The sequence below is a fragment of the Sphingomonas sp. ABOLH genome, from assembly GCF_003951715.1.
Taxonomy (GTDB): domain Bacteria; phylum Pseudomonadota; class Alphaproteobacteria; order Sphingomonadales; family Sphingomonadaceae; genus Sphingomonas; species Sphingomonas hankookensis_A.
The window spans coordinates 1-44,160 of the sequence record NZ_QQWV01000032.1; the positions used below are offsets into that span (position 1 = coordinate 1).

General features: G+C 61.8%; 46 protein-coding genes. 21 read left to right on the forward strand and 25 right to left on the reverse strand.

Annotated elements, in window-relative coordinates:
• Positions 1–227 precede the first annotated feature (227 nt).
• Positions 228–2,015, forward strand: a complete 1,788-nt coding sequence (locus CA237_RS13875; protein ID WP_126014407.1) for a GGDEF domain-containing protein — start codon at positions 228–230, stop codon at positions 2,013–2,015.
• Positions 2,016–2,039: 24 nt separating this feature from the next.
• Here the strand turns inward: CA237_RS13875 and CA237_RS13880 are convergent, their stop codons facing one another.
• On the reverse strand, positions 2,040–2,747 hold the full coding sequence (locus CA237_RS13880; protein WP_209308654.1) for a recombinase family protein: 708 nt from the start codon (positions 2,745–2,747) through the stop codon (positions 2,040–2,042).
• Between the two features lie 256 nt (positions 2,748–3,003).
• Here CA237_RS13880 and CA237_RS13885 point away from each other — a divergent pair, with 256 nt between their 5' ends.
• The 6 genes from CA237_RS13885 (at position 3,004) to CA237_RS13910 (ending at position 6,809) form a co-directional block, all read left to right on the forward strand.
• Entirely contained in the window at positions 3,004–3,228 is a 225-nt protein-coding gene (locus tag CA237_RS13885; protein WP_206430571.1) for an AbrB/MazE/SpoVT family DNA-binding domain-containing protein, read from the forward strand.
• Positions 3,221–3,619 (forward strand): type II toxin-antitoxin system VapC family toxin, encoded by a 399-nt coding sequence (locus CA237_RS13890; protein ID WP_066781968.1) that lies wholly within the window; start codon positions 3,221–3,223, stop codon positions 3,617–3,619. The genes CA237_RS13885 and CA237_RS13890 overlap by 8 nt, the downstream gene beginning before the upstream one ends.
• Positions 3,620–3,809: 190 nt before the next feature.
• A complete protein-coding gene (locus CA237_RS13895; RefSeq protein ID WP_020819857.1) occupies positions 3,810–4,337 on the forward strand; it encodes a GNAT family N-acetyltransferase in 528 nt (175 codons plus the stop codon).
• Positions 4,337–5,461 carry a tyrosine-type recombinase/integrase gene (locus tag CA237_RS13900; protein WP_241211911.1) on the forward strand — a complete coding sequence of 375 codons (1,125 nt, stop codon included), beginning with the start codon at positions 4,337–4,339 and terminating at the stop codon, positions 5,459–5,461. Before CA237_RS13895 ends, CA237_RS13900 begins: the two co-directional genes overlap by 1 nt.
• The gene (locus tag CA237_RS13905; protein WP_080993660.1) at positions 5,458–6,048 is read left to right on the forward strand and encodes an ADP-ribosyltransferase; all 591 of its coding nucleotides are present in this window, start codon (positions 5,458–5,460) and stop codon (positions 6,046–6,048) included. The genes CA237_RS13900 and CA237_RS13905 overlap by 4 nt, the downstream gene beginning before the upstream one ends.
• Complete coding sequence (locus tag CA237_RS13910) at positions 6,045–6,809, forward strand: hypothetical protein (RefSeq protein WP_020819854.1); 765 nt, start codon at positions 6,045–6,047, stop codon at positions 6,807–6,809. The genes CA237_RS13905 and CA237_RS13910 overlap by 4 nt, the downstream gene beginning before the upstream one ends.
• 3 nt (positions 6,810–6,812) lie before the next feature.
• On the opposite strand, the gene CA237_RS13915 is transcribed toward CA237_RS13910, so the two are convergent.
• The 3 genes from CA237_RS13915 to CA237_RS13925 form a co-directional block, all read right to left on the reverse strand.
• Complete coding sequence (locus tag CA237_RS13915) at positions 6,813–7,985, reverse strand: MFS transporter (RefSeq protein ID WP_020819853.1); 1,173 nt, start codon at positions 7,983–7,985, stop codon at positions 6,813–6,815.
• Between the two features lie 117 nt (positions 7,986–8,102).
• Positions 8,103–8,555, reverse strand: a complete 453-nt coding sequence (gene cueR / locus CA237_RS13920; RefSeq protein WP_020819852.1) for a Cu(I)-responsive transcriptional regulator — start codon at positions 8,553–8,555, stop codon at positions 8,103–8,105.
• On the reverse strand, positions 8,552–11,062 hold the full coding sequence (locus CA237_RS13925; RefSeq protein ID WP_020819851.1) for a heavy metal translocating P-type ATPase: 2,511 nt from the start codon (positions 11,060–11,062) through the stop codon (positions 8,552–8,554). The genes cueR (CA237_RS13920) and CA237_RS13925 overlap by 4 nt, the downstream gene beginning before the upstream one ends.
• A 160-nt stretch (positions 11,063–11,222) precedes the next feature.
• Between CA237_RS13925 and CA237_RS13930 the strand changes: the two genes are divergently transcribed.
• From CA237_RS13930 to CA237_RS13940, 3 genes are all read left to right on the forward strand, one after another.
• Positions 11,223–11,441 carry a heavy-metal-associated domain-containing protein gene (locus CA237_RS13930; RefSeq protein WP_020819850.1) on the forward strand — a complete coding sequence of 73 codons (219 nt, stop codon included), beginning with the start codon at positions 11,223–11,225 and terminating at the stop codon, positions 11,439–11,441.
• Positions 11,442–11,536: 95 nt separating this feature from the next.
• Positions 11,537–11,740, forward strand: coding sequence for a DUF305 domain-containing protein (locus CA237_RS13935; RefSeq protein WP_241215494.1), 204 nt, complete (start codon positions 11,537–11,539; stop codon positions 11,738–11,740).
• 198 nt (positions 11,741–11,938) lie between these two features.
• Complete coding sequence (locus CA237_RS13940; protein WP_020819848.1) at positions 11,939–12,169, forward strand: hypothetical protein; 231 nt, start codon at positions 11,939–11,941, stop codon at positions 12,167–12,169.
• Between the two features lie 100 nt (positions 12,170–12,269).
• Here the strand turns inward: CA237_RS13940 and CA237_RS13945 are convergent, their stop codons facing one another.
• From CA237_RS13945 to CA237_RS13955, 3 genes are read right to left on the reverse strand one after another with little or no spacing between them, the layout of a single operon-like run.
• Positions 12,270–12,875, reverse strand: a complete 606-nt coding sequence (locus tag CA237_RS13945) for a short chain dehydrogenase (RefSeq protein ID WP_021224427.1) — start codon at positions 12,873–12,875, stop codon at positions 12,270–12,272.
• A gap of 33 nt (positions 12,876–12,908) precedes the next feature.
• Positions 12,909–13,598, reverse strand: a complete 690-nt coding sequence (locus tag CA237_RS13950; protein WP_126014411.1) for a DUF1349 domain-containing protein — start codon at positions 13,596–13,598, stop codon at positions 12,909–12,911.
• Positions 13,599–13,629: 31 nt separating this feature from the next.
• Positions 13,630–14,184 (reverse strand): TetR/AcrR family transcriptional regulator, encoded by a 555-nt coding sequence (locus CA237_RS13955; protein WP_164521308.1) that lies wholly within the window; start codon positions 14,182–14,184, stop codon positions 13,630–13,632.
• A gap of 233 nt (positions 14,185–14,417) precedes the next feature.
• Here CA237_RS13955 and CA237_RS13960 point away from each other — a divergent pair, with 233 nt between their 5' ends.
• Genes CA237_RS13960 through CA237_RS13970 form a run of 3 tightly spaced genes read left to right on the forward strand, consistent with a single transcriptional unit; the run spans position 14,418 to position 17,766 of the window.
• Positions 14,418–16,250 carry a copper resistance system multicopper oxidase gene (locus CA237_RS13960; RefSeq protein WP_037445095.1) on the forward strand — a complete coding sequence of 611 codons (1,833 nt, stop codon included), beginning with the start codon at positions 14,418–14,420 and terminating at the stop codon, positions 16,248–16,250.
• On the forward strand, positions 16,247–16,558 hold the full coding sequence (locus CA237_RS13965) for a hypothetical protein (protein WP_125445810.1): 312 nt from the start codon (positions 16,247–16,249) through the stop codon (positions 16,556–16,558). The genes CA237_RS13960 and CA237_RS13965 overlap by 4 nt, the downstream gene beginning before the upstream one ends.
• Entirely contained in the window at positions 16,555–17,766 is a 1,212-nt protein-coding gene (locus CA237_RS13970; RefSeq protein WP_037445092.1) for a copper resistance protein B, read from the forward strand. The genes CA237_RS13965 and CA237_RS13970 overlap by 4 nt, the downstream gene beginning before the upstream one ends.
• A 161-nt stretch (positions 17,767–17,927) precedes the next feature.
• On the opposite strand, the gene CA237_RS13975 is transcribed toward CA237_RS13970, so the two are convergent.
• Together CA237_RS13975 and CA237_RS13980 are read right to left on the reverse strand one after the other, a co-directional pair.
• Positions 17,928–18,278, reverse strand: coding sequence for a metalloregulator ArsR/SmtB family transcription factor (locus CA237_RS13975; protein ID WP_048938679.1), 351 nt, complete (start codon positions 18,276–18,278; stop codon positions 17,928–17,930).
• 87 nt (positions 18,279–18,365) lie between these two features.
• Positions 18,366–19,550: an MFS transporter gene (locus CA237_RS13980; protein WP_037445089.1), complete on the reverse strand. Its 1,185-nt coding sequence runs from the start codon at positions 19,548–19,550 to the stop codon at positions 18,366–18,368.
• A 100-nt stretch (positions 19,551–19,650) separates the two neighbouring features.
• On the opposite strand from CA237_RS13980, the gene CA237_RS13985 reads away from it, so the two are divergent.
• A complete protein-coding gene (locus tag CA237_RS13985) occupies positions 19,651–19,926 on the forward strand; it encodes a metal-sensitive transcriptional regulator (protein ID WP_017502085.1) in 276 nt (91 codons plus the stop codon).
• On the opposite strand, the gene CA237_RS13990 is transcribed toward CA237_RS13985, so the two are convergent.
• Genes CA237_RS13990 through CA237_RS14005 form a run of 4 tightly spaced genes read right to left on the reverse strand, consistent with a single transcriptional unit; the run spans position 19,886 to position 24,566 of the window.
• A complete protein-coding gene (locus tag CA237_RS13990) occupies positions 19,886–21,373 on the reverse strand; it encodes an efflux transporter outer membrane subunit (protein WP_125445809.1) in 1,488 nt (495 codons plus the stop codon). The genes CA237_RS13985 and CA237_RS13990 overlap by 41 nt on opposite strands.
• Before the next feature lie 8 nt (positions 21,374–21,381).
• The gene (locus CA237_RS13995) at positions 21,382–22,293 is read right to left on the reverse strand and encodes an efflux RND transporter periplasmic adaptor subunit (RefSeq protein ID WP_037445086.1); all 912 of its coding nucleotides are present in this window, start codon (positions 22,291–22,293) and stop codon (positions 21,382–21,384) included.
• A 9-nt stretch (positions 22,294–22,302) separates the two neighbouring features.
• Entirely contained in the window at positions 22,303–22,494 is a 192-nt protein-coding gene (locus CA237_RS14000; protein ID WP_037445084.1) for a DUF1656 domain-containing protein, read from the reverse strand.
• On the reverse strand, positions 22,491–24,566 hold the full coding sequence (locus CA237_RS14005; protein ID WP_048938671.1) for an FUSC family protein: 2,076 nt from the start codon (positions 24,564–24,566) through the stop codon (positions 22,491–22,493). Before CA237_RS14005 ends, CA237_RS14000 begins: the two co-directional genes overlap by 4 nt.
• 307 nt (positions 24,567–24,873) lie before the next feature.
• Between CA237_RS14005 and CA237_RS14010 the strand changes: the two genes are divergently transcribed.
• The 4 genes from CA237_RS14010 to CA237_RS14025 all read left to right on the forward strand — a co-directional run bounded on the left by CA237_RS14010 (position 24,874) and on the right by CA237_RS14025 (position 27,712).
• Complete coding sequence (locus tag CA237_RS14010) at positions 24,874–25,569, forward strand: FadR/GntR family transcriptional regulator (protein ID WP_048938670.1); 696 nt, start codon at positions 24,874–24,876, stop codon at positions 25,567–25,569.
• 44 nt (positions 25,570–25,613) lie between these two features.
• Entirely contained in the window at positions 25,614–26,084 is a 471-nt protein-coding gene (gene cueR / locus CA237_RS14015) for a Cu(I)-responsive transcriptional regulator (protein WP_037445076.1), read from the forward strand.
• A 199-nt stretch (positions 26,085–26,283) separates the two neighbouring features.
• Positions 26,284–27,174 carry a hypothetical protein gene (locus CA237_RS14020; protein ID WP_200875329.1) on the forward strand — a complete coding sequence of 297 codons (891 nt, stop codon included), beginning with the start codon at positions 26,284–26,286 and terminating at the stop codon, positions 27,172–27,174.
• Positions 27,152–27,712, forward strand: coding sequence for a hypothetical protein (locus CA237_RS14025; protein WP_037445072.1), 561 nt, complete (start codon positions 27,152–27,154; stop codon positions 27,710–27,712). Before CA237_RS14020 ends, CA237_RS14025 begins: the two co-directional genes overlap by 23 nt.
• A 26-nt stretch (positions 27,713–27,738) precedes the next feature.
• Here CA237_RS14025 and CA237_RS14030 read toward each other — a convergent pair whose 3' ends face one another.
• The 11 genes from CA237_RS14030 to CA237_RS14080 all read right to left on the reverse strand — a co-directional run bounded on the left by CA237_RS14030 (position 27,739) and on the right by CA237_RS14080 (position 41,455).
• The gene (locus CA237_RS14030) at positions 27,739–27,978 is read right to left on the reverse strand and encodes a hypothetical protein (protein WP_126014413.1); all 240 of its coding nucleotides are present in this window, start codon (positions 27,976–27,978) and stop codon (positions 27,739–27,741) included.
• A 435-nt stretch (positions 27,979–28,413) separates the two neighbouring features.
• Positions 28,414–31,641: a CusA/CzcA family heavy metal efflux RND transporter gene (locus tag CA237_RS14035; RefSeq protein WP_037445067.1), complete on the reverse strand. Its 3,228-nt coding sequence runs from the start codon at positions 31,639–31,641 to the stop codon at positions 28,414–28,416.
• Positions 31,642–31,644: 3 nt separating this feature from the next.
• Positions 31,645–32,814 (reverse strand): efflux RND transporter periplasmic adaptor subunit, encoded by a 1,170-nt coding sequence (locus CA237_RS14040; protein WP_052648640.1) that lies wholly within the window; start codon positions 32,812–32,814, stop codon positions 31,645–31,647.
• Positions 32,815–32,817: 3 nt separating this feature from the next.
• Entirely contained in the window at positions 32,818–34,080 is a 1,263-nt protein-coding gene (locus CA237_RS14045; protein ID WP_037445066.1) for a TolC family protein, read from the reverse strand.
• A 74-nt stretch (positions 34,081–34,154) separates the two neighbouring features.
• Positions 34,155–34,496 (reverse strand): hypothetical protein, encoded by a 342-nt coding sequence (locus CA237_RS14050; RefSeq protein ID WP_234415797.1) that lies wholly within the window; start codon positions 34,494–34,496, stop codon positions 34,155–34,157.
• Positions 34,497–34,862: 366 nt separating this feature from the next.
• On the reverse strand, positions 34,863–35,924 hold the full coding sequence (locus CA237_RS14055; protein ID WP_037445065.1) for a cation diffusion facilitator family transporter: 1,062 nt from the start codon (positions 35,922–35,924) through the stop codon (positions 34,863–34,865).
• Between the two features lie 132 nt (positions 35,925–36,056).
• Positions 36,057–36,209, reverse strand: coding sequence for a TonB-dependent receptor (locus tag CA237_RS14060; RefSeq protein ID WP_126014415.1), 153 nt, complete (start codon positions 36,207–36,209; stop codon positions 36,057–36,059).
• Between the two features lie 185 nt (positions 36,210–36,394).
• Positions 36,395–37,123, reverse strand: a complete 729-nt coding sequence (gene istB / locus CA237_RS14065) for an IS21-like element helper ATPase IstB (protein WP_070240731.1) — start codon at positions 37,121–37,123, stop codon at positions 36,395–36,397.
• Positions 37,110–38,621, reverse strand: a complete 1,512-nt coding sequence (istA, locus tag CA237_RS14070) for an IS21 family transposase (protein WP_126014417.1) — start codon at positions 38,619–38,621, stop codon at positions 37,110–37,112. Before istA ends, istB begins: the two co-directional genes overlap by 14 nt.
• A gap of 38 nt (positions 38,622–38,659) precedes the next feature.
• Positions 38,660–40,780, reverse strand: coding sequence for a TonB-dependent siderophore receptor (locus CA237_RS14075; RefSeq protein ID WP_241215495.1), 2,121 nt, complete (start codon positions 40,778–40,780; stop codon positions 38,660–38,662).
• A gap of 33 nt (positions 40,781–40,813) precedes the next feature.
• Positions 40,814–41,455 carry a nuclear transport factor 2 family protein gene (locus tag CA237_RS14080; protein WP_159078659.1) on the reverse strand — a complete coding sequence of 214 codons (642 nt, stop codon included), beginning with the start codon at positions 41,453–41,455 and terminating at the stop codon, positions 40,814–40,816.
• Between the two features lie 332 nt (positions 41,456–41,787).
• On the opposite strand from CA237_RS14080, the gene CA237_RS14085 reads away from it, so the two are divergent.
• The 3 genes from CA237_RS14085 (at position 41,788) to CA237_RS14095 (ending at position 43,649) form a co-directional block, all read left to right on the forward strand.
• Positions 41,788–42,147 (forward strand): carboxymuconolactone decarboxylase family protein, encoded by a 360-nt coding sequence (locus CA237_RS14085; RefSeq protein WP_235181762.1) that lies wholly within the window; start codon positions 41,788–41,790, stop codon positions 42,145–42,147.
• Between the two features lie 70 nt (positions 42,148–42,217).
• Complete coding sequence (locus tag CA237_RS14090) at positions 42,218–43,447, forward strand: bifunctional alpha/beta hydrolase/OsmC family protein (protein WP_037445064.1); 1,230 nt, start codon at positions 42,218–42,220, stop codon at positions 43,445–43,447.
• Complete coding sequence (locus CA237_RS14095; protein ID WP_037445063.1) at positions 43,440–43,649, forward strand: hypothetical protein; 210 nt, start codon at positions 43,440–43,442, stop codon at positions 43,647–43,649. The genes CA237_RS14090 and CA237_RS14095 overlap by 8 nt, the downstream gene beginning before the upstream one ends.
• Positions 43,650–43,664: 15 nt before the next feature.
• Here CA237_RS14095 and CA237_RS14100 read toward each other — a convergent pair.
• Positions 43,665–44,160, reverse strand: a 496-nt coding sequence (locus CA237_RS14100; RefSeq protein ID WP_206432982.1) for a hypothetical protein, incomplete at its 5' end; no start/stop codon positions are given.

Genomic DNA, 44,160 nt, shown 5'->3' on the forward strand with positions numbered 1-44,160 from the left:
GCATGATCTCGACCTCACGCAGCTTCCCGATGATCTCCTCAGGCTTGTGCTTCTTGGCAGGCATGCGTCGTCCCTTCCTTGATCCAGACTGTCATAGTCGATGGACCACTCAGAAGGGGGCAGCTCAACACTTCCTCGCGTCGACAATGAGGCACAAACTGGCGCGACGACGTCTTCGCCCGAGGCGCGATTAACATTCGTTAAGCACTTTATCCTAACACTCTCGCATGCCGAACGTGACCCTCTTGCAAATACTGAGGAAGGAGCTTGCGCAAGCGTCACTTCTCGCCATCGCCTATTTCATCGCAGCCTATGTAGCTGTCACCTACACGCGCGTGGGAGGCGGCGTTGCCCTTCTATGGTTCGCCACGCCGTTGCTGGCGGTCGATCTCCGTTATCGTCCGGAGCGCTCCTGGACGCTGAGGCTGGTGGGCTGTGCAATCGCAAGCGCCCTCGCGACCACCATCCACGGACTTGGCTTGCAGGTGGCCCTTCCATTCGCCCTGCTCGGCGTTGCGGAAGGGGCTGCGATCGCCTGGCTCATGCGGCGGGTCGAGCCGACGCCTCGTCACCTCACGTCCCTGCGCGAACTCGGCCTTTTGCTCCTGGTCGCTGGGCTCGCGGTCCCGGCCGCGACCGCGCTACCGGCAGGTCTTCTTGCGCATGGGGCCGCAGACCTTCCTGTTTGGCGCAACGCGTTCAACTGGTTCGTCGCCCATTCGCTGGGCACACTGACGGTCATGCCGATCGTCAAGCTGGTAATCGGCGGGGACGTCACGGCGTGGAGCAAGGCAGTGCGCCGGAGAGAGCTTTATGAGCTCGCGGCCCTAACCACGCTGCACGTCACGGTTGCGGTGCTCGTCTTCGCTCAGACGCAGCTGCCGCTCCTGTTCGTGCCGCTGCTTCCGTTGATGCTGATGGTCTTCCGGTTCGGCCGATTAGGCGCCGCCTTGGCGCTACTATTGCTGACGATCATCGGCTCGGTATGCACTGCTCGCGGGCTGGGACCTGTTGCGATGCCGGAGCTGAGTGCGGGCGGCAGAATCCAGCTTATCGAACTCTACCTTGCCGTCGCGACGCTGATGGCGCTTCCCGCGGCGACGGAGCTGAAGCGGCGGAAGATCCTTTTTTCGGAGGTGCAGGAGCAAGCCGCCCTTCACAAAATCATTACCGACCGCAGTGGCGACATCATCATGGCGGTCACTGCAGACGGCCGGATCAGCAGGCTATCTCCATCGCTGATGAAGATCGCCTGCTTTGCGCCCGAAGCAGTAGTCGGCAAACTTGCGCGTGAGATCGTCTCTCCTGAGGACGTGGAGCAGATCGTCGACGCGCACCGGCGCGCTATGCTTTCGCCGGACCAGACCATCATTTTCGAGTTCCGGGCGATGAAGGCGTCGGGAGAGATGGCGTGGTTCGAAAGCCATGCCTGCGCCATTTCGGACGAGCATGGCCAGGCGAGCGGAACCGTGAACGTGGTGCGGGAGGTCTCGCGCCGCAAGGCGGTCGAGCTCGACCTCGCCCGCGCCGCTGCGACAGACGCGCTAACCGGTCTTCCAAATCGCCGTGGCCTAGAGATCGCTAGGGAGCGGCTCGCGCAGGCAGGCAAACCTGGGCAGCAGTTCCTCGCCCTCTTCGACATAGATCGCTTCAAGGCGGTGAACGACACGTTCGGTCACGCCTCGGGCGATGATGTACTTCGAACCTTCGCCTCTGTGCTCACAGCGAATACCCGCGGCACGGATGCAGTCGCACGCCTTGGTGGGGAAGAGTTCGCTGTGCTCTACTTAGATGTGAGGCTGGCCGAGGCACGCGCCGCGTGCGAACGTATTAGACTGCAGTTCGCCGCCGAGCGGCTCGCCCTGCCGGATGGCAGGCAGGTGGCCGCGACTGTAAGTGTCGGTCTCGCTCCGATCCCGGACGACGGTGATTTGGAAGGCGCGCTCATTGCAGCGGATCAGGCACTGTACCGTTCCAAGAATGCCGGAAGGAACATGCTTTCGTTAGCGGCTTGAATCGCGTGGCATCCAACGCCGACCTCACCCAGATTCAAAGCGCACCGATAAATCACCTCCGCCAGTTTCCGCAGACCGAGGCTCGGCATGAGCTTTTCCTGAGCCCGTCCGTGCCCGATGCAGCGCCGTAACGCGCTTCACCTGCGCTATGCTGCATCCCGCCAGCTCGGCCGTGCGCGCGATGCTCATCCCTGTCTCCCGCAGCCCAACAATGCGCCTGTGCAAGGCGATATCCGGCTTACGGCCGTTGTACCGCCCTGCTCGCTTGGCGAGCTCGATGCCCTCTCGCTGGCGCTCGCGCCGGGTCTCATAGTCGTCTCGTGCGGTCTGAAGCGCGACGCGCAGCAGCATGTCCTGCACCGCTTCGAGCACGATGCGCGCGACACCGGCGCTGTCAGCGACAAGCTCGGACAGATCGACGATGCCTGGCACGGCTAGCCGCGCGCCCTTCGCCCGGATCGTCGCCACCAGCAGTTCGGCTTCGGGTAATGGCAGACGGCTGATCCGGTCGATCTTCTCCGCAACCACCACCTCGCCCGGCTGCAGGTCAGCAACCATGCGTAAGAGCTCTGGCCGATCAGGCCGCGCGCCCGACGCCTTCTCGCGGTAAACCGCCGCGACGTAATAGCCTGCTGCGCGCGCACCGGTGACAATTGCTTCCTGCCGGGTCAGGTCCTGCTCGTCGGTGCTTACGCGCAGGTACACGCGCGCAGCGCGGATCGGGTTCGTCATGCTGGCTCCGTTCGGTACACCCATGGGAGCCACCACTGCGGCAACCGGCTCGGGATGGCAAGCGCCGATCCTGTCGAGCCTAGCTCAGCAAGCCAGGTCTAAGTAGCTAATGGCGCTGATATGAACGACGACTGATCACCAAATGCGCTGAAGTGCGCTGCTTCGCGCTATCCATCAGCGCCGATATTCAGTATGATCCGAAAACTGGGTCAGCCATGCGAGTTCAGTGCAGGTGGAAGCACAGAGGGTCAAGATCGTGGACGGTGGTAAACTCGTGATCCCGGCGGCCATGCGCCGTGAGCTCGGGATCACCACGGGTGATACCGTTCTCGTCGATGTCGACGATGGCGAGCTACGGGTACGTTCCGTGCCTAAGGCGCTCGAAAGGGCTCGCGCGATCCTTCGCAAATATGTGCCCGAAGGCGTCGGTTTGGCTGACGAGCTGATCGCAGAGCGCCGGCGCGAGGCGGAGCGTGAGTAGCAAGGTCGTACTCGACGCCTCCGCCCTGCTCTGCCTTCTGAACGACGAACCTGGGGCGGATCGGGTAGTCGACGTCCTGACCCGCAGCATTATCGGAACGACCAACCTCGCCGAGGTCGTCTCCAAGCTTCGGGACCGAGGATTGCCGCTCGACGAGGTACGTGAGGCTCTTGGCGGGCTGCACCTCGATGTACGGCCGCTCTCTCCTGCCCAGGCGCTCATCATAGGCGACCTGCGACCGTCGACGAAGGCGCTTGGACTTTCGCTTGGTGACCGAGCGTGTCTTGCCTTGGCGATTGACCTACAAGCGGAGATGTTCACGACGGACGGGCCGCTGGCGAGCGCTGAGGTCGGCGTCACCATCACCAACGTACGGCCGCTGGCCGATTAGCCGCACATTCGTGCTTTTGGGTACGGTACGCTCAGGCAGGCGAGTTGTGGCGGAACAGAGCGGCTGCCGTCCACTGTTTCGGGCGCAGATCCACTCTTTTCAGCTGCTGCTGTAGGTAGGATGGCGTCCACCATTTTAGGGAAACCTACAGGTTGGATACCTTCGAAAGGATCACTCAAGGACGAAAATCATGGTCGCTCGGTACAGCCTGCAATCCACCGTGAAGGGTGAAACGGATCCGGTGACGCTGATCATACATCAGACTGCGGATACGAATGAGCAGCTCGAACTGCTGCTGGCGGTCGAGGGCGCGAAAACCCTGAAGCTCGTTCCGGGTCGCGACCTGGACGGCGCGAAGATAATGATGCGCGCTGGAGCCTCGTTCAGTCGTCACCAGGGCGTCCGGCTCTCAAACGGCTTCAACGTTGTCGACCCATCAACCTGGCATCGCCAGGGCATCGGTACTGTCGCCCTCAACCTCATGGTCGATTGGGCGAAGCGTCACCATCCTGATGCTGACATCCGCCCAGTCGAGCTCAAGCGATACAAGCAGGATGTTGAAGACGACGATCCACGCCTGGCCTTCTATCGCCGGTTCAACCTTCAGTGGGATCTCGCGGATCAGGATGAGGATGCCGTGAATCTTCTATCGCTGCCTATGAAGGTGCGAGACCTTCAGGCAGTCCCACTTCCGTCGCGGTTGACACTATTGCCATGATGAACGGCGACGTCCCCCCCGCTCCTCCGCCTCCGGCAGAAGTAGCTGACGATCTCGAAGCTGTCCTCGCCGGTGCGATGGTCCTTCTCGATACCGTGGAGAGCCTCGAGCCTTACCTTCCGGATCTGACCGCCGACGACCGCGAGCGTGTCGATCGCTATGTAGGCCGTGCCTCGGCCGATGCCACGCTGCGCGCGTACAAGTCGGATTGGCGGCTGTTTTGCGCCTGGTGTCGCGAAAGTGGTTACCGGCCGCTGCCTGCCACACCTTCAACTGTGGCCGCGTTCCTTACATTGCTCGCCGAGACCGGATTTGTCCCCCTCGAACCACGACGGACCAAGACGGGCAAGGTTCTTCCGCGCAAAGCGCCATCTCCGCTTGGCAAGGCGACCATAGGCCGGCGGCTGGCTGCAATCGTGTTCGCCCATCGCGCAGCCGACCTGGAACCCCCGACCTCCCAGCCGGACGCCGCCCGGCTCGAAAAGGCGATGCGCGCGATCCGGCGGGAAAAGCGTGACGACCTCCCGGACAAGAAGCGCGCAGCCGATGGCGATGTGATGCGCGACATGCTCAGGAGCATCACCGGGGATGACCTGCGCGCCTATCGCGACCGCGCGCTGCTTGCGATCGGGATGGCAGGCGCCTTCCGACGCTCCGAGCTCGTTGAAGTAACAGTCGCCCGGGTGGCCGAAGATGCGCGCGGCCTTTTGATCCGGATTCCTTCCTCCAAGACCGATCAGGAGGGCGATGGCCAAACCGTGGCCATTCTGGATGGTCGCAGGCTCGAACCTGTCCACCATTATAATGCATGGATTGAAAAGGCGGGGATTTGCAGCGGTCCGGTGTTCCGCAAGCTCACGCCGCAGGGTCGTCTCACTGAAAAGTCGATGAGCGCGCAGGGCGTGGCCCTTGTGGTCAAGGCCGCAGCCGTAGCGGCCGGCTATCCGCCTGAATTGTTCTCTGGCCATTCGCTGAGGGCCGGCTTCCTCACCGAAGCGGGGCGGCAAAGCGCGAACCTGTTCAAGATGAAAGAGCATAGCCGCCACTCGTCGCTCGAGATGGTCGCCGAATATGTGCGGGACCATGAGCGGTTCCGCGAGCACGCGGGGGAAGGTTTTCTGTGACAGCACTCATCGTAACTGCAAACGGCCTGATCGGCCGTGAGCGAGAGTTAACCGAGGCAGAGCACTTGGCCTTGCGAAGCTATGGGGCGGATTCGACCTTTTTTCATGCGATCGCGCAGGGGCGCACCGAGGCACTGTCGCACAATCCGAACTTCGGCACGTTTTCATCCGGCGCGCGTGCAAAACGCGACGCCATCGACGCCGTTTTCTCAATGTCGCGCCTGTTGAGTGCGCAGACGCTCTGGTCGGGCCATGGCCATGGCTGGGGTGTTCGCGGCGCCCTGGAGGGGGCACCGGCCAGCTTTGTGGGCCTGCATTATCGTTATCCCGGATACATCTCGACATCGACGGAGCGAAGCTGGTGCGACGCATTCCTCGACAAGCGCAGCCGCAACCAGAGCCGCCCCACCATGCTGGAATTTCGGCTGCCGGCCGGCTCGCCTGCGATCGACATGCACGACGGCGCCGCTCAGGGGGAATTTGAGATCCTACTCCCGCGTGACACCCTGTTCTCGATCACCGACGCACAAATGCTACCGGGGGACCTTCTCCAGCTTATCCTGGAGCCTTGCGAGGCGCCGGTATGAGCGAGGATGACTGGCCTCGAGTCGACGATCAGGCGGGACCAAGGCGAGCCGAGGATATCGGTCCCACCGAGCTCACGGCAGCCCTTAACGCGCTCGCTGGTTTCAGCGACAATCCCTGGCTGGTCATGCAGGGTCAGCAACTGGAGCTGATCGACAATGTCCTCAACGGCATGGAGCGCGAAGTTCTGCGGCACATGCACGATGACGATCGACCGCTTGAGACGATGGCGCTTTTGACGGCTCTCTCGCCCATGTGGATCTACGCAGCTTACGAGTTGCTGCGGACGTGGCGCCAGCGGTGCGACGAAGTGGTCCGACTTGCGTCCAGCGGCGGCTTCGATCTGAAAGCAGCCCATCTGGAACGCGAGGTCAATTACCAGCACTACGATCGGGAGCTTCGCGCGCAGCAGCTCAGAATCGCCCGCGACAATCCCGAGCTTGTACAACGGATGCGCGATGATCTGGCGCGGACCGAGATGGGGTTCACGACGATCGAGTTTATCCGCATTGCCCTTGCCAAGCATGAGGTCAGCGGCAGCAAATCCAAGAACAAACCGATTGCCTTTGCGCCTGGGCTCGCGATGCCCAATCGCTACACAGGCAGCATGGAATATGAACTGAGCGTCGGCGGCTCAATCATAGGCTACCATACTCGCCGCGACCTCGCCGAAACGATCCGCTTCATGCCTACCACGCCGGTGCCGACCGCGGAAGAAATGAAGGATTTCCGGGAGTATATGCGACCTCCAGAGGTCGGCTGAGGCTTAAGCCGTCTTCCACTTGCCATTAAAAACTCGCCACCCGACCATGCCCGCTGCAACGCCCAGCATTCCACCGACGAGGTAAGCGCTCGGCGCATCATCCGGGACAAACAGCCCGCCGGCGACGTATCCACCAATAGTGGCGGTCCGAGTGACTGCGCCGTAGATTGCAGCAACCTTGCCATGTTGGGCCGGCGGACACTCGGATTGGAGCAACGTTCGCACGGCAACGTTGTGGATGCTGTTAGCCCCGCCGCCGGCGACGAACGCGATGGCGACGATCGCCAGTGTGCTTGGCGCTAGGCCGATCAGCAGCATGGTCGCCCCCATGACCCCAGCCGTCCCGAACGCTGTCGCTCCCAATCTGTTGCCGATGACGGTTTCGGCCATCGTCGCGCCAAGGAGCATCCCGGCGGCCCAGAGGGCGGTAAGCACGCCAAATGCAACAGGCCCGCTCTTCAGCGTCATCATCACCAGGAAAACGAAAGCGACGTCAGCAATTGCCGTGGCAAAAACCTCCAGGCTCAGCGCGCCCGTGACCACCATAATTCTTCGATTACCGAGTAATGGGCGGTAGTCGGCGAACAGATCAGGCTCTGCCGCTTCTTCCTTCTGGGGTCTGCGGCGCAGGCCACTCATAGCTACGATGCAGCACAAAACGGCAAAGCTGGTGGCATCGACCATAAGTGCGTTGCTGGCCCCGATCCAACCGATTAGGATTCCACCTGCGACCGGACCTGCCAGCATGCCCAAACTACGGACGATTTCGAGATAGCTGTTCGCGCGCGCCAGCGTCATGCCGAGCGCGCCGGAAAGGACCGGAATGAGCGCAAAGGTGGCGGCACTGCTGATTGTGAACAGCAGGCTCAGAACCGCCGCACCGACGAGGGTCATCGGCGGGATAGCTGCGACGATCGCGATCACGACTGCCTGCAGTGCCGAGACGACGATCAGCACCAGAGCTGCGTCCCTGCGATCTATCAGCCGCCCCGCCCAAGGGGCGGCGATCAGGCCGGGAAGCAGCTCCGCGATGAGCAGGGTTGGGACGCCATATGCCGATGAACCTTCGGCGGTCCGAAACATAAGCGTGAGAAGCGTAATTTCATCGCCGATGGTGGAAACCGTGAGCGCAGCGAGTACCAGCCATCCCCACCCCTGCCGGAACTCCAAGGCCATTGATGCACTCCCCCTCTACCGTTCCGTCCGTCTTGGCCTTCCCTGATAAGCTCTCTACCATCGGCGTCCCCCAATCCGCGACGATGTTCAGTGAATTACCGGAGAGCACAGAGGACTTCAGGGTCGATGACGCAGGCGGCCAATTCCGACAGAGGCCGGGGCCGGTAACGCACTTCCCGATGAAGGCTCTTCAAGATCCGCGATAATCGGGCAGTCTGGACGGTCATCGCCGGCGCAGCAACTCACCAGCCCCTGCAACGTATCGACCATCTGGTTGAGCCCCTTGATGCGGTCCTGCAGCTCGAAAATATGCGACTGCGCAATCCGCTTGACGTCGGCGCTGTGGCGCGACCGGTCGCGCCACAGGTTGAGGAGCTCGTTGATCTCCGTCACCGCGAACCCAAGGTCCCGCGCGCGTCGGATGAAACGGAGCATGTTGACGTCGCCCGGTGAATAGTCCCGATAACCTGAATCCCGGCGATCCGCCTTTGGAATGAGGCCAGTCTGCTCATAGTAGCGGATCATCTTAGCGGAGACGCCGGACGCCTTGGCTGCTTGGCCGATGTTCATCGCCCCGCTCCCTTTTCAAGCGTGCCAGTCGATCCCTCCGGGGGTTGGAATCCCCGAAGCCGCAGCGAATTACCGAGGACGAACACGCTCGACATTGCCATCGCGCCGGCAGCAAACACCGGTGACAGCAGGATGCCCCAGATCGGCCATAAAGCACCGGCAGCGACCGGGATGAGCGCCGTATTATAGGCGAAGGCCCAGAAGAGGTTCTGGCGGATGTTCCCGATCGTGGCACGAGAGAGCGCGATCGCCGACGCCACGCCGTTGAGGTGGCCCGACATCAGCACGACGTCGGCAGCCTCGATGGCGATGTCCGTGCCCGTGCCGACCGCAATCCCGACGTCTGCCTCGGCAAGCGCCGGTGCATCGTTGATGCCGTCACCGATGAAGGCGAGGCGACCATATTCTGCTTTCAGGCGGCGTACGGCCTCGACCTTTCCGTCAGGCAGGACTTCAGCGACAACCTCGTCGATGCCCAACTGGCGCGCGATCGCCTGGGCGGTGTGCTGATTGTCGCCGGTGATCATCGCAACCTTCAGGCCGAGACCGTGAAGAGCGGCAATGGCCGCAGGGGTCGTTTCCTTGATGGGATCAGCCACAGCGATGACGGCTGCAAGCTTGCCATTGATCGCTGCATAGAGGGGCGACTTGCCTTCAGCGGCCAGGCGTGATGCTGTCTTGGCGAAAGCGGTGACGTCCAGACCAAGCTCGCGCATGTAGCGATCCGCCCCGATTTCGACCCGATCGCCAAGCACCTCGGCGCGAACACCGCGCCCGGTCAGGGATTCAAAGTTGGCCACCTCAGCGAGACTAAGCTTCTCGGCAAGAGCGGCGTCGACAATAGCGCGGGCAATCGGATGTTCGGACTTGTCCTCTACTGCCGCAATCCGGGCGAGAACGGCCGACCGGTCGAAGCCGAGCGTGACCTGCAAGTCCGTCAGCGCAGGTCGGCCTTCGGTCAGCGTGCCGGTCTTGTCGACGGCGACGACCTTGGCATCACGCAGCAGCTGCAGCGCTTCTCCCTTGCGGAACAGAATGCCCAGTTCAGCTCCCCGCCCGGTGCCAACCATGATGGCTGTAGGCGTCGCCAGACCCATCGCGCAGGGGCAGGCAATGATGAGGACCGCGACCGCATTGACCAGCGCGAAGGTCAAGGCCGGGGACGGACCGAATACCAGCCAGGCGCCGAACGTGAGCGCGGCCACCGCCATGACAGCGGGCACGAACCACATCGTCACCTTGTCCACGAGCGCCTGGATCGGCAGCTTCGATCCTTGCGCCTGCTCGACCATGCGAATGATCTGGGACAGCATGGTGGCATCGCCGACTGCCGTTGCGCGGAATGCCAGAGCCCCCTTCTGGTTGACAGTGCCCCCGACGAGGCTCGCCCCTTCCGCTTTCCTGGCCGGAATTGGCTCACCGGTGATCATGGATTCATCGACGTAGCTTTCGCCCTCGATAACCTCGCCGTCGACAGGGATCCGTTCACCGGGCCGAACTTCGATGATGTCGCCCGCAACGACGTCTGCGACGGCAACTTCGACCGTACCGTCGGCACGGCGTACGCGCGCTGTTTTGGCCTGGAGGCCAACGAGACGCTTGATCGCCTCGGACGTGCGCCCTTTTGCCCTCGCCTCCAGATAGCGGCCGAGCAGGATCAACGCGATGATGACCGCTGCCGCCTCATAATAGACGTTCACTGTCCCTGGCGGGAGAAGCGTCGGAGCGAAAGTGGCAACAAGCGAATAGCCATATGCCGCCAGCGTGCCGACCGCGACGAGCGAGTTCATGTCCGGAGCGAGCCGGATCAGGGCCGGGAGGCCTTTCTGGTAGAAACGAAAGCCTGGAATTGCGAGCACGAGGGTCGTCAGCGCGAACTGAATGTACCAGCTCGTCTGCATGCCGATCGACATCGCAATGTACATATGGACGCTGGGAATGAGGTGAGACCCCATTTCCATGAGAAAGACCGGGAGAGCGAGGATCACCGCGATGGTGAGATCGCGCTTGAGCAGCTTGCGCTCCTCTTCCTTTCGATCGTCGCCGTCATCGGCATCGGCGGCCTTCGCGGCCAGAGGTTTTGCTTCATACCCCGCGCCAGCGATGGCAGCGATCAGCGACTTTGCGTCAGCCGCGCCGCGGATCGTGGCGCGCTCGGTCGCCAGATTGACGCTCGCTTCCACCACACCCGGCACGGCCTTGAGCGCACGCTCGACGCGCCCGACGCATGACGCACAGGTCATGCCGAGCACGGTAAGTTCTGTGGTTTCTGCTGGCACCGTATAGCCCGCCGACTCGACCGCTTTTACCAGCTCGGACCGATTGACCGGGCCTCCCGTCGTGATGCTTGCCCGCTCGGTTGCGAGATTGACGTTGACCGCGCTCACGCCTTCGATCTTGCCGATTGCGCGTTCGACGCGGCCCACGCACGACGCGCAGGTCATACCCTCGATGGGCAGGGTGATTGTCGAAACATCTGTTTCGATGGGGGATTTTTCGGCCAGCATGTTCCGCTTCCTCGATTCTCGCGAACTTGACCAACCCCATGTGAGGCTTCCCATCATTGGAAGGTCAAGGTTCAAGTTTTTTTGGCCGGGCGGGTTGACCTTCCAACGATGGCAAGCCCCATTTCTTACGGGACGAACTCGAATTTTGAGGAGAATCCCGATGCAGTTCCACGTCCAGGACATGACCTGCGGATCGTGCGTCCGGCACATCAACGAGGCGATCGGCAAGGTCGATCCTGCGGCCACTGTCGAGGCCGATACCGTGTCGCGCACCATTTCCGTGACCACCACCGCAAGCCAGGAAGATATCCAGAAGGCGCTGGCGGACGATGGCTATCCGACCACTTTGGTCGAAAGCGCCGAGGAGGTGCAGTCGTGAAGCACGAATGACATAGCGAGCATCAGGCCGAAGGCCTGTCGGATAACCCTGTCATTCGCGATTATCAGGTCGCAAATAACCGCATGCATGCGGACATGGCGATTGAGTTCAGCGGGGACGCTGACCTCGATTTCCTGCGCGGCATGATCCCGCACCATCAAGGCGCGATCGACATGGCCCGCGTCGTTCTCGATCACGGCTCCGATCCCGAAGTGAGCAAATTGGCGCAGGCCATCATCGATGCGCAGGAGAAAGAAATCGCGCTCATGAAGAAGTGGCTCGCTGACCGTAGCCAGTAAGCCGCGCATCCCTATGGCCGGCCTCCTCTGGGCTGCCCCCCAGTCCCCCTGAGCCCTTGGGTCGGCCAGGTGGCTGGGTGTTGATCAACGCAACACCCAGCCATGGGTGCGCCTCGGTATCCAACAATGGAGCCGAGGCGCATTTGCATCCGCCACAGTTGATGAGTTGCAACGAACACACTGCTGAAAGGACGTCTGATGAATGTGACCGTAGGAGCCATCATGCTGGCCTTGGGCGTCGGCATCATCCTTTGGACCAATCAACGAGCGTTCAATCGGCGCAATGTCGCAGGCGTGCAGGAATTCAACTCCTACGGCCATGCCCTCCTGATCCGGACGCTCGAACGGATCGGCAGGCTTGTGGCATGGCTCTTGATGCTCGTCGGCGCCGGATCGCTGTTTGTTTACTTTATGACCGGTCGCGGTTGATGCCCGGTCGGGGGCCAAGGCCTGCCTTGTCGAAGGCCACTGGGCTGCGATCATAGCTGGGTATTCGAAAGCCCCGCGAACGCGGGAGCTGCCAGCGACATCAGGCGTCCACGATCAGAACCTCACCGGATATGAACCCTTCGACCGACCGTTGAAATGCCTTCCCCACGAGCGCGCCCGGAACCGGCTCGAAGCCCGGCATCATGGCACCATAGACGTCCCACGCCTCCTCGAGGACGGTCGGATTGACCACGTTGATCCGTATGCCGCGCGGCATTTCGTGCGCGACGCAGCGCACGAATGTGTCGATCGCGCCGCTGGTCGTCGCATCCGCGATCGCCTCGGGAACGGGCTTGATATTCAAGATCCCGGAAATGAGGGTAAACGAGCCGCAGTCAGCGACATAGTCACAGCCTACACGCACCAGGTTGATCTGCCCGAGCAGCTTGCTTTCGATGGTTACGCGCCATTGATCATCGGTCATGGTCACGAAGGGCGCGTACTCGCAGTGGCCAACGGCGCAGATCACGGCATCGACTTGTCCGACCTTTTCAAACAGCGCTCGGATAGATGCCGTGTTGGTAATGTCCACTTGGTGATCGCATGTCGAGCCAGAGCGGCTGGCGGTCACGACGTCGTGGTGGGCGAGGCCTTTGAGCGCAGCCTGTCCCATGAGGCCGTTAGCCCCAACGATGAGAATCTTCATTGTCGTTGTCTTTCCCGGGTCGATTTTGCGCCGTCAGAGGCCGAGGCGAAAATCCGAAATGCTGGTCTTGGTCAGGGTCAGGTCCCGGAACTGGGTCACAGATCCCTTGCCCTGCGGCGATTGCGCGCTCACGCCCACCCACAGCTTCTGAGGATAGTCATTTTTGAACAAGCGGATCAGCTGCCAGCTCTTCTGGTCCGTCGAATAGTAGAACCCGACCGTTTTCGTATCCGAAGAGATTTTCATCCAGACATTCGGCGCTGTCACAACATCATGATTGTTGTCATCGGAGGTGTCGTTCGTGCGGACGCGGACGCTGACGATGCGAACCCGTCCCCGCTCATCACGCTCCATCGCCATTTTGAGCCAGTGGGCATCATCGACCCATATGTAGAAGGTGCCGGCGTCGTAGGTAGCGTTGAACGACGGGGTCACCAAACCTGACAACGTCCAGGACTTGGCATTATCGACTTCTGCCAGGAGAACCGGCGCAGTGTTGTTCGACAGCTTGCCGTCGGGATCGCGGAAATTGTCACGCCCGCCCTCGCTCGCCAGCGAGATCATTCCTCCTTCAACCTTCGCGGATCTTGCCGCCTGATTAAGCGATCGGGTGAAGCTGATTCCCGGCAGGGCCAGGTTCACTTTTTCATCGCCCATTTGCTGAGCATTCGCCGGCAGCGCCAGACCCATTGCGATCACCATCAAAGGGAGTTGCACTTTCATCGTCAGATCCTCTTTTCTGTCTTGAACGTCGTCAGGTCACCGCCGAGGCGAGTAGACCGGCAAGATGATCGACCGCTTCCTTCTTCGAAATGCGGCCGCGCTGCACCTCGTTCGAGAGCGATGCGGCGGCGCCGACAAAGGCTACGACCGAGGCAAAATGGATGGGACGTGCAGCGCGAGACTCGAGCGTCGCAACGCAAAGGCCGACATAGCGATCATCGCAGTCCCGGCGCATGGTTTCCATTTCGGCGCCGCCACTCAGAGCGCCAGCCAGCGCCGCTGCCACAGGCCCTGACTGCTCGACGCAATCGACATAGGCCTGGGCGATGACTTTAGCCGCCTCCTCGACCGTAGCTGCGCGCTCGAGGGCCTTGGTCAGCTCCTCGATATGGCCGGTATAGTAGCGATCATAGAGCGCGCAGAGCAGCCCTGCCCGGCTCTGGAAATGGTTATAGGCAATCGGCTTGGAGACCCCTCCCCGCTCGGCCGCCTCGGCCAGCGTCAGAGCATGCACGCCGTGCTCGGCAACATACGACCATGCAGCGTCGAGTAGGGCATTGCGGCGATCCGCCGCGGACAACTTCACCACCGGAACAAACTCATATTACGATTCGTAACTTACTTATCGTAATAAATCGCTCGCGACGCAAGCGCACCTTTTTGGTGTCTCGGAAGCGGCGTGATCAGAACGGGTTCGCTGCTTCATGGCGATCGAACACATTGCCAGATTGCGTTCGCGAGAAAGAGCTTGACCTTACCATGATGGGAAGGTGGACAAGGTATGTCGTTTTATCCCCTCTGAGGGACTTGAGAGGCGACATGACTGATTTGATCGACCGCCGTGCCCTCCTTCGGGGAAGCGCGGCTTTGGGAGGAACGGCTGCGCTCGCCAGCTGGTTTCCTGCCTGGGCCCAACCCGTGTCCGCCGGTATCGTGCGGCCACTCCCGACAGTGTCCGGCGATGAAATCCATCTGAAGATCGCTGCGCAGATGATGACGATCGATGGCCGGATGAGCCATGCGATCGGCATCAACGGCACAGTGCCCGCGCCGCTTGTTCGGCTGCGGGAAGGACAGAAGGTCCGCCTCCATGTTGAAAATGCACTGGACGAGGACAGCTCGATCCACTGGCACGGGCTGATCCTCCCCTTCCAGATGGACGGCGTTCCAGGCGTGAGTTTCCCCGGGATCAAGCCCAGGTCGACCTTCACCTACGAATTCCCGATCGTTCAGTCGGGGACCTATTGGTATCACAGCCATTCGGGTCTGCAGGAACAGCTGGGCCATTATGGCCCGATCGTGATCGACCCCGCCGGCGAGGACCCGATCAAGTCCGACCGCGAGCATGTTCTGGTCCTGTCCGACCACAGCCCGCTTCACCCGCATACGATCTTCCGCAAGCTCAAGCAGCAAGGAGGCTACTTCAATTTCCAGAAGCAGACGCTGGCTGGCCAGCTCGCTGGCCGTGACCAGAGCGGCAAGGATCGGCTTGCCTGGGGCGCGATGCGCATGGACCCGACCGATGTTTCAGACGTAACGGGCAGCACCTACACCTATCTCGTGAACGGCCATGGCCCTCGGGACAACTGGACGGGGCTGTTTCATCCGGGCGAGCGCATACGCCTGCGCATTATCAACGCCTCGGCGATGACGACGTTCAACTTCCGGATTCCCGGTTTGAAGCTGACGGTGGTGCAGGCAGATGGTCTCCCGGTTCGTCCGGTGAGCGTCGACGAAATTCAGGTAGCGGTTGCCGAGACCTATGACGTGATCGTCGAGCCGGCAGACGACCGTGCCTATACGATCGTTGGCGAGAGTGTCGATCGCTCGGGGATGGCGCGCGCCACCCTTGCTCCGCGCGAGGGCATGGCCGCAATTGTTCCGCCGCTGCGCAAGCGTCCCTTAGCCGACATGAAAGACATGGGGATGGGCGATATGGCGGGTATGTCCAGCATGGATCATTCGGCCATGCCCTCGAGCGGCAAAGATGCTGCTTGCCCGCCGGAACATGCGGCGATGGGACATTGCAAGCCCGCCGGCGACGCGGCGGCAATGGACCAACCGACGATGAGCCACGGCACCGGCGGCATGAAGCATTCGATGCGCGACATGTCGATGGCACCCGAGGTCAAGGACACACCGACGGTTCAGACGATATCGCCGATGCCGATCGACCGAACGGGCGAACCAGGCCAAGGGCTCAAGGATGTCGGCCACAAGGTGCTGGTTTACCGCGATCTCATGGCGGTCGAGCGCAACCCCGACGTAAGAGCGCCGGACCGATCGATGCGGATCCATCTGACCGGCAATATGGAACGTTACATGTGGGCGTTCGACGGCGTCAAACTGAGCGAAGTGAAAAAGCCCATCCCGTTTCTCAAGGACGAGCGGGTCCGCATCACGTTGGTCAACGATACAATGATGGGGCACCCCATCCATCTGCATGGACATTTCTTTGAGCTGGTCACCGGCCACGGCGCCTACGCCCCGCGCAAACATACCGTCCAGGTGCAACCCGGCGGCACCGTGACGTTCGACGTGACGACTGACGCCGTGGGCGACTGGGCGTTTCATTGCCACATGCTTTATCACATGCACGCAGGGATGATGCAGATCGTCTCCGTGCGCCCCCGCGAAGGAACGGCCGCATGAAAATCCTCATCTCTCTGTTCGCAACCTCGATCCTGGCTTTGAGCGCGCCGCTGGCTGCCCAAACAATGGACCACAGTCAGCATGGCAACACCCGGGCAGATGCCAGGAAAGCGCCGTCCCGGCCCTCGGCCAAGCCCACGGCGAAGCCACGCAAAGCGCCTGCGCCTTCGCGCCAGGCGCCTGCGAAGAGCGATCCATCCTGCCCGCCCGAGCATGCCGCCATGGGTCATTGCACACCCAAGCCTGCCGGTGCCGCCAAAGGCAAGCCAAGTGCCTGGCTCAGCCATATGAACGAGTTGCGAGCATGAAAACCCTGGCATTCCTGAGTGCGGCGTCGGTCCTGGCGCTCGCCAGCCCGGCGGGCGCTCAGTCCATGGATCATTCTCAGCATCAAAGCGCGCCCGCGTCGGCCGCAGATAGACCGGACGCGACAAGCAAGACGGGGGCGACGGCATGTTCTCCGGAACATGCCGCCATGGGGCACTGCAAACCCGCCCCGGCCGAAGCGAAAAAGGACCCGCTTGTCCCTGCTTCGGCGCCCGAGGTCAAAGTCCGCAAGCAGCCTGTCTGCGCCCCGGAGCATGCGGCGATGGGCCATTGTACACCGGCGCCCGACACGCAGGAAGGTGACGAAGATTCGTCAGCTGGACCACCCCCGTCAGCGACATCTTCAGACCCCTCCTGCCCGCCCGAACATGCGGCAATGGGTCATTGCACCCCGAAGGCGGCCGCTCCCGTTATGCCATCGGTGGAGCAGTCGGGGACTGCGCTTCCAGCCGGCAATGCACCGGCGCCAGCAGCGCCCGACGCAGATTATGCAGATCGGGTCTGGGGTCGCGATGCGATGAAGCCTGTTCGGAACGCCATGATGAAAGAGCATGGCGGGATGTCCTATTCACAGGTCATGCTCAATCTCGCCGAGATCCAGATCCGCGATGGCAAGGAAGGCTATCATTGGGATGGAGAGGCCTGGTTCGGCGGGGACATCAACCGGCTGACGGTCAAATCTGAAGGCGAAGGTGATTTCGGTGGCGGTCTGGAGGGCGCCGAGGTCCAGGCTCTCTACAGCCGCGCGATTGGCCCCTACTTCAATCTGCAAGCAGGCGTACGGCAGGACATCCGACCAGAGCCTTCGCGCACATACGCCGTCATCGGCTTTGAAGGCTTGGCCCCCTACTGGTTTGAGATCGAGGGCGCGGCCTTCGTCTCGGACAAAGGCGATCTCCTGGGCAGGATCGAGGGCTATTATGATCAGCGTATCACGCAGCGCCTGGTCGCGCAGCCACGCGCCGAGGTGAACCTTTCCGCGCAGGATATGCGCGCGGAAGGGATCGGGTCGGGTCTGGTCAATGCCGAGCTCGGGCTGCGGGTTCGATACGAGATTGTCCGCGAGTTTGCGCCCTATGTGGGTGTGGCGTGGGAACGAAAATTCGGCGAGACGGCCAGAATTGCTCGCGCTGCCGGCGAGGACACCGGAGGTTTCAATCTCGTCGCCGGTGTTCGGGTCTGGTTCTGACAGAGATCGCACGCGCGGATTTTCAACGATCCTCGCCGCGATGCTCTTGAGGCTGCCCCGGACTTTCAGGACTGTGTTCGGGAAGGCTTCAAGTGCGGCCCAGACGCGCGCCAGCTAGAAAGCTCGAGTTGACGCGCGTCTGGGCCATCCAAACGGCCGATTCAGTCCTCGCTGTGATCCTCACCGATATGGGATGCCATATCGATCAGCATGTCACTGACATGCGCATCGGCTACCTGATAGAAAACCTGGCGAGACTGTCGCTCGCCCCGCACCAGTCGGGCACCACGCAGTAGCCGCAGATGGTGGCTTACGAGCGTCTGGGAAAGACCGAGGCTTTCTGCAATGTCGCCAACCGCCTTGGGCACATTCAGGCAAAACAGCAATATCCGCAGACGGGTCGGATCGCCGAGCAAACGAAAGGTCTCGGCCAGAATAGTCATCTCATGGCTCGATAGGCGGAGATGCGCATCCCCCACGTCCGGGCCTGTATGTTCATGGACGTCAGACATTTCGATCTCACTCTTGGCAGCATGCATTCGACATATGTGGACATGTTCATATGCACGAGATGAGGCTCCTCTCCAAGGACGACAAGGTCAGGGGGCGACTTTCGCTCGTGACGCCTGCCAGACCAATGGCACCAGCATGAGCGCCAGCGCGGGCAGGATGGCCCAATTGATCACGACCCAGCCTGCGCTGTGCATCACCGATCCTGCAAGGAAGGACACAATGGCTGTCACCCCGAAGACGAGAAAGTCATTCGCACCCTGGGCCTTGCCTCGTTCTGCAGGGGTGTGACAGTCGGTGACCATCGCGGTCGCTCCAATGAAGCTGAAGTTCCAGCCGACACCAAGGAGCGCAAGCGATCCCCAAAAGTTCGACAATGCGGCGCCGCTCAAGGCAACGGCACCCGAACCCGCGAGCAGCACAAGGCCGAACGCGGTCACCCGCTCCTTCCCGAACCTGGCCATCAGGCGACCGGTGAAGAAGCTCGGGCCGAACATGGCAAGAAGATGCCACTGGATTCCCAGCGCCGCGTTATCGACCCCGTAGCCTTGCTTGACCATCGCGACGGGCGCGGCCGTCATCACAAACGCCATAACGCCATAGGATACAACGCCGGTCGCGACCGCAAGAATGTAGCGTGGCATTCTCAGTATCTCGAGCAAGGGTCGCCCGGTATCGATCCCTTGCGCGGCCTGCTCGGCCCGCGGTGTTCGAAGCATGAGCAGGACGGGGATAGCGATCATCGGCAAGATCGCCTGGCTGAGAAAGCTGCCCACAAAGGGAGGTGGCAGGGCGTCACGCGTCCAGATCACAAGCTGCGGGCCCACGATCGCACCGATGAGACCGCCGACCATCACCCGCGAGATCGCGCGGGTCTTCATTTCGCCCTCCGCTGCATCGGCCGCCGCGAACCGATAGCTCTGTACGTAAGAGCTGTAGAGCCCCGCGATGAAGGTTCCCAGGCAGAAGACTTTGAAGGAGCCGGAGAAAATGCCAAGGGCTGCCACGGCGCCACCAAGAATTCCCTTCAGGGCTCCCAGGACATAGCCCGCTCGTCTGCCCCACCGTCGCATCATGGCTGCCGCCGGCAGCGTGCCAAATGCAAGACCGAGGCCGAAAAGGCTGACTGGAAACGTCGCCCAGGCCGGATTGGAGGCAAGCTGCAGCCCCACCAGTCCGCCAAGTGACATCACAATCGGCGGACTGGCGCCGCCAAGGGCTTGCGCCGCTGCCAGAACAGCGATGTTGCGCCCAGCCGTCTGCTTGCTATTCATGGGAACCTCTCATCGGGCGGAAATCGGTTGGTCGGCGGCCGCTCCACATGCTCAGTGCCTGCCGACGCGTTATATACCCGTCCAGGGTAGGGGTATTGCAGTGGATCCAGGCGACATCAATGACATAAGCGCGGCCCTCAACCGGATCGCCGGCCAGGTCAAAGGTGTCGGCCAGATGGTCGAAGATCAAAGGTACTGCATCGACATTCTCCATCAGGTGCATGCCGTCAAAGCCGCGCTATCCAAGGTCGAGACGCAAATCCTGAAGTCCCATGCGGCCTGCTGCGTCGAACAGGCGATCGCCTCGGGTGACGCCGAACAGCAGCGTGCCAAGTTCAACGAACTGGTGGAGATCTTTGCGAAGGCGAAGCTATAGGAAGCTGCGCTTCGGGCACCGTATCTGATCGCTCTTGCTCGAAGACAGTCTGCCACCCTCCGCCCAGGGCCTTTGCGAGAGCGATAAGGTTGACGGCCTGAGCCGCCTTGCTTTGTGCAAGGGAATCTTGTGCGGCAAAGAGTGCGCGCTGGGCTATCAGCAGATCGAGATAATCCAGCGTGCCGGCGCGGCGCTCGCGCAATGCCCGATCAAGGGCTGTCTGGCTATCGGCCGTCGCGGCGCCGAGAGCTTCGCGGCGCGTCGCCTCTGTCTCAATCCCGGTCAGCGCATCCTCAACATCCCTGAAGGCGACGCGGACGGTCTGTTCATATTGCAGCCGCTGGGTCGCCGTGATTGCCTCGGCAGCGCGGATACGAGCCTTGCGCTGACCATCGTCGAACAACGTCTGGCTACCGGTTGCCGCAACACTCCAGATGGTGCTGGCTGCGGAGAAGAGCGAGCCGAAGCCGCTTGCTGCGGTACCCAAGGTGAGCGGGATACGAAAGCGCGGAAAAAGATCCGCCACAGCGACGTTTTGTCGCGCGGTAGCCGCAGCTATTCGTCGCTCAGCCCCGCGCACATCGGGCCGGTCCCGCAACACCTGCGATGGCACGGACACGGGAAGCGCTGGCGCAGATGGCAGGATATGCGGCGTGCGTTCAAATTCCTGGCCCAGATCGCCAGGAAACCCTCCTGTCAGAACACCGATGGCATGCGAATGCCGGGCGATGCGGCCGCGCCACAAGGGCAGTTGAGCGAGAGCCGACTGCCATTCGGCCCTCGCCTGCGCAACGCTCGAACCGCTCGCGAGCCCGGCCCTCTGAAGGCGAGTCAGGGTATCGAACGTAGCCTTAAGACGGTCGACATTCCTTTCTGCGATGTCGAGGCGCTCCTGGGCAGAGCGCAGTTCCACATAATTTGTCGCGATTTCTGCAAGCAGGCTGAGCAGGACTGACCGCCGGTCTTCCTCGGCTACACCAAGTTCTGCATCGGCGGCCTCGACGCTTTGCCGAAGTCTGCCGAACAGGTCGATCTCCCAGCTCGCCTCAAGTTGCACAGATTGCGTGTCGGTAAATCCGATGCCGCGCGGCCATTCGACCCTTCGGCTCGTCTGCTGCTGCAGGCTGTTGGCGCTAATGCCGATCCTGGGCTTCAGCGTGCCCGAGAGCGCATCGCGTTCCGCGCGCGCGACGATGAGCCGTTGAGCCGCCACCTTTAGATCGAGGTTGTTTACCAAGGCCTGATCAACAAGCCGGTCAAGAAGCGGGTCTTTGAACCCTCGCCACCAGGTCTTGAGGTCGGTAACGTCTGCCACGCCCGCCGCAGCGGGCAAGGGCTCGCTCCAGTTAGATGGAAGCGTTGGCACTGGCTCGTCATACCGTACCATCCTTGGGGTGGCGCAAGCTGAAAGCAGCAGCACGGGTATCAGCGCGAATTGGGGACGCATGGTCTGCCTCACAGGAATTGACGGGTCCAGGCGAGGAGACGGCCATCGTTATTGGCTTTGCCGATTGCGATGCTGCAGCTCATGCCGGCCGATAGGCTGATTCCACGGGGAACCTTGTCGATCTGGACACGCACAGGGATACGTTGAGCAAGGCGGATCCAGGTGAAGACCGGGTTGACTGCCGGTAGCCCGCGCTGGTCAGCCTTTTCGTTGGTGTCGGTGACGCCTCGCCCGATGCTCACGACATGGCCTTCTATGGGTTGCTCGAACCCCATCAGCCGGATCCGAGCCTTCATGCCGGGCGCAATGCCAGCTAGCTTCGTTTCTTCGAAATAGCCTGTGACCCAGAAACTGCTGGAATCGACGACAGCCACCTTCGTATTGCCAGCCTCGGCATAGTCGCCCGGGCGCAGGCGCAGGTTCGTCACATAGCCATCGATCGGCGCTCGAACGACGGAGCGCTCGAGATTGAGGCGCGCGACATCAAGCGCCGCTACCGATCCGGAGTAGGCGGCATGGGCGATGCGAGCCTCGCCATTTGCCTGGTCGATGGTCTCGGTCGCGATAATATCGCCGCCCAGAGCCGTACGACGACGAGCGATCGCTGATTTCACCGAAGCCTCGGCGCGGCGCCCCTCCAGGTCGGCGTTCGCGCTTTGCACCGCGAGCGCGAAGCGCTTGGGATCGAGGCGATATAGAACATCACCGCGCCGGACGAATTGATTGTCCTTCACGGCGACCTCGGCGATCGTCCCTGACACCTCCGGCGCGATCTGAACGACGTCCGCGCTGACCCGGCCATCCCGGGTCCAGGGCGAGCGCACATAGGTCTGCCAGAGTGTGGAGATCAAAATGCCGGCAGCCAGGACGATCAGCAGGGTGATCCCGACGCGCAGGATGGGCTTGATAAAGGTTGGCATCGGCAAATCTCACAAAAGGAAAAACAGAGCAGCGAGGATCGCGAGATAGACCGCGCATTCCATCAGGCCCGGGTGCCAGACGAACCGCAGCACGCCTGTTCGTGTCAGCAGCGCCCGTGTCCCAACGAAGACAGGCAGCGCCGCGATGAGGTAGAGAAGCAGCGGCGGCAGGTAGACGCCGGCGAAATTGACTTCGGTCATGCGATTTTCCTCGTCCCGGCGATCCACGCGCCGTGCGCTTGCTTGAGGATGCTGAGATTACGGATGCATGCAGCGACCCTGTGCGTGATCGCCTGATCCTCGCCGCCTTGGTGATCCGATTGTTGTGTTGCCTCGAACAAGGAATCAAGCGTCAGGCTTGTCGCCGGATCATCGAGCGCCGCCGCGTCTAGGGCAGCGTTCCCGAAGTGGAGCGCGCGCTCGGAAATCCTGTCATCCTGTAACGCGGCCCTGAGCCGGAGCGCGGTCCGCCCATAGTGCAGTGCCCCGAGCGCTTCGGTCAGAACCGCAGCGGCCACTGATGGCCTCGCCTTCAGACTGACGGCGATGTTTACGAGGCGGTGGTGCTGAAGATGCTCCCAAGCGTGCCGACGCCCGGTCCATCCTTTGCGGATCGCCATCGTGACAGCTCTCCGGAATGCTGTCTCGTAGCGATGGGCCCTCGCGACAGGGTTGAAGGGGAGGATAAGCTTGAGGACCAACAGAGTGGCGATCACGGCGACCATCCAACCCAGCGCCTCGTTCAGGAAGAAGGCGCCGTCGAACAGCATCTGGTTCTGCGCATAGACCAGCGTGTTGAAAGCCACGAGGAAACCCATGCCATCGAACACGTAGCGTGGCACCGTCGTTGCGTAGAACCCGGCAAGCCAGAAAGGCAGCATCGATGCGATCAACAGCGGAAAGCCATTGACCGACGGAAGCAGGAGAAAAACGCATATGAACGCGGCTGGCAGGGCAACCAGCGTCCCCCTCACAAAAGACCACGCGCCTCCCACCGGATCGCCGGTCATTGCCATGAGGATGCTGTAGGGCGCCAGCAGAAGCAGCATGAGTGGCCATTGCTGCAGACCCACACCGATACCGATACCGCCAGCGATGACGATCGACAAAAGGGCGCGCACGCCGTTCTCCACGGCCGCAGTCCAGTCGCGATGGAAATGGAAGCCGCGTGTGGGGTGCGCATGCACGCCGTTAAGCCCCAGTAAGCCAGCGATGCCACTTTCCCAGTCCTCGATGACCTCGAGCAGCTGATCGAGCGCGATGATCACGTCGGCGCGGTCATGGGCGACCTCAAGCTCGGCGATGATCTGATGGAGGCTGAGGTGAAGCCCCCGAATTTCTGCAAGTGCGGCTTGGAGACCGGCCCGGTCGCCGGTCTCGATGCGACCGATAGCCGCCGGCAGATGAGCGCCTACTAGTTCGCGAGCCTTGAGAAACGACGGGTCCCGGGCGACGGAGGCAAAGGCGAGTTCGCGCGCACCAAGCAAGGCGGCGAACATCCCCGCCAGCCCCTCGCGGACCGCTCCGACGCGCACCGCGACATCCGTTGATTCAGCCCTGCTCAGTTCGAGCAGGTCTTCGATTGCGAACATGTCGGCTATGTGGGTGGCGCCCACATCCTGGACTCGCTCCGGATTGTTTTCCACACGATCAAGCACGAGGCGCCCAATCATGGTCAATTGCCTTGTGATCGCACCTTCAAGTTTGCCGCGAGCGGCGCGCCTGGAGAAAATCGCCGTCACAAGCCCAAGGCAGACGACACCGACCGCCACGCTTGCCACCCGTCCCAGCACGATGCTCAGTGCGTTTTCGGGAACTTCGAGCGCACCATAGGTTGCAAAGCCCAGTGTATAGCCCGCAACCGCAGGTCCGGTTGATCGGAACCCGCGAATGAGCGTCGCGGCGCCGCTACATATGCCTAGCCAAAGCCCGAAGAAAATGAGGAACAACGCAGGGGCCTGAATGAAGAGGCCCATGACGATGATAGCGGCAATGCCGCCAACCACCGTACCTGCCAGTCGCCAGCTTCCCTTCGCCAGCACGGCGCCCTGATTCATGTTCGCGACAAGCATCACGGTCGAAGCGGCCGAATAAGGCTTGTCCATCTGAAGGGTATAGGCGACCCAATAGGCGAGCGCGGCGGCGGTTACCGAGCGAAAGACATAGGCCCAGCGCGGCGTGAGCAGGTCAAAGACTTTCAGCTGCCGGGTTGCGAGGCCAAGGGCGTTCGCGGTCCTGCCGCCGAGCCGACTTTCAATCGTCTGCAGCCTCATCCCCTGACGCCCAAAGCGCAGGCGGTGGCTTCGCGCACATCCATTTTGATTGTGACTGACATGGGCAGGATTGTCCTGGGTTAGCGGGTGTCAGGGCCGGAGACTCCAAGCCTGCTCACCCTTTAACATCCAATCATCCTACCTTTCTCTTTCCAAAGTTTCAAGCTGTGGTAAGCTGGTCAACGATGATGGCATTCGCCGACCGCGGCGATGCTGGGCGCCAAGGCCCCGGAAAAGCGCGGATTTCGGTCATATATTGAACGCCAAATTGATGGGATGACCGGATGAAATCCGCTAGGAGAAGTCGATGACTCGAAACGCAACCCTAACGCAGGCGCCTCGCCGGTCGCTTGTCGACTCGGCAATCGAACAGATCCGCACCCAGATTGAGAGCGGGGCCTGGCGTGTGGGCGAGCGCATCCCCAAGGAACAGGAGCTTGCGGACCTGTTGGGCGTCAGCCGCAATACGACCCGCGAGGCGATCAGGGTCCTGTCTCATGCTGAAGTCCTGGAAGTTCGCCAAGGTGATGGAACTTACGTCCGGCTGAACGTCGATCCGACGGAGGTTATGCGACGGGTGAGCCGCTCTAGCCTCCACGATCATTTCGAGTTGCGCGCCATGCTCGAGGCCGAAGCGGCCCGTCGCGCGGCGACCCAGCGCTCCGATGCAGACGTCATCAAGTTGCGGAAACTCCTCAAGGTTCGCGGAAATCAGGAAGACCACAGCCGTCTGGAGAAGTTCGTCGATGCGGATATCGCCTTTCACAGTGCTCTTGCGTCCGTTTCAGGCAACACAGCGCTGATCGAGCTCTATCGCTACTTCTCGCAGGCGATCCGCTCCGGGGTCTGGTCGGTCCTTGACGAGGTGGACCTGCCCGAACCGGCCCTTGAAGCGCATGAGGCCATCGTAGACGCCATCGAGCGAAAGGATGCGGAAGGCGCGGCGCTCGCGGTCCGTGAAGTCGTCGGTCCGCTCATCAAGGCGCTGGCCGACAGGAGCTGAAAAGCGAGATACTATCCAGGGACCCTGAGCGCAGGAGAAGAGGAATGAACATAGGGCAAGCCGCAAAGGCGTCAGGCGTATCCGCCAAGATGATCCGCTACTATGAACAAACTGGCCTCATCCCAAAGGCTGACCGGCGCGACTCCGGGTATCGCGATTATTCGGATGCCGATGTTCACAATCTGCGCTTCATTCGTCGGGCGCGGGACATGGGATTTGCGGTCGCCGAGATCAACGACTTGTTGAGCCTGTGGCGGGACCGTTCGCGACAGAGTGCGGATGTAAAGAAGATTGCCCAATCCCATATAGACGAGTTGAGTGCCCGGATCACCGCTCTCGAGCAGATGCGCGGGACGCTTCAGACACTCGTTACTGGCTGTGTCGGCGATGCCCGACCAGACTGCCCGATCATCGCGGACCTGGAAGAGCCGGCTGAAGACCGCGGGAGCGTCTACAAACCCGATGGCGTGGCGCGGCTAAGGCACCAGTCGATTACCAAAAGGCGGGTCACCTGATGATGCAGGCCGCGGTAAGCCACTGGCACGCCCCTGCGGCGGAAAAACAAGGTTTCGACATAGAAATCTTGATTTCCTCGCGAATGCAGCAGCCGTAATCAATGGACAAAGCATCGCGTGTCTCCATGAACCGTAGACTTGCCGATGCTAATATCGTTCAGTTCCAACACGCCCCTTCCGCCACTGTCTTGAGCTACACATGACGACACAGCGTAATTCTGTTCCCTATGGCGCCAAGAAGGCCGGCGCGATGCGTGAGATGGCGCAGTCGGAGCGGCTAGACTTCATTGCCGAGGGCCTGACGATCATTCTGACAAGCGCGCGTGGGTTTTGGAACGCCGCTGAGAAGCTGACCGACAATCCCCGGGAAGCGTCTGTTCTCGAAGGCTTCGCCGAGGAAGAATCTGCGAAAGCGCTGATCTTGCTCGATCTGGTTCGATGCCCGCCTTCCAAGGTCGATGGGCGCATCGGGCGCATTGTGAAGAACTTCTACAGCCATCTTGCCAGGCTCATATACGCCAAGGCGCAGAGCTGGCGGCCCGTCAACGTCGAGCAGTTACAGGACTATGTCGATAGCGAACGCCAGGGCCATTATCTCGAAGGCGGAATGAGCGAATATATCCTGCCGAACTGGGCAATCTACAGCCGCGAGAGCACCCTCTACGCTGACATCGAACAGCACGAAGATGGTGTACCGCAGTGGAGTGACCCGACGCTCTTCTCGAGCTTGGGCATACATACACGCCCCTTCGCACTGACGCTGATCGAGGCGCTCGATGCTGTAGGCGTATTTTCGAGGGCAGGGTTAGAGGCGGCCAGCGATATCTGGGGCACCGTCGATTTTCGGGCCAAGGAGCATTCTGGCCATGTCAGAGACCTGACGCGGCAGTTGGCCAAGCGCCTCGAAGACGAAGAGTTGGTATCCGAAAGCGCGACCCAGGAACATGTGCGCTGGTTTCACCAGTTCTGGCAGATGCCGATGTACAATCTCGATTTCACGATGATACCAGCCTCGCTGGATCAGCTGAATGCCGATCGTGAAGCTGCCTACTGGTCCGAAGTTGGCTATGAGCACCATGGCGATTATTAGGGTCGGTGGGGATTACGCTGATGCGGATTTTGCCTTGCTCGGCAGGCACTTGAAGCTGCTGGACATTGAAATTTGTCGGATCAATGCAGCGATCGTGTCATCCCGTGACCCCGAATCTGACGGGCTCTGTGACGCCGGCGAGTATTTTATAGGTCATGGCTTCATTGCCATTCAGCGCTATCTTACCGCTACCCGAACCGGTCTGGGGATCAGTCTGATCGATGCGTTGAAGGTGCCGCCGATCCTGCGGGGCGGCCTGTCATTGGCCGCAGCGCTCAACGCGGCGGCCAATTACTGGAAGCACATGGAAGAGTGGATCGAGGCTCTTAACGGGCTCGATGGCGGTACGTTGAAAGGCAATGCGCTAAGGACGCTTCAGCAGATCGAAGCTGTCACCCCATGGGAAGACTATACATGCGCAAATTTGTTGGCGGTGCTTCTTGACGGCCGAGCGCTGGAACTCTCGAACCTCTTGCCATCGATCGCAGAATGGCGGGACAACCTGATCAACACGCCGCTGGTGAACAGTGGAGGGTGAATGCCGCAGAGCTCAGAGTGGCAACATCAGCGAACATCCACCCTGTCCAGAATATCGAAATCGCCTTCTGCACAAAAGATGACATGGACCGGCCCCGGCGAGAGGTTGTCCCAGGTCCATTCGTAGAGGCTGCCATGTTGAGGGCTTAGTTCACCTCGCTGCTTCGCCGATGTAACGCCATTGGCGATGAGAGAACTGCTATGACCGTCTTCCAGACGAAGGCGGTAGCGAACCCTGCCAGCTCCGCTGTCGCTATCGAACCTCATCCTCCCGCCCGCAACCATGTAAGCCACGATCCGATCCGATGCGTTTCGCCTGGCTCGATCGAGAACTCGAATCTTTCTAGCTTCGAGAGGTCCTTGGACGCGCCGCTGAGCAGGCCGGCCGCCAATCCCACGCCGAGCACGCCGAGCACGCCGAGGATCGCGCAGCCCGCTAAGCCCAATCCGAGGGGGCGTGAATTGAGCCTCCTCATCGACCGGTGGCCCCTGGCTGGTACTTGGTGGGGTGTAAGGGGCCTGGCCGGAAACCCGTTGCCGGCTGATACAACGACACACATTTTTTGAGATCGGCCGGGAGAGGCGTGTTCCGGGCATCTGCGATGGCAGGATCGAACATGGTTTCCTCGCTCATCGGTTCGATCCTCTGGCTCGATTAACGGGAAAGGATGGGAGGGCGGCAGCTGCGGCCCTCCCCCCTCTTCAGTGCTGCGGCTGCGCAGGTGGAGAGATCCTGCCGTCGGTGGCCTCTCGCGAGGCCATCTTCGTGCGTCCATAGCGCGCATAGAGCGTAGGCAGGACGAACAAGGTCAGAAGGGTCGCCGAGATCAGGCCGCCGATAACCACCGTCGCCAGCGGCTTCTGGACTTCCGCCCCGGCGCCGCTGCCCAGCGCCATCGGCACGAACCCAAGGCTTGCCACCAACGCGGTCATGACCACCGGCCGAAGCCGCTGGAGGGCGCCAGTGCGCGCAGCCTCTGCCCGGTCCATGCCCGTCCGCATGAGATCCTGGATCGAGGAGACCATCACCAGACCGTTCAGGACCGCAATGCCGGACAGAGCGATGAAACCGACCGCTGCGGAGATGGAGAAGTCCATGCCACGCAGGAAGAGGGCAAGCACGCCGCCCACCAGAGCGAGCGGGACGCCGGTGAAAACGATCGCAGCATCGCGCACCGACCCCAGCGCACCATAGAGAAGCAGCAGGATCAGGACGAAACATGCCGGGATCACCAGTTGCAGACGCGCCTGCGCCGATGCCAGATTCTCGAACTGACCACCCCACTCGAGATAGCTGCCTGGCGGAAGACGTACATCCTTGCCAATGGCAGCCTGGGCATCGGCCACGACGCTACCGACGTCACGGCCGCGGACGTTCGCCTGGACGACGACGCGCCGCTTTCCGTTTTCGCGGCTGATTTGGTTAGGACCATCGATGACGCGGATATCAGCGACGCTTGCCAGGGGGACGAACTGCCCACTTGGCGTCGGGACCTGCACCTGGCTCAGCAAGGATATGTCGGCGCGCTGATCTTCAGAAAGACGGATCACCACAGGAAAGCGGCGATCGCCCTCGAAAATCATGCCTGACGGCTGCCCGCCCAGGGTCGCATTGACGATATCCTGCACGTCCTGGGCGGTAACGCCGAGACGAGCCATGGCATCACGATTGACCCGAATGTCGAGCATGGGAAGACCTGTGGTCTGCTCAACCTTCACGTCGACGGCACCATTGGTTCGGCGCAGAACGCTGGCGATCTTTTCCGCAGTTGCGTTCATCGTGTTGAAGTCATCTCCAAAGACCTTGACCGCAATGTCACCGCGGACGCCGGCGATGAGCTCGTTGAAGCGCATCTGGATCGGTTGGGTGATTTCATAAGCGTTGCCGGGAATTTTGCTGAGCTGCCCTTCGATGCGGGAGATGAGCGCCTCCTTTGTGAGGCTTGGGTCCGGCCAGTCTTTCCGGTCCTTCAGAATGACGAACATGTCGGTAGCATTGGGCGGCATTGGGTCGGATGCCAGTTCGGCCGTACCCGTCTTGGAGAAGACGAACTTCACCTCCGGTTGCTTCGACATCATCTGCTCGATGGGGACCTGCATTGCCTGGCTCTGCTGAACCGATGTAGCCGGAATACGCAGTGCCTGAATCAGGAGGTCACCTTCATCGAGCTGAGGCAAGAAGACCTGCCCCAGCGACATGAAGGCCAGTATTGCCAGAGCGAAGCCACCGACGCCCGCGCCGACAGTGACGACCGGCCGCTTCATTGCCCGATCGAGACCAGGTTCGTAGCGGGCCTTGAGCCAGCCCATGATCCGCCCTTCTTTCTCCTCGATCCGCTTGGAGAGCCACAAGGCGATCGCGGCGGGCACAAAGGTCAGCGAAAGGATGAAAGCGCAGACCAATGCTATGATGACGGTGAGCGCCATCGGAACGAAGGTCTTGCCTTCGACGCCGGTCAAGGTGAGCAGCGGCACATAGACGAGGATGATGATCGCCTGGCCATAGACCGACGGCTTGATCATCTCGCGTGCCGCAGAAGCGACAGTGTCGAGACGTTCCTTCACGCTCAGCAGACGCCCTTCGCGATGCTGATTCTCCGCCATGCGTCGCAAGGCGTTCTCGACGATGATGACAGCGCCATCGACAATGAGGCCGAAGTCGAGCGCGCCAAGGCTCATGAGGTTGGCCGACACGCCGGCCCGCAACATGCCAAAACCCGTCAGCATCATGGTGATTGGAATGATGATTGCGGCAATGAGCGCGGCACGGAAGTTGCCGAGCAGGAGGAACAGCACGACGATAACCAGCAGCGCGCCTTCGCTGAGGTTCTTGGCAACCGTTTTGATGGTTGAGTTCACCAGCGCCGTACGGTCGAGTACCGGCTGGACGATTACGTCGGGCGGCAGCGAAGCATTGATCTCCTCCAGTCGCGTGGCGACAGCCGTCGCGACCGTGCGACTGTTTTCACCGATCCGCATGATCGCGGTGCCGACGACCACCTCTGTGCCGTTCTCCGAGGCAGATCCCATGCGGATTGCCTGACCAGTACGGACAGAAGCGACCTGAGAAAGGGTGATAGGGACGCCCTCCCTGGTCGCCACCACGATCTTGGAGAGTTCGTCGGCATTTCGGACAAGGGCATCAGCCCGGACTGCCAGGCCTTCACCATTGCGATTGACGAAGCCTCCTCCGACGCTTGTGTTATTGCGCTCCAGAGCCGTGCTGAGCTGCGTCAGGGTGATACCCATTGACGCCAGGCGCTGGACATCGGGGACGACGAGGAATTGCTTGGCAAAGCCACCGATCGAATCGACGCCTGCAAGGCCCTGCGTATTCTTGAGCAATGGCGAGACGATCCAGTCCTGGGCCGTCCTCAAATAGGTCGCCTTGTCAGCGTCGTTGGTCAGCCGTTCGCCTTCTGGCGTAATGTAGCTCCCATCGGGCTGCATGCCGGGTTCGCCGGGCTGATGCTTGTCATCCTTGCGGTGCTCCAGCCGGACGGTCCACATATAGACCTCGCCCAGCCCCGTCGCGATCGGCCCCATCTCTGGGGTCACGCCGTCCGGCAAATTCTCGGACACGCCGGTCAGACGCTCGCCCACCTGCTGCCGGGCGAAGAATATGTCGGTGTCTTCCGAAAAGACCGCCGTGACCTGTGCAAAGCCGTTCCGGCTGAGCGAGCGGCTATATTCAAGGCCGGGAATTCCGGCCAGCGCGGTTTCGATCGGGAAGGCAACCTGCTTCTCGACCAGTTCAGGCGAAAGCGCGGGCGCGCGAACGTTGATCTGGACCTGGTTGTTGGTGATGTCGGGGACTGCGTCGATCGGCAGGCGATACAGCGCGACAGCGCCAATCACGGCGGCAAGGGCGGTTAGCAGCAGGACGAGCCAGCGCTTGTCGACCGCCCAGTTTACGATGGGGGCGATCATGGCTCAATGATCCTCATGGGTGGCTTCGCCCTTGCCGAGCTCGGCCTTGAGCGTGAAGCTGTTGACGGTTGCGATCTCCTCGGTGCCCTTGAGACCCGACTTGATGATCACGCTGTCGCCAGCCGTGTCGCCAAGCTGGACAGCCGTCGCCTGGAAACCGGTCTTTGTCCGCACGAAGACGATCGACTTACCCTCGTCCGTCTGCACGGCGGTCAAAGGCACGTGGACTGTACTGTCGCCCCCGCTTGCCGCCAGGGCAATCGACGCAGTCACCGGCTCGCCGACACGCCAGATACCCTCTCGATTGTCGAGCGTCGCGATCACGGGGACGAGCCGGGTGTTGGCATCGAGCGCTGGCGACACGAATGTGATTTTCGCAGTTGCGTGGCGACCCCCAGCCTTGACGCTCACCGTGGCGCCCGGACGAACCCGACCGGCGTCTTGGGCCTGAAGGTTGAGTGAGAGCGAGACGCTGGAAAGATTTGCGACGCGGAACAGCTCGGCGTCGGCAGCGACCGTTTGGCCCAGCACCACGCTACGGCCGATCACTTGGCCCGACATAGGTGCCACGATGCCGATGCGATTGAGGCCCCCACCCCCAGTCCCGGCTGCCGCGACCTGTTGCTGCGCCAGACGAAGCGCAATCCGGGCCTCGGTCGCTGCTGTGCGAGCGGCAATGAGGTCCTGCTCGGGCGATACACGCTGCGAAAACAATCGCTGCTCACGCGCGAGATTGCTGTTTGCCAGGGACAGCCGCGCACGGGCAGCCTCTGTTTCGGCATTGAGAGATGCAGCCTCGCGGCTCTCGATGATCGCGAGCGTTTGCCCCCGGCCGATCGCTTGTCCAAGGTTGCGGGTCAACGACACGACACGGCCGCCGATTGCGGCCGACACGACCTGCGTGCCTTGTGGATCTCCATCGATAGTAGCGGGTAGCTCGATCGTACCCGCACCTCCCAACAGAGGCCGAGCGGTCTGAATGCCGGCCGAAGCAATCTGGTCGGCGCTCAGCGTGATCTTGCCCTCGTCCGCATGGGCGTTGCCACCCTCCTCATGTTCAGCAGCAGGCGCGGCCTTATTGTTCGCAGTCTCCTCGGTGCCACCGCCGCACGCGGCGAGTGCGAGCATGAGCGACAAAGGCAGAGCGGCGTGGATGATCTTCCTGGATTGCATGGATCAGTTCCCCTGTTCCGGCGCTGGCGCGGTCAGGCGCTCCAGCTGCGCACGGGCATTCTGGTAGGAGGTGAGCGCGTCGATGGCAGCGAGCCGTGTCTGCGCCAGCGTTCGCTCCGCATCGAGCAGGTCGAGCTGACTGAACTTGCCTTCCCGATAGCCGATACGGGCGATGCGGGCCGCCTCGCGGGCTGCTTCAAGAGCAGGTCCGGTCGCAGTTTGAGCGGTCACGGCAGCGTTGGATGCGGCCGCTTGCGCATCGGTTATGGCCTGCTCGATATCGAGCGCAGTCATTCGCTTCTGCGCTTCCACCTGATTGCGCTGCGCTCGGGCCTGCGTGACGGCGGCCCTGCCCGAATTGAAGATCGGGATCGGCATGGTGACGGTGAAGATGAGCGCGGTGTCGTTGGTGGCCGAAAGTCTGCGTACACCAGGTCCAGCTTCGAGATCGGGGACCCGTTGCGATCGGGCAAGCCGGACATTCGCGTCAGCAACTGCCAGATCGGCGTCCGCTGCCGCTAGAGCAAGCGTGCCTGCTGCAGTCGGTGGAACATCTGGACCATATCCATGCGGCAAACGCTCGAGCCATGCCGTATCCAGCGGACCGTCCACCGATTGCCCTATCCGACGAGCCAGATTGGCCCGGGATGCCTGAGCCAGACGAATGGTTCGGATCAACTCGGCGTCGGCGTTGATTTTGGCCACGTTGGCGCGTTGTTCCTCGATCGGTGAGGCGCGCCCGGCCTTTACGCGAACACTGGCGGCATTAGCGGCATCGCCGGCAATGCGAGACTGATCGCGTGCGGTCTCGACACGGCGTTCGGCTGCAACTGCCTCCACATAGAGCTGGGTGACCTGTAGCCTGATGTCCGCCTGTGTGATGGCCGAGACGAGCAGAGCCCGATTGGTCTGAGCATTAGCGACCGCAATGCGTGCCGAGCGCTTACCGCCCAGCTCGATCGGGATTGCGACACTGACCGTCGATTCGGCACTGCCAACGCCGCTATACGGTCCGCTCCCCGCGATGTTCTCTACTTGGGTCTGCACGGTCGGGTTGGGTCGAAGGCCAGCGACGGTACGAGCGGCACGCGCCGCCTCGACATTGGCCTGTGCAGCTTCTGCCGCCGGCGCACTGCCGCCAGCAGCGGCAACCGCCTGGTCAAGGGTGTAGGGTAACGCCCCTGCTACCGCAGCAGGCGTTTCCTGTGCCTGCGCCACAGCGACGCAGGACACGGCAGCCAGCAAGGCTGCAATGGATCGGAACATGAAAGGGAATCCTGAACACGAGGCATGGATGACCACTGGCCCGAATTCAGGCGCAGCAATCCGCTATGGCTCTGTCAGGCTATCGGCGGGCGCAGGTTAGGGCCGATGGCCCAGCGCTTGGAGGATATAGGTTGAGGGATGACCACCGGAGCGGTCAGTGCCAGAGAGATCATGTCGCTATTGGCAAGGGTCGGCACGAACGCTGACGAACCATGGCAGCCGCCGTGATGGTGCGGCATCGCCTTGTCGGTATCGCCTTGCGTCTGATCCATGTCGCCATCGCTATGCACATAGCCCGAACATTCGATGGTCGGAGCGCTGGGAACTTCCAGAGCATGCACAAGCGTCGTCGTCAGCATGGACAACGACAGCAGGCAGAGAAGGAAACGTCCTAAGCGGCGCATGGCGAGGTACATAATCGGCTTTCCCAAGGATGTCATCCGAGAACCTAAATCTTCAACGAACCATGATCGCCGTTAATGTTATTCCGTATCATCACTTCGTCTTGTAATGCGCATCTTAAAGATCGCACCTTATTTAAGACAACGGAAACGAGCACTGAATTCATATGACAGAAAAATGACTATATCTTTTGTCATGGCTTGAAACAGAGCATTAGTTCTTTGCCCTATTAGCTCACACGTGACGAGGTTGGGCACAGCGTCTGGCGTGAGAACTTCGAACGGAACAACCTGTAGTCCGCCCCGGGTTGTTCGAGGGAAGCCGTCGCCCCCGCTCTGGGGCGGCAGGGGCGACGGGACCGAGCGGGGGGCTCGGATCGGTTAGTGGGCGTGAGCGTGCTTTCCGGCACCCCCGCCACATGTGGACTTCTTGGCGGAGCCGTGACCATGGTCGTGGCCACTATGATCGTGGCTGGCTTTGTTCGGCGCAGCAGCAGTCCGTTCGGGCGAAAGGCTGCAACTGTCCGAGCCGCTCCAATCCACGGCAACCGTGGGGTGCTCGATCTCAAAGCGATCAATAAGCTGCCGCTCGACGGCCTGTACGACCGTGCGAGGATCCGAACCTTCGGCGAGACGGACGTGCATGGTTGCAAGGGTCCGCCCCGAGGTGATCGACCATACGTGGATGTGACTGAGCGACGCAACGCCCGGCACCGTGTCCTGGATATGGTGCTCGATCTCTTCAGCCGAAACGCCATCCGGCGCGCCTTCCAGCAGAATGTGCAGCGACTTGCCGAGGAGCTTCCAGGCACTGCGCAGGACCAGAAGCGAGACCACCACGGAGAGGATGGGATCGATAGGCGTCCAGGCAGTGAAATAGATGACCACGGCAGCGGCTACAGCGCCCACGGAACCCAGCAGATCGCCCATGACGTGGAGCGCTGCGCCCTTGATGTTGACGTGCTCGCTATCGCCACGCGTGAGGATCCAGAAGACAAGAATGTTCACCAGAAGCCCAGCGATCGCGACCCCGAACATCGGCGCGGCCATGACTGGCTGCGGCTGATTGAAACGCTCCCAGGCTTCATAGACGATAAAGGCGACGATCGCGAACAAAGTGACGGCGTTGATAAGGCCGGCGACGACCTCAAAACGCAGGTAGCCGAAGGTGCGCTTGGCGTCGGGCGAGCGCTGCCCGAAGCGGAACGCGGCGTATGCAAGAGCAAGCGCCGCCGCGTCCGTCATCATATGGCCGGCGTCCGCCAGCAGGGCCAGCGAGCCGGACCAGAGGCCGCCCACCACTTCGACGACCATGAAGGAGGCGATCAGACCGAACGAAAGGAGGACCTTACGTTCATTATCCTTGGTGATGGTCGGGGTGTGGGAATGGTCGTGATCATGACCATGGCCGTGACCATGGTCAGCGTGTGCGTGTGCTGACATGCGAGACTCGCGAATGAACAATGATGACGTATGAATACATGTTCATATGTCATGCGTCAACATCTTTGCGTCGGCCCGGCCATTTCAGTCTCCGACCGTCTCCCCCCTGAGCCGCTTCTCACCCTTCGGGCATCAGTAACGCACCGTGAGCGCAAGCATCGCGTTTCTCGGCTCGCCAAACAGGACCTGATTGAAGAAGCCGTTCACGACGGTGTAGCGACGATCGGTGAGGTTGTTGACCTTGAGGCTCAGGTCAGTCCGGGCCGACAGATCATAGCGCGCCATGAGGGACACGAGTGTCAATCGGCGTCCAAAAAGGACCCCCTATCGGCGTGCAAAAGGGACCCCTTTGTCGAGCAGCGTGACGGGTATGACGGGCGCGCCGTTCGCGCTGGTTGCGGCGTAGGGCGGGCGTAGCCCGACCGGAGGCGCAACCAGCGCGAAGCGTTCTCTGCCGGGCCTCCTGGGCGTCAGCTGCGGTGCTTGAAGCGCCAGCTGTCGTTGCCGGTTTCGACGATGTCGCAGTGGTGGGTAATGCGGTCGAGCAGCGCGGTGGTCATCTTGGGGTCGCCGAAGACGGTCGGCCACTCGCCAAAGGCGAGGTTCGTGGTGACGATGACCGAGGTCTGCTCGTAGAGCTTGCTGACCAGGTGGAAGAGCAGCTGACCGCCCGAGCGGGCAAAGGGCAGGTAGCCGAGCTCGTCGAGCACCACGAGGTCGAGGCGGGAGAGCTGGGCTGCCAGCGCGCCGGCCTTGCCGAGGCGGGTCTCCTCCTCGAGCCGGTTCACCAGGTCGACCGTGTTGAAGTAGCGCCCACGGGCGCCGGCCCGCACCACGTTGGCGGTAATGGCGGTGGCGAGGTGCGTCTTGCCGGTGCCCGTTCCACCGACCAGCACGACATTGCGCCGACCGGGGAGGAACGAGCCGCTGTGCAGCGAGCGCACCAGTCCCTCGTTGATGGGGGTGTCGTCGAAGACGAAGGCGTCGAGGTCCTTCACCGCCGGCAGCCTGGCGGCCGACATCCGGTAGCGGACGGACGCCGCATGGCGGTGGGCGGCTTCGGCGCGGAGCAGGTCCGTCAGGACCTCCATGGTCGTGCGCTTGCGTTGCAGCCCGGTGGTGACGGCCTCGTCGAAGGCACCAGCCATGCCCTTCAGCCCCAACTCGGCCATGGCCGTCATCATCTCATGCCGCTGCATGCAGGCCTCGCAGGCTGTCGTAGCGGGTGCAGTCGGCGCGGGGCGGATGGCGCAGCGCCAGGTCCTCGGGTGTGACAATGGTCAGCGGCCGGGGCGGCTCGCGTCGGCGGGCCAGGATGTTGACGATGACGTCGTCGCTGGCGGTGCCGGCCAGGAGCGCTTCGCGCACGGCCGCTTCAACCGCCTCCAGCCCGTCATCCAGCACCGCTGCCAGCACCCGCACGAACCGCCGGTCGGCATCATCGCCGGCGCCGAGCTTGCGCCGCAGCCGTGACAGCGCAGGCGGCAACTCCCAGCCCTGGAACGGCGCGCCATTGCGCAGGGCGCCCGGCTTGGTCACCAGCACCGGCAGGTAATGCCACGGGTCGTAGATGGTCCGGTCGCGTCCGAAGAACCGGGGGTGGTCGGCGACGACCTGGCCGTCGCAGCGCACGACGATGCGGTCGGCGTAGGCCCGCACCTGGACGGCACGCCGAACCGCCCTGGCGGAGACGGAATAGCGGTTGCGGTCGAAGCTGATGAGGCAGGTGCCGCTTACCGCGTGCTCGCTCTCGTGGAAGCCGTCAAAGGGCGCGACCACCGGCTGGAGCACGCCACGCTCGGCAGCCCACGCCTGGGCGACGGTCAGCTCCTTCTGCTCGGGATGCTGGTGCATGTCGGCCCAACGGCGACACTCCGCCTCCAGCCAGCCGTTCAACTCCTCGATGCTGGCAAAGCGCAGACGTGGCTGGAAGAAGCGGCCACGCGCGGTCTGCACCTGGTTCTCGACCTGCCCCTTCTCCCAGCCCGACGCCGGCGAGCAGGCGGTCGGCTCGACCATGTAGTGGTTGGCCATCACCAGGAAGCGCCGGTTGAAGATCCGCTCCTTGCCGGTGAACACGCTCGTCACGGCGGTCTTCATGTTGTCGTAGATGCCGCGCGTCGGCACACCTCCGAAGAAGGCAAACGCCCGCGCATGCGCGTCGAACAGCATCTCCTGTGTCTCGCGGGGATAGGCTCGCACATACATTGCCCGCGACGCGCATAGCCGGACATGCGCGACCTTCACCCGCATCGGCTTGCCCGAAATCTCCACGTCCTCGTGGCTCCAGTCGAACTGGTAAGCCTCGCCCGGCCGGAACAGCAGCGGGATGAACGCCGGTGCATTCATCACGTCGCGACGCTGCGCCTGCCGCCAGCGGGCCGCATAGCGGCGCACCGCGTCGTATGAGCCGTCGAACCCCTCGCGCAGCAGCAGGTCGTGGATACGCGTGAGGCGCAGCTTCTCGCGCCGCGGTCGTGCCTCGTCTTCCTCCAGCAACGCGTCCAGTCGCGTCTGGAACGGCCCCAGCTTCGGCAGCGGCTGCACCTCGCGACGATACGCCATGTCCGCCTCCGGCGCCCGGATCGCCTTGCGCACCACCTTGCGCGACAGGTGCAGGTCCCGCGCTATCGCCTTGATGGCCTTCCCCGACGCGTGCTCGCGCCGGATCCTCAACACCGTCTCCAATACCAGCATCCCGATCTCGCCGCCTGACACACCGCCAAGCGAACAGCCTAGACCACCGGGATGAGGGGTCCCTTTTCGACGCCGATCACCCCGCTACCGGGGTCCCTTTTCCACGCCGATCCACAGGACACGAGCGCATAGGGCACCTGACGCGTCCGAACCGGACCCATGGGGCTGGCGGCGGACTCGAAAGAGGCGCTGCGCCAGTTCACGCCTCCACCGACGGTCACCGCCCGCAGCGGTCCGGCAAATCGGTAGGTCGAGAAAATTCTCCCAGATGTCCGGGGAAGCTCAGCATTCAACCGGCCGCCGTCGGCGTTTTCTGCCACGAAATGGGCAAAGCCGGCATAGGTGTTCCAGCCGGGAAGGATTTCGCCCTGCAGATCGATTTCGACGCCCCGCGAAGTGGTCCCGTTTGCGGCGAAATACGCCTGCGTTCCATCCGGCAAGAGCTGGCCCGGGTCGATCTGGCCGACATTGTCTAGCCAGGATTTGAAGACCGCGATCGATGCACTGGCGCGGCCGCCGAAATAGCTCCCCTTGACCCCGAACTCGACGTTGCGCCCGTTTGTCGGCGCCAGCATCCTCTCGTCCCGGTCTCTGTTGGTCTGCGGATTGAAGATTTCTGTATAGCTGACATAGGCCGAATGGTGGGAATCGAGATCAAGCACGGCGCCCGCGTAAGGTGTGATCCTGCCACTTTTGGAGAATTCGAAGGATGTAAGCGCCGTCTGTTGTTCTAGATCGTAGAACGTCAACCGCGTGCCGACGATCACCTTGAGCCGATCAACGATGTCGAGCTTGGCGGCACCATAAAATGCCCCCTGCCGCGTAACGGTACGGGTCCGCGAGAACGGCCGAGCGTCAAAATCGGGCTCGGGATACGCGCCGGTCCAATCGAATATGCTTTCAAACGGCGTCGACGGTAGCACGAAGCCACTGCTGAATTCGTTGGCGACCCGCCTGTTCGCCATGACGCCGAACACCAGGTCATGCTTTCGTCCCAAGAGGCTGACAGGCCCTGATAGCGTCGCATCGATGCTGTTCTGCCGGCTGCGCGTGTAGCTCGCCAGGGCAAATGGCTGAAGGCCTTCGCCGGTCACGCGATCCGGATAGCCAAGCCCGGAAAACAAGCGCGCATCCGATGAGGAACGCTGATGCATGACAGCTGCGCGTGCGACCCACTGTCCTGCGAATTGGTGCTCAAGCGTCAAGAACGCCGAGTCCAGTGTATTGTCCCAACGGCTCCAGTCGGCCGTCATCGATTTGGATCGGGACCATCGCGTTGGAGTTCCGTCCGAGAACCAGAGCGGCATGCCACTCCAGGTCGTGCCTTCAGGACGGATCGCCTGATGGTCATAGCCGATGCTGATGAGCGTCCGGGGGCCAAGGTCTGCCTCGACAATGCCGTAGACGCTCCGCTTTGCCTGGCGATATCTGTCCACATGACCCTCGCGATCTTGCAGAATCCCGACCAGCCGGGCACGCACATGGCCATCGCGAGACAAGGGCGCCGAGATATCAGCCATGCCGCGAAAATTGTCCCACGATCCGGCGCTCAGCGTCGCAGAGGCTGCGAACTGGCGACCAGGCCGCTTACGTACCAGATTGATGGAAGCCGACGGATTGCCGGTGCCGGTCAGCAGGCCGGTTGCACCCCGCACGACCTCGAACCGCTCGAAGAAAGCTGTATCGAGAAAGCTCGCGCCACTGACGAACGCTGTTGGAATCCCATCATACTGGAAGCTGTCGATTGCAAACCCACGTGCGTAGAATGTGACGCGCTCGCTATCGAGGGTTCTCGAAGACAGGCCGGCCGTCGCTTCGAGGGCATTTTGAACCGAATTCAGCTGCTGATCATCGAGGTTCTCGCGCGTCATGACGGTGACGGCCTGTGGCGTTTCCCGCAGCGTCAGCGGTAGACGCGTAGCGGCAGTCACGACGGGGACAGTATAGATGGACGGCGATTGTCGCTCTCCCTGTCCGACGACGATAATCTCGTCCCGCCAGCCCGGCTGCTCGTCATTCGCGGCCCGCCCATCGGAAGTTGGAGACTGCGCTACGGCGGCCTGCGGCAAAAACGCTATGCCAGAAAATGCGCTGACGGCGCAAAGAAGGCGCGCGCGCCGACGCACGCCCCTTTGTGAGGGGCGGGTGAAGTATGGCATCGGGAAATCCTTGCTAGGTTTTCGTCACTCGGCTCAGCGCGCGAGTTGCCCCTCGAGGGTAGCGTGGTTGTAGTAGTCGCCAATCCAGACGATGCGTCCTTGCTCAACGCGAAAGAAGCTTGCTCCCCTGAAGGTGACCGGCCCCTGCTCTTTTACACCGCTCGGATGCGTCGCTTTGAATGTCCATTGGACGGCGACCTGATTGCCGGATGCGACTGGAGCCGCAAGCAGCGTGAGTCTGCGATCAGGCATCATTCCGCTGAGCAGCACCGGAACTTCGGTGACCGCATCAACGCCGGCCTTCACCGCCCCATTGCTTGTGTTGAAATACTCGACCGACGGCGCCAGCGTTGCCTTCAGGGCTGCTATGTCCCCGCTGTTCCAGGCATCGAAATAGCGCTGCACCACCGCGACGTCGGCATTGTTCACCGTCTGCGCTTTGGCCGAGACTGCGGAGAATGCCAGAAACAGCAGGCTGAGAAGCGCCGCCCAGAGAGGCCATGCGGAGTTTCTCGCGCCCGATACGGTGCCCAGGAGCAGCGGCGGGAATGTCATCGGATATGACGCTGGCCCGTTAAACGGCAACACGTTGCCCGGATCAGCGCACAGTGGATTGGATTGGCATTTGCACCTGTCGGTGGGGACAGGGGAACGAGGCGTGACGAAGCGCGGCATAGGGTCGCCCTCATGTGATTGATGATGGGAGAACGACGACCCCAGATCCGCCATTCATCCTAACATCCTATCTTTATCACGAATAGTTCGCAATAGCGCTGCGGCCCTGGCCCGCCATTTTTTTGTTCAGGCTATTTCGGTCTTGACCTTCCAACGATGGGAAGTGGCACGCCGTCGGTATGAGAGGAACCGCGATCATCGTCTGCGGCTCAGCGCTGCAGTTCGACATCTGCGCCCGATCAGCTGTTCTCAACGGCTTAGCGGTTCGCCCGGCTGACCCATTAGCTCGAGCGCTCCACCGCGAAGCGATAGCCAAATGAAGGGTATTCGACTTGAACAATCATGATCACATGCAGGACTGGAATGGATATCGCGACGTGCTGATGTCGCGCGTCGGCGAGTTTGCCAAGCTGAGCCCGGATTCGATGAAGGGCCTGATGATGGTTGAGCAGGGCGTGACCAAGTCCGGGTTACTTGACCCCAAAGTCATGGAATTGATCGCTCTGGCCGTGGCAGTCACGACCCGGTGCGACGGATGCATCTCGGTTCACGCCCAGAAAGCGATCTCCCTTGGCCTCACGCGCGAAGAGATTGCTCAGGCGATGGCTTTCACCATTTTTATGAATTCGGGCGCTGCGCTGACCTACACCGCTCGGGTCTTCGACGTCATCGACGCTTTGCCTGAAAACTGAACAGCAATCAGGGCTGGAGGCTTCAGGCCTTCAGCCCTGTTCCCCCACAGCATCAACGCACGGTGATGGCATGCCCGCAACCGCATTCAATTTCATGAGCAGTACCGGGGAGCAACTCTCTGGCCGGATCGAGCATCCTGCGACGACGCCGCGAGGCTGGGCCCTCTTCGCCCACTGCTTCACATGCGGGAAAGACAGCCTCGCCGCCGTCAGAATCTCACGGGCGTTGGCTCTGGCCGGTATAGGCGTCTTGCGCTTCGACTTCGCCGGGCTTGGCGGCAGCGCGGGTGAGTTCCGCGATTCGGGCTTTGCCTCCGATGTGGCGGACCTGGTTTGTGCAGCGAACGCAATGAGCGATGCTGAAATGCCGATCACGCTCCTTGTAGGACATAGTTTAGGCGGAGCGGCATGTCTGATGGCCGCGGTGGATATCCCGACCGTCCGCGCCGTGGCCACGATTGCCGCCCCTGCAGATGTAGCCCATATCCTCAGCACAATCGATCCAGAGTGTCTCACGCGCATCGAGCGCGATGGAAGCGCGCAGGTCAGCTTTGCTGACAGACCATTTGTCGTCGGTCGCAAGTTCGTCACGGATGCCCGCGCCCAGGCGCTGGAAGAGCGGATCGGAGCGCTGCAGCTTCCACTGCTTCTGCTACACGCCCCTGGCGACGACGTCGTAGGAATTAAGAACGCATCTCGCCTCTTTCAGGCCGCTAAGCACCCCAAGAGCTTTGTGTCACTGGATCAGGCCGACCATCTGTTGCGCGAGCGCGCGGACGCAGAATATGCAGCATCGGTTATCGCTGCCTGGGCTTCGCGCTACCTGCCGGCGACAGACTGGGACATTCGACCTGTCCAGCCCATGGCTGGGGTGACCGCGCATGAGACCGGCGCAGGAAGGTTCCAGGTTGCTATCCAGGCGGGGCGTCACCGGTTCCTTGCAGATGAACCCGTAGAGATGGGTGGTCTCGCGAGCGGGCCGACACCCTATGAGTTGGTCGCGGCAGGTCTGGCTGCCTGTACCGTTATCACGATGCGCCTCTATGCAAAGCGGGTGAACTTGCCACTGGATCAGGCTTTTGTGGCCGTCTCTCACAGTCGGGACAAGGATCGTACGCCGCAAGACCGCTTCAACCGGGATATCCGCCTCGTCGGGGACCTCACCGCCGAGCAGCGCGACAAGCTACTATCGATCGCCGACCGGTGCCCCGTTGATCTGACCCTCGTTCGCGGCTCCGACGTCGTCACCGAACTCGTTGAGACGCAAGACAAGTCCAGAGGGGGCGACAGCAATGGCTGAAGACGTTACCCGGCGAGTAGCCTTCACGGCTGCAGAAATCACAATGGTGCGACACGCTTCGAGCAGGCTCGGATGCAGCGAAGAGGCGTTCATCCGTACCGCCGTCACCGCAGCGGCAAGCGATATTTGCAGTGTCGACGGTTTGGCGGATCCTCAGTTTGACGAAGAGCCGGACGGCGCGACCGGGGTCAGAGCGGGCTGACCCTCAGGCTGCCGGCTAGTTCGATACGAGTAGTCGGGCAGCCAGAAACTGAGCTTCTTGTTGCGTCTCGGCAGCCGTCTGGGGTGCGCCAAAGGCATGTTCGAGGTGCGGGAACACCTTCTCAAGGTCGGCGCGCTGAACCGCATCGGGCTCGACGATAATCAACGAGAGACACAGCTTCGCCATCGTTTCACGATTGGCTTTCAACCACAGGGTCCGCGCAGTGCGATCCTCAAACGGTTCGTCTCCGGTCGGCGACGGGTAGATGAGCACGAAGCGCCGCCCATCTCGCACGAGCCTCTCCATCTCGAAACACCACTGGGGAGAAAGGCCGGACGTATCCAGCGGTCTGGCTAAACGGACGATCGGAAAATCGCTCACATCGTAAGCGTGGCCTGAGGGCCGCCTTGCCCGTTTGGCCGTAGCCGGGATGCTTATCGTCTTTGACGAGGGCGCGGGCGGTGCGGGAAGTTTTCGGTTCTGAGACTGGTCGTACGAGCGCTCGTACGAC

Bases quoted from the DNA above. Each gene is read 5' to 3' on its own strand.
- CA237_RS13875 (WP_126014407.1), top strand. From the start codon at position 228: ATGCCGAACGTGACCCTCTTGCAAATACTGAGGAAGGAGCTTGCGCAA.
- CA237_RS13880 (WP_209308654.1), bottom strand. From the start codon at position 2,747: ATGACGAACCCGATCCGCGCTGCGCGCGTGTACCTGCGCGTAAGCACC.
- CA237_RS13895 (WP_020819857.1), top strand. From the start codon at position 3,810: ATGGTCGCTCGGTACAGCCTGCAATCCACCGTGAAGGGTGAAACGGAT.
- CA237_RS13900 (WP_241211911.1), top strand. From the start codon at position 4,337: ATGAACGGCGACGTCCCCCCCGCTCCTCCGCCTCCGGCAGAAGTAGCT.
- CA237_RS13910 (WP_020819854.1), top strand. From the start codon at position 6,045: ATGAGCGAGGATGACTGGCCTCGAGTCGACGATCAGGCGGGACCAAGG.
- CA237_RS13915 (WP_020819853.1), bottom strand. From the start codon at position 7,985: ATGGCCTTGGAGTTCCGGCAGGGGTGGGGATGGCTGGTACTCGCTGCG.
- cueR (WP_020819852.1), bottom strand. From the start codon at position 8,555: ATGAACATCGGCCAAGCAGCCAAGGCGTCCGGCGTCTCCGCTAAGATG.
- CA237_RS13925 (WP_020819851.1), bottom strand. From the start codon at position 11,062: ATGCTGGCCGAAAAATCCCCCATCGAAACAGATGTTTCGACAATCACC.
- CA237_RS13930 (WP_020819850.1), top strand. From the start codon at position 11,223: ATGCAGTTCCACGTCCAGGACATGACCTGCGGATCGTGCGTCCGGCAC.
- CA237_RS13935 (WP_241215494.1), top strand. From the start codon at position 11,537: ATGGCGATTGAGTTCAGCGGGGACGCTGACCTCGATTTCCTGCGCGGC.
- CA237_RS13940 (WP_020819848.1), top strand. From the start codon at position 11,939: ATGAATGTGACCGTAGGAGCCATCATGCTGGCCTTGGGCGTCGGCATC.
- CA237_RS13945 (WP_021224427.1), bottom strand. From the start codon at position 12,875: ATGAAGATTCTCATCGTTGGGGCTAACGGCCTCATGGGACAGGCTGCG.
- CA237_RS13950 (WP_126014411.1), bottom strand. From the start codon at position 13,598: ATGAAAGTGCAACTCCCTTTGATGGTGATCGCAATGGGTCTGGCGCTG.
- CA237_RS13960 (WP_037445095.1), top strand. From the start codon at position 14,418: ATGACTGATTTGATCGACCGCCGTGCCCTCCTTCGGGGAAGCGCGGCT.
- CA237_RS13965 (WP_125445810.1), top strand. From the start codon at position 16,247: ATGAAAATCCTCATCTCTCTGTTCGCAACCTCGATCCTGGCTTTGAGC.
- CA237_RS13970 (WP_037445092.1), top strand. From the start codon at position 16,555: ATGAAAACCCTGGCATTCCTGAGTGCGGCGTCGGTCCTGGCGCTCGCC.
- CA237_RS13975 (WP_048938679.1), bottom strand. From the start codon at position 18,278: ATGTCTGACGTCCATGAACATACAGGCCCGGACGTGGGGGATGCGCAT.
- CA237_RS13980 (WP_037445089.1), bottom strand. From the start codon at position 19,550: ATGAATAGCAAGCAGACGGCTGGGCGCAACATCGCTGTTCTGGCAGCG.
- CA237_RS13990 (WP_125445809.1), bottom strand. From the start codon at position 21,373: ATGCGTCCCCAATTCGCGCTGATACCCGTGCTGCTGCTTTCAGCTTGC.
- CA237_RS13995 (WP_037445086.1), bottom strand. From the start codon at position 22,293: ATGCCAACCTTTATCAAGCCCATCCTGCGCGTCGGGATCACCCTGCTG.
- CA237_RS14000 (WP_037445084.1), bottom strand. From the start codon at position 22,494: ATGACCGAAGTCAATTTCGCCGGCGTCTACCTGCCGCCGCTGCTTCTC.
- CA237_RS14005 (WP_048938671.1), bottom strand. From the start codon at position 24,566: ATGAGGCTGCAGACGATTGAAAGTCGGCTCGGCGGCAGGACCGCGAAC.
- CA237_RS14010 (WP_048938670.1), top strand. From the start codon at position 24,874: ATGACTCGAAACGCAACCCTAACGCAGGCGCCTCGCCGGTCGCTTGTC.
- cueR (WP_037445076.1), top strand. From the start codon at position 25,614: ATGAACATAGGGCAAGCCGCAAAGGCGTCAGGCGTATCCGCCAAGATG.
- CA237_RS14020 (WP_200875329.1), top strand. From the start codon at position 26,284: ATGACGACACAGCGTAATTCTGTTCCCTATGGCGCCAAGAAGGCCGGC.
- CA237_RS14025 (WP_037445072.1), top strand. From the start codon at position 27,152: ATGAGCACCATGGCGATTATTAGGGTCGGTGGGGATTACGCTGATGCG.
- CA237_RS14030 (WP_126014413.1), bottom strand. From the start codon at position 27,978: ATGAGGTTCGATAGCGACAGCGGAGCTGGCAGGGTTCGCTACCGCCTT.
- CA237_RS14035 (WP_037445067.1), bottom strand. From the start codon at position 31,641: ATGATCGCCCCCATCGTAAACTGGGCGGTCGACAAGCGCTGGCTCGTC.
- CA237_RS14040 (WP_052648640.1), bottom strand. From the start codon at position 32,814: ATGCAATCCAGGAAGATCATCCACGCCGCTCTGCCTTTGTCGCTCATG.
- CA237_RS14045 (WP_037445066.1), bottom strand. From the start codon at position 34,080: ATGTTCCGATCCATTGCAGCCTTGCTGGCTGCCGTGTCCTGCGTCGCT.
- CA237_RS14050 (WP_234415797.1), bottom strand. From the start codon at position 34,496: ATGTACCTCGCCATGCGCCGCTTAGGACGTTTCCTTCTCTGCCTGCTG.
- CA237_RS14055 (WP_037445065.1), bottom strand. From the start codon at position 35,924: ATGTCAGCACACGCACACGCTGACCATGGTCACGGCCATGGTCATGAT.
- CA237_RS14060 (WP_126014415.1), bottom strand. From the start codon at position 36,209: ATGGCGCGCTATGATCTGTCGGCCCGGACTGACCTGAGCCTCAAGGTC.
- istB (WP_070240731.1), bottom strand. From the start codon at position 37,123: ATGCAGCGGCATGAGATGATGACGGCCATGGCCGAGTTGGGGCTGAAG.
- istA (WP_126014417.1), bottom strand. From the start codon at position 38,621: ATGCTGGTATTGGAGACGGTGTTGAGGATCCGGCGCGAGCACGCGTCG.
- CA237_RS14075 (WP_241215495.1), bottom strand. From the start codon at position 40,780: ATGCCATACTTCACCCGCCCCTCACAAAGGGGCGTGCGTCGGCGCGCG.
- CA237_RS14080 (WP_159078659.1), bottom strand. From the start codon at position 41,455: ATGCCGCGCTTCGTCACGCCTCGTTCCCCTGTCCCCACCGACAGGTGC.
- CA237_RS14090 (WP_037445064.1), top strand. From the start codon at position 42,218: ATGCCCGCAACCGCATTCAATTTCATGAGCAGTACCGGGGAGCAACTC.
- CA237_RS14095 (WP_037445063.1), top strand. From the start codon at position 43,440: ATGGCTGAAGACGTTACCCGGCGAGTAGCCTTCACGGCTGCAGAAATC.